At 71.9% G+C, this 55843-nt stretch carries 51 protein-coding genes, 5 pseudogenes and 1 riboswitch (1 of these 57 cut by a window edge); of the genes and pseudogenes, 34 read left to right on the forward strand and 22 right to left on the reverse strand.

Translation table 11 applies throughout. The annotated features are described in order from the left end of the window. Positions 1–138: 138 nt before the first annotated feature. Complete coding sequence (locus ACFWVE_RS01780) at positions 139–438, reverse strand: type II toxin-antitoxin system Phd/YefM family antitoxin (RefSeq protein ID WP_384007239.1); 300 nt, start codon at positions 436–438, stop codon at positions 139–141. A 66-nt stretch (positions 439–504) separates the two neighbouring features. On the opposite strand from ACFWVE_RS01780, the gene ACFWVE_RS01785 reads away from it, so the two are divergent. The 3 genes from ACFWVE_RS01785 (at position 505) to ACFWVE_RS01795 (ending at position 2480) form a co-directional block, all read left to right on the forward strand. Next, the gene (locus ACFWVE_RS01785; RefSeq protein WP_384007241.1) at positions 505–1140 is read left to right on the forward strand and encodes an ATP-dependent Clp protease proteolytic subunit; all 636 of its coding nucleotides are present in this window, start codon (positions 505–507) and stop codon (positions 1138–1140) included. A 7-nt stretch (positions 1141–1147) separates the two neighbouring features. Next, positions 1148–1456, forward strand: a complete 309-nt coding sequence (locus ACFWVE_RS01790) for a hypothetical protein (RefSeq protein ID WP_384007243.1) — start codon at positions 1148–1150, stop codon at positions 1454–1456. A gap of 333 nt (positions 1457–1789) precedes the next feature. Then, a riboswitch (cyclic di-AMP (ydaO/yuaA leader) is annotated at positions 1790–2003 on the forward strand. Positions 2004–2006: 3 nt separating this feature from the next. Beyond that, positions 2007–2480, forward strand: coding sequence for a C40 family peptidase (locus ACFWVE_RS01795; RefSeq protein WP_384007245.1), 474 nt, complete (start codon positions 2007–2009; stop codon positions 2478–2480). A gap of 191 nt (positions 2481–2671) precedes the next feature. Here ACFWVE_RS01795 and ACFWVE_RS01800 read toward each other — a convergent pair whose 3' ends face one another. After that, positions 2672–3139 (reverse strand): ATP-binding protein, encoded by a 468-nt coding sequence (locus ACFWVE_RS01800; RefSeq protein WP_384007247.1) that lies wholly within the window; start codon positions 3137–3139, stop codon positions 2672–2674. Positions 3140–3350: 211 nt separating this feature from the next. On the opposite strand from ACFWVE_RS01800, the gene ACFWVE_RS01805 reads away from it, so the two are divergent. Both ACFWVE_RS01805 and ACFWVE_RS01810 read left to right on the forward strand, forming a co-directional pair. Further along, entirely contained in the window at positions 3351–4211 is an 861-nt protein-coding gene (locus ACFWVE_RS01805; RefSeq protein WP_384007249.1) for a helix-turn-helix domain-containing protein, read from the forward strand. A gap of 9 nt (positions 4212–4220) precedes the next feature. Beyond that, positions 4221–4445 carry a DUF397 domain-containing protein gene (locus ACFWVE_RS01810; protein ID WP_384007251.1) on the forward strand — a complete coding sequence of 75 codons (225 nt, stop codon included), beginning with the start codon at positions 4221–4223 and terminating at the stop codon, positions 4443–4445. Positions 4446–4518: 73 nt separating this feature from the next. Here the strand turns inward: ACFWVE_RS01810 and ACFWVE_RS01815 are convergent, their stop codons facing one another. After that, positions 4519–5646 (reverse strand): 8-amino-7-oxononanoate synthase, encoded by a 1128-nt coding sequence (locus ACFWVE_RS01815; RefSeq protein WP_384007252.1) that lies wholly within the window; start codon positions 5644–5646, stop codon positions 4519–4521. A 146-nt stretch (positions 5647–5792) separates the two neighbouring features. Between ACFWVE_RS01815 and bioB the strand changes: the two genes are divergently transcribed. The 4 genes from bioB to ACFWVE_RS01835 all read left to right on the forward strand — a co-directional run bounded on the left by bioB (position 5793) and on the right by ACFWVE_RS01835 (position 9930). Further along, positions 5793–7019: a biotin synthase BioB gene (gene bioB / locus ACFWVE_RS01820; RefSeq protein WP_384007254.1), complete on the forward strand. Its 1227-nt coding sequence runs from the start codon at positions 5793–5795 to the stop codon at positions 7017–7019. Beyond that, positions 7012–8292: an adenosylmethionine--8-amino-7-oxononanoate transaminase gene (locus ACFWVE_RS01825; RefSeq protein WP_384007256.1), complete on the forward strand. Its 1281-nt coding sequence runs from the start codon at positions 7012–7014 to the stop codon at positions 8290–8292. Before bioB ends, ACFWVE_RS01825 begins: the two co-directional genes overlap by 8 nt. Position 8293: 1 nt before the next feature. Further along, on the forward strand, positions 8294–9010 hold the full coding sequence (bioD, locus tag ACFWVE_RS01830; protein ID WP_384007258.1) for a dethiobiotin synthase: 717 nt from the start codon (positions 8294–8296) through the stop codon (positions 9008–9010). A gap of 227 nt (positions 9011–9237) precedes the next feature. Continuing rightward, on the forward strand, positions 9238–9930 hold the full coding sequence (locus ACFWVE_RS01835; RefSeq protein ID WP_384007260.1) for a class I SAM-dependent methyltransferase: 693 nt from the start codon (positions 9238–9240) through the stop codon (positions 9928–9930). A gap of 42 nt (positions 9931–9972) precedes the next feature. Here the strand turns inward: ACFWVE_RS01835 and ACFWVE_RS01840 are convergent, their stop codons facing one another. Together ACFWVE_RS01840 and ACFWVE_RS01845 are read right to left on the reverse strand one after the other, a co-directional pair. Next, positions 9973–10347: a fic family toxin-antitoxin system, toxin component gene (locus ACFWVE_RS01840; protein WP_384007261.1), complete on the reverse strand. Its 375-nt coding sequence runs from the start codon at positions 10345–10347 to the stop codon at positions 9973–9975. A gap of 4 nt (positions 10348–10351) precedes the next feature. Further along, positions 10352–10627 carry a toxin-antitoxin system HicB family antitoxin gene (locus tag ACFWVE_RS01845; RefSeq protein WP_384007263.1) on the reverse strand — a complete coding sequence of 92 codons (276 nt, stop codon included), beginning with the start codon at positions 10625–10627 and terminating at the stop codon, positions 10352–10354. Positions 10628–10813: 186 nt separating this feature from the next. Here ACFWVE_RS01845 and ACFWVE_RS01850 point away from each other — a divergent pair, with 186 nt between their 5' ends. The 8 genes from ACFWVE_RS01850 (at position 10814) to mug (ending at position 20472) form a co-directional block, all read left to right on the forward strand. After that, the gene (locus ACFWVE_RS01850) at positions 10814–11737 is read left to right on the forward strand and encodes an ABC transporter ATP-binding protein (RefSeq protein ID WP_384007264.1); all 924 of its coding nucleotides are present in this window, start codon (positions 10814–10816) and stop codon (positions 11735–11737) included. Positions 11738–11741: 4 nt separating this feature from the next. Continuing rightward, complete coding sequence (locus tag ACFWVE_RS01855; RefSeq protein WP_384007266.1) at positions 11742–14309, forward strand: FtsX-like permease family protein; 2568 nt, start codon at positions 11742–11744, stop codon at positions 14307–14309. A gap of 144 nt (positions 14310–14453) precedes the next feature. Further along, positions 14454–14900, forward strand: a complete 447-nt coding sequence (locus ACFWVE_RS01860) for a GNAT family N-acetyltransferase (protein ID WP_384007267.1) — start codon at positions 14454–14456, stop codon at positions 14898–14900. A gap of 208 nt (positions 14901–15108) precedes the next feature. Further along, positions 15109–16533 (forward strand): hemolysin family protein, encoded by a 1425-nt coding sequence (locus tag ACFWVE_RS01865; RefSeq protein ID WP_384007269.1) that lies wholly within the window; start codon positions 15109–15111, stop codon positions 16531–16533. Beyond that, positions 16530–17543, forward strand: a complete 1014-nt coding sequence (locus tag ACFWVE_RS01870) for a hemolysin family protein (protein ID WP_384007271.1) — start codon at positions 16530–16532, stop codon at positions 17541–17543. The genes ACFWVE_RS01865 and ACFWVE_RS01870 overlap by 4 nt, the downstream gene beginning before the upstream one ends. A gap of 79 nt (positions 17544–17622) precedes the next feature. Then, positions 17623–18399 (forward strand): SGNH/GDSL hydrolase family protein, encoded by a 777-nt coding sequence (locus ACFWVE_RS01875; protein ID WP_384007272.1) that lies wholly within the window; start codon positions 17623–17625, stop codon positions 18397–18399. 88 nt (positions 18400–18487) lie between these two features. Then, positions 18488–19930, forward strand: coding sequence for an adenylosuccinate lyase (gene purB, locus ACFWVE_RS01880; protein ID WP_384007274.1), 1443 nt, complete (start codon positions 18488–18490; stop codon positions 19928–19930). A 44-nt stretch (positions 19931–19974) separates the two neighbouring features. Then, complete coding sequence (mug, locus tag ACFWVE_RS01885; RefSeq protein ID WP_384007342.1) at positions 19975–20472, forward strand: G/U mismatch-specific DNA glycosylase; 498 nt, start codon at positions 19975–19977, stop codon at positions 20470–20472. 42 nt (positions 20473–20514) lie between these two features. Here the strand turns inward: mug and ACFWVE_RS01890 are convergent, their stop codons facing one another. Beyond that, complete coding sequence (locus ACFWVE_RS01890) at positions 20515–21243, reverse strand: ABC transporter permease (protein WP_384007276.1); 729 nt, start codon at positions 21241–21243, stop codon at positions 20515–20517. Between the two features lies 1 nt (position 21244). Next, entirely contained in the window at positions 21245–22165 is a 921-nt protein-coding gene (locus ACFWVE_RS01895) for an ABC transporter ATP-binding protein (protein ID WP_384007278.1), read from the reverse strand. 108 nt (positions 22166–22273) lie between these two features. Here ACFWVE_RS01895 and ACFWVE_RS01900 point away from each other — a divergent pair, with 108 nt between their 5' ends. The 3 genes from ACFWVE_RS01900 to ACFWVE_RS01910 all read left to right on the forward strand — a co-directional run bounded on the left by ACFWVE_RS01900 (position 22274) and on the right by ACFWVE_RS01910 (position 25519). Continuing rightward, positions 22274–23482 (forward strand): sensor histidine kinase, encoded by a 1209-nt coding sequence (locus tag ACFWVE_RS01900; protein WP_384007280.1) that lies wholly within the window; start codon positions 22274–22276, stop codon positions 23480–23482. Positions 23483–23518: 36 nt separating this feature from the next. Further along, the gene (locus ACFWVE_RS01905; protein ID WP_384007282.1) at positions 23519–24181 is read left to right on the forward strand and encodes a response regulator; all 663 of its coding nucleotides are present in this window, start codon (positions 23519–23521) and stop codon (positions 24179–24181) included. A gap of 180 nt (positions 24182–24361) precedes the next feature. Beyond that, positions 24362–25519 carry an ROK family transcriptional regulator gene (locus ACFWVE_RS01910; protein ID WP_384007284.1) on the forward strand — a complete coding sequence of 386 codons (1158 nt, stop codon included), beginning with the start codon at positions 24362–24364 and terminating at the stop codon, positions 25517–25519. Positions 25520–25696: 177 nt separating this feature from the next. On the opposite strand, the gene ACFWVE_RS01915 is transcribed toward ACFWVE_RS01910, so the two are convergent. Then, a complete protein-coding gene (locus ACFWVE_RS01915; protein WP_384007286.1) occupies positions 25697–26458 on the reverse strand; it encodes a GntR family transcriptional regulator in 762 nt (253 codons plus the stop codon). A gap of 170 nt (positions 26459–26628) precedes the next feature. After that, positions 26629–27525, reverse strand: a complete 897-nt coding sequence (locus ACFWVE_RS01920; RefSeq protein WP_384007288.1) for an RNA polymerase sigma-70 factor — start codon at positions 27523–27525, stop codon at positions 26629–26631. A 170-nt stretch (positions 27526–27695) separates the two neighbouring features. Between ACFWVE_RS01920 and ACFWVE_RS01925 the strand changes: the two genes are divergently transcribed. The 3 genes from ACFWVE_RS01925 to ACFWVE_RS01935 all read left to right on the forward strand — a co-directional run bounded on the left by ACFWVE_RS01925 (position 27696) and on the right by ACFWVE_RS01935 (position 31703). Continuing rightward, complete coding sequence (locus ACFWVE_RS01925) at positions 27696–28526, forward strand: alpha/beta fold hydrolase (RefSeq protein ID WP_384007290.1); 831 nt, start codon at positions 27696–27698, stop codon at positions 28524–28526. A 146-nt stretch (positions 28527–28672) separates the two neighbouring features. Next, complete coding sequence (locus ACFWVE_RS01930) at positions 28673–30259, forward strand: alkaline phosphatase D family protein (protein ID WP_384007292.1); 1587 nt, start codon at positions 28673–28675, stop codon at positions 30257–30259. Positions 30260–30383: 124 nt separating this feature from the next. After that, entirely contained in the window at positions 30384–31703 is a 1320-nt protein-coding gene (locus ACFWVE_RS01935) for a GNAT family N-acetyltransferase (protein ID WP_384007294.1), read from the forward strand. Between the two features lie 90 nt (positions 31704–31793). Here ACFWVE_RS01935 and ACFWVE_RS01940 read toward each other — a convergent pair whose 3' ends face one another. After that, positions 31794–32957 (reverse strand): trans-sulfuration enzyme family protein, encoded by a 1164-nt coding sequence (locus ACFWVE_RS01940; RefSeq protein WP_384007295.1) that lies wholly within the window; start codon positions 32955–32957, stop codon positions 31794–31796. 60 nt (positions 32958–33017) lie between these two features. Here ACFWVE_RS01940 and ACFWVE_RS01945 point away from each other — a divergent pair, with 60 nt between their 5' ends. Both ACFWVE_RS01945 and ACFWVE_RS01950 read left to right on the forward strand, forming a co-directional pair. Then, positions 33018–33509, forward strand: coding sequence for an Lrp/AsnC family transcriptional regulator (locus ACFWVE_RS01945; protein WP_384007297.1), 492 nt, complete (start codon positions 33018–33020; stop codon positions 33507–33509). Between the two features lie 32 nt (positions 33510–33541). Next, positions 33542–35230 (forward strand): DUF885 domain-containing protein, encoded by a 1689-nt coding sequence (locus ACFWVE_RS01950; protein WP_384007299.1) that lies wholly within the window; start codon positions 33542–33544, stop codon positions 35228–35230. A 373-nt stretch (positions 35231–35603) separates the two neighbouring features. On the opposite strand, the gene ACFWVE_RS01955 is transcribed toward ACFWVE_RS01950, so the two are convergent. The 5 genes and pseudogenes from ACFWVE_RS01955 to ACFWVE_RS01975 all read right to left on the reverse strand — a co-directional run bounded on the left by ACFWVE_RS01955 (position 35604) and on the right by ACFWVE_RS01975 (position 41331). Further along, entirely contained in the window at positions 35604–38597 is a 2994-nt protein-coding gene (locus ACFWVE_RS01955; RefSeq protein WP_384007301.1) for an AAA family ATPase, read from the reverse strand. Continuing rightward, entirely contained in the window at positions 38594–39757 is a 1164-nt protein-coding gene (locus ACFWVE_RS01960) for an exonuclease SbcCD subunit D (RefSeq protein ID WP_384007303.1), read from the reverse strand. Before ACFWVE_RS01960 ends, ACFWVE_RS01955 begins: the two co-directional genes overlap by 4 nt. Before the next feature lie 301 nt (positions 39758–40058). Then, positions 40059–40511 (reverse strand): hypothetical protein, encoded by a 453-nt coding sequence (locus tag ACFWVE_RS01965; protein WP_384007348.1) that lies wholly within the window; start codon positions 40509–40511, stop codon positions 40059–40061. A gap of 227 nt (positions 40512–40738) precedes the next feature. Next, positions 40739–41026, reverse strand: a pseudogene (locus ACFWVE_RS01970) (IS3 family transposase); the annotation flags it as partial. Beyond that, positions 41023–41331, reverse strand: coding sequence for a transposase (locus ACFWVE_RS01975; protein WP_384007305.1), 309 nt, complete (start codon positions 41329–41331; stop codon positions 41023–41025). The gene ACFWVE_RS01975 and the pseudogene ACFWVE_RS01970, both read right to left, overlap by 4 nt. 155 nt (positions 41332–41486) lie before the next feature. Here ACFWVE_RS01975 and ACFWVE_RS01980 point away from each other — a divergent pair, with 155 nt between their 5' ends. Together ACFWVE_RS01980 and ACFWVE_RS01985 are read left to right on the forward strand one after the other, a co-directional pair. Next, complete coding sequence (locus ACFWVE_RS01980) at positions 41487–42113, forward strand: hypothetical protein (RefSeq protein WP_384007306.1); 627 nt, start codon at positions 41487–41489, stop codon at positions 42111–42113. A 129-nt stretch (positions 42114–42242) separates the two neighbouring features. Next, positions 42243–42923 (forward strand): DUF6461 domain-containing protein, encoded by a 681-nt coding sequence (locus ACFWVE_RS01985; RefSeq protein ID WP_384007344.1) that lies wholly within the window; start codon positions 42243–42245, stop codon positions 42921–42923. A gap of 160 nt (positions 42924–43083) precedes the next feature. Here the strand turns inward: ACFWVE_RS01985 and ACFWVE_RS01990 are convergent. The 5 genes and pseudogenes from ACFWVE_RS01990 to ACFWVE_RS02010 form a co-directional block, all read right to left on the reverse strand. Beyond that, a pseudogene (locus ACFWVE_RS01990) lies at positions 43084–43455 on the reverse strand (hypothetical protein); the annotation flags it as partial. Positions 43456–43491: 36 nt separating this feature from the next. Further along, positions 43492–44013, reverse strand: a pseudogene (locus ACFWVE_RS01995) (transposase); the annotation flags it as partial. 648 nt (positions 44014–44661) lie between these two features. Next, positions 44662–45795, reverse strand: a pseudogene (locus ACFWVE_RS02000) (IS630 family transposase). Positions 45796–45847: 52 nt separating this feature from the next. After that, a complete protein-coding gene (locus ACFWVE_RS02005; protein WP_384007308.1) occupies positions 45848–46144 on the reverse strand; it encodes a hypothetical protein in 297 nt (98 codons plus the stop codon). Positions 46145–46604: 460 nt separating this feature from the next. Continuing rightward, positions 46605–47207, reverse strand: coding sequence for a PepSY domain-containing protein (locus ACFWVE_RS02010; RefSeq protein WP_384007310.1), 603 nt, complete (start codon positions 47205–47207; stop codon positions 46605–46607). A gap of 695 nt (positions 47208–47902) precedes the next feature. Between ACFWVE_RS02010 and ACFWVE_RS02015 the strand changes: the two genes are divergently transcribed. Continuing rightward, positions 47903–49234: a DUF2254 domain-containing protein gene (locus ACFWVE_RS02015; protein WP_384007312.1), complete on the forward strand. Its 1332-nt coding sequence runs from the start codon at positions 47903–47905 to the stop codon at positions 49232–49234. A gap of 65 nt (positions 49235–49299) precedes the next feature. On the opposite strand, the gene ACFWVE_RS02020 is transcribed toward ACFWVE_RS02015, so the two are convergent. Next, positions 49300–49704 (reverse strand): SPW repeat protein, encoded by a 405-nt coding sequence (locus ACFWVE_RS02020; protein WP_384007314.1) that lies wholly within the window; start codon positions 49702–49704, stop codon positions 49300–49302. Positions 49705–50029: 325 nt separating this feature from the next. Between ACFWVE_RS02020 and ACFWVE_RS02025 the strand changes: the two genes are divergently transcribed. The 4 genes and pseudogenes from ACFWVE_RS02025 to ACFWVE_RS02040 form a co-directional block, all read left to right on the forward strand. Beyond that, positions 50030–50824, forward strand: a complete 795-nt coding sequence (locus ACFWVE_RS02025; protein WP_384007316.1) for a formate/nitrite transporter family protein — start codon at positions 50030–50032, stop codon at positions 50822–50824. Positions 50825–50829: 5 nt separating this feature from the next. Continuing rightward, the gene (locus ACFWVE_RS02030; RefSeq protein WP_384007318.1) at positions 50830–51645 is read left to right on the forward strand and encodes an SDR family NAD(P)-dependent oxidoreductase; all 816 of its coding nucleotides are present in this window, start codon (positions 50830–50832) and stop codon (positions 51643–51645) included. A 602-nt stretch (positions 51646–52247) separates the two neighbouring features. Continuing rightward, on the forward strand, positions 52248–52394 hold the full coding sequence (locus ACFWVE_RS02035; RefSeq protein ID WP_384007320.1) for a hypothetical protein: 147 nt from the start codon (positions 52248–52250) through the stop codon (positions 52392–52394). Positions 52395–52666: 272 nt separating this feature from the next. After that, a pseudogene (locus tag ACFWVE_RS02040) lies at positions 52667–53812 on the forward strand (ISL3 family transposase); the annotation flags it as partial. A 116-nt stretch (positions 53813–53928) separates the two neighbouring features. Here the strand turns inward: ACFWVE_RS02040 and ACFWVE_RS02045 are convergent. After that, a complete protein-coding gene (locus tag ACFWVE_RS02045) occupies positions 53929–54369 on the reverse strand; it encodes a MarR family winged helix-turn-helix transcriptional regulator (protein WP_384007322.1) in 441 nt (146 codons plus the stop codon). Between the two features lie 68 nt (positions 54370–54437). Here ACFWVE_RS02045 and ACFWVE_RS02050 point away from each other — a divergent pair, with 68 nt between their 5' ends. Further along, entirely contained in the window at positions 54438–54812 is a 375-nt protein-coding gene (locus ACFWVE_RS02050) for a cupin domain-containing protein (protein ID WP_384007346.1), read from the forward strand. A gap of 249 nt (positions 54813–55061) precedes the next feature. After that, positions 55062–55843: the 5' portion of an IS630 family transposase gene (locus ACFWVE_RS02055; RefSeq protein ID WP_384007324.1), read on the forward strand. Its footprint extends 388 nt past the window's final position; only the first 782 of its 1170 coding nucleotides appear in the window; its start codon is at positions 55062–55064; the stop codon falls past the right edge of the window.

A 55843-nucleotide genomic window follows, 5' to 3' on the forward strand; every position in this document is an offset into this window, starting at 1 on the left:
GGGTTGCTGCCCGCCGGGGGGTGGGGGGCGTGGGGGGGGGGGGGGCGTTGCCCATTGGCCCCCCCGGGGGGGGGGGGGGGGCGTTTCAAGCGGCCCCCCCCCACTGTTCGTCCACCGGGCCTCAGGTCTCAGGGTCTCCTACGACGTGGCTGTCCCGCGGTGTTCCGCGGCGATGCCGAAGCGCTGCTGTTCGCGGGGAGCGGACGCGGCCGCCCCGTGGACACCGGCCACCGTGCTGACCACCTGCTCGTCGGCGGGTTCCCGGCCCTCGTCGAGTTCCTGGAGCTGGTCGAGTCGTCGCAGGTCATCGGCGGACACGAGGGCGACGAGGGGCTTTCCGTGCCGGGTCACGACGACGCGCTCACCGCCGTACACCACGCGGTTGATCAGGTCGGCGAGCTCAGCCCTCGCTTGCGTCACCGGAATCTCGTAGGCCATATCCCCATCATAACGTCACGTACATCCTGTACATTTTTTACAGAGAGCCGCCATGAGGAGGGGCCCATGACCCGACCACTCGCCCGCCACGTCCTGCCCGGGTTCACCGACCACACGGCGTCCGGGCACCGGCCCACGGATCCGTACGCCAAGCTGATGGAGCAGCGGATCGTCCTCCTGGGGACGCCGATCGACGAGACCTCCGCGAACGACCTGATCGTCCAGTTCGCGCACCTGGAGCACCGGGCCCCCGACCGGGACATCTCCCTCTACGTCAACTCTCCCGGCGGCTCCTTCCACGCCATGTCGGCGGTCTACGACACCCTGTCCTTCGTCACCTGCGAGGTGGAGACGGTCTGCCTGGGCCGGGCGGACGGGACGGCCGCGCTGCTGCTGGCCGCGGGGACACCGGGGAAGCGGTACGTCCTGCCGGGGGCGAGGCTGGTGCTCCGTCAGCCGGTACCGCCGGAGACCGTGGAGGGAAACGCGAGCGATCTCGCCGCCCGCGCGGAGGAACTGTCGCGGGTCCGCGGCCGGATCGAGGAGATCCTGGTCCGGCACACCCGCCGCACCCCGGAGCAGGCACGGTCGGACATAGAGCGGGACACCGTCCTCGACGCGCGGGCGGCGGTGGAGTACGGCCTCGCGGACCGGATCCTGACCGACCGCGAGGGCCGCCTCCCCACGTCCGGCGCGAGGTGAGCCACCGATGCTGCCACCCGAACTGCCACCGCTGCCCGCGCTGACCCGCGCCGAGGCCGAGTTGATCGACCGCTATCTCGAGGCCGTCGACCTGCTCGGCCGGATCAACCCTGCCCGCGACGGCGATACCTACCGCGGACTGCGCGCCGCACAGGCACTGGTCGGCAAGGCCGTCGCACTGCGCGACGCGCTGACCGTCATGCACCGGCGCGGCGAGACCGAACTGCACGCCGCCACGCTGGCCCGGGCCCTGCGGGTACTGGACGGCGACCGGCGCACGGCCCGGGTCACGCTGCCGCCGGGCTCCGGCAGTTGACGCCCGTACCGGTCCACCCGCGGTCGGCGTCGGCAACACGTCCGCACCTGAGCCGAAACGGACCAAGGGGGGTACCACCAACCGGCGTATACGAACCACTTCTTTTCGGGCCGTCACAGTTGCGCACCACGCGTGGCCGCGTACCGGAACAGGTCATTCCGATGCTGGTCCGGGACTCCTCGGCATTCCGGACGGCAGCCCGGACAGGGGGCTGTCCACTCGAACGGATGAGTGGTGAGTAACAACACAAACCCCCGGTTCCGTTGGGATTTCGGGCCGAGGGTTGCCAAGATCGCTCACTGACGACAAGACCCCGCCACCGCGGCGGGGCGATCCGGGCGGACGCCGAGTCCTGCCGCCGCCCGGATGACCGGTCGACAGGAGTGGATCGGCAGGAGTGGAGGACCCGAGCATGACGGGTCGCCGGAACGGGAGTTCGACTTCCGTGCCGAGCAGCCCTTGGGGTGAAGCCGCACTCGTGCGGCCGGGCAACTTCGCCAGCCCGAATCCGACAGGTCATCCTTCACAGGCGGCTGACGAAGGGTTGCGCATGACCGCGCTCAATCGTGTCCCGTCCCTCATGGCCAGGGCCGGCACGGCCTCGGCCCTCACCCTCGCCGCCGTGGGCGGCTCGATCGTCCTCCCGGGCACCGCCTCGGAGGCGGCGGCCGCGACCACGGCCACCAAGGCTCTCCAGATCGCGGCGTCCAAGAAGGGCGCGCCCTACCGCTGGGGCGCCACCGGACCGAGCCGCTTCGACTGCTCCGGACTGACCCTCTACTCGTTCAAGAAGGCGGGCAAGGCACTGCCCCGTACTGCGGCCCAGCAGTACAACAAGACCCGCCACATCTCCGCCTCGAGCCGCAAGGCGGGGGACCTGGTCTTCTTCCATTCGGGCCAGAACGTCTACCACGTGGGCATCTACGCGGGCCAGGGCAAGCTCTGGCACGCCCCGAAGACCGGGGATGTGGTGCGCCTGCAGAAGATCTGGACCCACAGCGTCTGGTACGGCCGGGTGAAGTGATCCGCGAGGGCGGCGGTACCCCCTGCCGCCGCCCCGCCGGACACGCCGGACGACGCCCGGAGAACACACGGTGTGGCGGCTCGAGAATCTGCGCATCGTCCGAACGGCCGAGCAGGCCCCCTTCTCGGCCCTTCTCCCGGCCCTCCTTTCGATTCTCTCCCTCCGCTCGCCCGCGTTCCTGCCGCGGACCCCTACGGTTCCTGCTGTCCTGCCGCCTCGACCGCCGTGACCGGTTCGGCGGGAACGGTCCACGGGAGGACGACGGAGACGGTCTTTCCCCCCTCTCCGGTGGGGCGGACCCTCATCCTGCCTCCGCACTCCACGGTCAGCCAGCGGATGATGACCAGCCCTCGGCCGTTGTCCTGCTGGACCGCGGCGGGGAGCCGTTTGGGGAACCTCGGGTGGCTGTCGGTGACCCCGATGCACAGCTGGTCGTCACGGTCGAGGGCGATGTCCACGGTGAACGTGGGCGACTGCCCCAGGGTGTGCTGCACGGCGTTGGTCACGAGTTCGGACACGATCAGCCGGATGGTGTCGGACACTTCCGTGTCTTCCGGCATGCCCCACTCCGCCAGCGTGCCCACCACATGGGCGCGGGCCGCGGAGACCGAGGCAGGATCGCTCGGCAGAGTGATGGACGCTTCCAGATGGTCTGCCATGGCGATGTCGTCCCTTTCCACGGGACCGCAGTCCGGCACGGAGCGGCTGATTCGAGTACGGTCCCGCACTGGTGCTTCGTCGTCAGACTGCCATCACCACAGGGCGTCGGCGACGATACGGCCAAGATATGCATATATCTGTCGCTCAAAGCGGTGAACTCTGCGACGGGAGACCGTATGCGGGCGGCCCGGAGGGAGTAAGGGGGAAACCATGCAACACGGTCCTGCGGTACGCCGCCGGAAACTGGGCGCCGAACTGCGCTCGCTGCGCACATCGGCGGGTTTCACCAGTGGTGAGGCGGCCCGGCTGGTGGGCTGGCACCAGTCGAAGGTGAGCCGGATCGAGACGGGCACGAGCGGGGTGAAACCGGCCGATGTGCGGTTACTGCTCGATGCCTACGGCCTGACCGACCTTCAGTTACGGGAGTTGCTGCTGGTGTTGGCGGGATCCGACGACAGCAGCGGACGACACCATTGGTGGCATGCGTACCGGGGTGTACTCCCGCCCACCTACCGGGACTTCATCAGTCTGGAGTCCCAGGCCGGCGCGATGCGCACGCTGGAGACCACCGTGGTTCCCGGGCTGCTGCAGACGCCCGAGTACGCGCGGGCCGTGACGGAGGCGGCGCTGGAGGGCGCTTCGGAGGAGCGGCTGGACACGCTGGTGGAGGTGCGACTGGCCCGGCAGGACGTCCTGCGGGCCGACCCGCCGCTGGAGTTCAGCGCGGTCCTGGACGAGGCGGTGCTGCGTCGGCAGGTCGGCGGCCCCGGCGTCATGATCCGCCAGCTGGAACGGCTCGTGGAGGCGGCACGCCTTCCCCAAGTGCGGCTTCAAGTACTGCCGTTCACTGCCGGGGCGCACATCGGCGTCACCGGCCCTTTCGTAATCTTCTCATTTTCGCGCACTTCTGATCTGGATGTTGTAGTTCTCGACCACTTGACGAGTAGCCTCTATCTGGAGCGGAAAGAAGACCTCCGGGTGTACTCGGAGGCTTTCAACGCCCTTTCGGTCCACGCCCTTTCACCCGAGGACTCGTTGGATTTCATCGCCGGGACAGCTGCCGGCGTGTAAGGAGGCACGATGCCCGTACCGCCTCGGACCCTTTCCCCCAGCACCGGCCTGCACGGTGTGCGGTGGCTGCGCAGCAGCTACAGCACGGGCGCGAACAACTGCGTCGAGACGGCCCGGCCCGCCACCGGCCCCGGTGCCGGACTGCTCGCTGTACGCGACTCCAAGGATCCGGACGGACCCGCGCTGCTCGTCTCCCCCGGGAGCTGGGCGGAGTTCGTGGCCGCGGTTCACTGACCTGCCGGTCCTCCGGCGCCCACTCGCACTCGACCGTCCGTCATCGGGCGACTCACGGCCGTGCCTCGCCGACTCATGGCCGCGTCTCGCCGATCACCTGTACAGCGCGTTCGATCTCGGTCCCGGACAGGTCCGCGCGGGCGGTCAGTCTGAGCCGTGAGATGCCGTCGGGCACGGAAGGAGGACGGAAGCAGCCCACGGACAGGCCGGCCGCCCGGCAGTCGGCCGCCCATCGCACGGCCTGCTCCGGGGACGGGGCCCGCACGGAGACGACCGCGGCGTCGGGGCGTACGGCGTCGAGACCCGCGGCCGTCAGCCGGTGGTGCAGGTCGCGCGCCACCGCGCCCGCCCGCGCCGCGCGCCCGGGTTCACGGCGCAGCAGCCGCAGGGCGGAGAGCGCGGCGCCCGCGGCCGCCGGGGCGAGGCCCGTGTCGAAGATGAACGTCCGGGCCGTGTTGACCAGGTGCTCGACGACCCGTGCCGGGCCGAGCACGGCTCCGCCCTGGCTGCCGAGCGACTTGGACAGCGTGAGCGTCACCACGACGTCCTCGGCGCCGGCGAGCCCCGCCGCGTGCGGGGCACCGCGTCCGCCGTCGCCGAGCACCCCGAGGCCGTGGGCGTCGTCGAGCACCAGTCCCGCGCCGTGTTCACGGCACGCCCCCGCCAGCGCGGCGAGCGGGGCCGCGTCCCCGTCGACCGAGAAGACCGTGTCGGACACGGCCACGGCGGCTCCGTCGTGCCCGCTCAGCGCCTTGCGCGCGGCGTCGGGGTCGGCGTGCGCCACGACCTGCGTCCTGCCCCGGGCCAGCCGGCAGCCGTCGATCAGGGAGGCGTGGTTGCCCGTGTCGGACACGATCAGCGAACCGTGCGGGGCCAGCGCGGTGACGGCGGCGAGGTTGGCCGCGTAGCCGGAGGAGAGGACGAGGGCCGCCTCGAAGCCGCAGAAGTCGGCCAGTTCGCCTTCCAGCTCGGTGTGCAGCTCGGTGGTGCCGGTGACGAGCCGGGACCCGGTGGCCCCGCCGCCCCAGGTCCGCGCCGCCCGCGCCGCGCCCTCGGCCACTTCCGGGTGCCGGGCCAGGCCCAGGTAGTCGTTGCTCGCCAGATCGAGGAGCGGTGCGCCGGCGGCCCGCGGGCGCAGGGTCCGTACGAGTCCGGCCCGGCGGCGCAGCTTTGCCTGCTCGTCGATCCAGCCGAACGCCATGGGTCCTCCGGTGCTTTTGTAGGCAGTGAACAGACAGTAGCGGGACGGTCGGCGGACCACTGTGTGGCCATGCCCACAGCCGGCAGCGCCTCTGTTGTACGAACCCTCCTTGGCCGGGGCGGCCGAATAGGACAGGATCGGCTCCCATGGATCTGCTGAACACGCTGGTGGACAAGGGGCTTCGGCGCGAGACGCCGACCCGTGGGGAAGCGCTGGCCGTCCTCGGGACGTCCGACGACGATCTGCTCGACGTGGTGGCCGCGGCCGGGAGGGTGCGGCGGCACTGGTTCGGGCGGCGGGTGAAACTCAACTATCTGGTCAACCTCAAGTCCGGCCTGTGCCCGGAGGACTGCTCCTACTGCTCCCAGCGGCTCGGCTCGAAGGCCGGCATCCTGAAGTACACCTGGCTCAAGCCCGAGCAGGCCTCGGACGCGGCCGCGGCCGGGCTGGCGGGCGGCGCCAAGCGGGTGTGCCTGGTGGCCAGCGGCCGCGGTCCGACCGACCGTGACCTGGACCGTGTCTCCGACACCATCAAGGCGATCAAGGCGGGCAACGAGGGCGTCGAGGTGTGCGCCTGCCTCGGACTGCTCTCCGAGGGCCAGGCGGAGCGGCTGCGCGAGGCGGGCGCGGACGCCTACAACCACAACCTCAACACCTCCGAGGCCGCCTACGGGGACATCACCACCACGCACACGTACGCCGACCGCGTGGACACCGTGCAGAAGGCGCACGCGGCCGGTCTGTCCGCATGCTCCGGGCTGATCGCCGGCATGGGTGAGAGCGACGCGGACCTGGTCGACGTGGTCTTCGCGCTGCGCGAACTGGACCCGGACTCGGTGCCGGTGAACTTCCTGATCCCGTTCGAGGGCACACCACTCGCGAAGGAGTGGAACCTCAGCCCGCAGCGGTGCCTCAGGATCCTGGCGATGGTGCGGTTCGTGTGCCCGGACGCCGAGGTGCGGATCGCGGGCGGCCGGGAGGTGCATCTGCGCACGCTGCAGCCGCTCGCGCTGCACCTGGCCAACTCGATCTTCCTCGGGGACTACCTCACCAGCGAGGGCCAGGCGGGCCGGGCCGACCTGGAGATGATCGCGGACGCCGGGTTCGAGGTGGAGGGCACCGACCGCGTGACACTGCCCGAACACCGCACGGGCGCGGGCGGGGCGCACGACGGGGGTGGCGGGTGCGGGGCGCACGAGGGCGGTGGCGGGTGCGGGTCGGCGTCCTCCGGCGCCGGGACGTGCGTGGGTACGGAGGCGGCCGCGGGTCCGGAGACGGTGAGCGAGGGGGCGGGCCGGGCCGACGGGCCGCGTACCGATCTCGTCTCCGTCCGCCGGCGGGGTGCCGGAACGGATCTCGCGCCCAATGCCTGAGCGGTCCGTACCCGAGCTTCTCGAGCTGGACCGGCGGCACGTCTGGCATCCGTACGGGCCCATGCCCGGCCGCGGGGAACCGCTCGTCGTGGAGTCGGCGAGCGGGGTACGGCTGCGGCTCGCCGACGGCTCGGGCGAGCTGGTCGACGGGATGTCGTCCTGGTGGTCGGCGATCCACGGCTACAACCACCCGGTGCTGAACAAGGCCGCGCGCGACCAGCTCGGGCGGATGAGCCATGTGATGTTCGGCGGGCTCACGCACGAGCCCGCCGTCCGGCTGGCGAAGCTCCTCGTCGACATGTCACCCGACGGCCTCGAACATGTCTTCCTCGCCGACTCGGGCTCGGTGTCGGTCGAGGTGGCCGTCAAGATGTGCCTGCAGTACTGGCGTTCGCTCGGACGGCCCGAGAAGCGGCGGCTGCTGACCTGGCGGGGCGGCTACCACGGCGACACCTGGCAGCCGATGTCGGTCTGCGATCCCGAGGGCGGGATGCACGAGCTGTGGACCGGGGTGCTCCCGGAGCAGGTGTTCGCAAAGGCCCCGCCTGCCGAGTACGAGGAGTCGTACGCCGAGCACCTGCGGGAGCTGATCGGGCGGCACGCCGGCGAACTGGCGGCCGTGATCGTCGAGCCCGTGGTGCAGGGCGCGGGCGGCATGCGCTTCCACTCCCCCGCGTATCTGCGGGTGCTGCGCGAAGCGTGCGACGCACACGACGTGCTGCTGGTGTTCGACGAGATCGCGACCGGGTTCGGGCGTACGGGCGCGCTGTTCGCGGCCGGGCACGCGGCGGTGGCGCCGGACGTGATGTGCGTGGGCAAGGCGTTGACCGGCGGCTATCTGACCATGGCGGCGACGCTGTGCACCGCGCGGGTCGCCGACGGCATCTCGCGCGGCGACGTACCGGTCCTGGCGCACGGTCCGACGTTCATGGGCAATCCGCTGGCGGCGGCCGTGGCCTGCGCCTCGATCGAGCTGCTGCTCGGGCAGGACTGGCTCGCGGAGGTCAAGCGCATCGAGTCGGGCCTGCGGGACGGGCTGGCGCCCGCGGCCTGCCTGCCGGGCGTCCGCGACGTGCGGGTCCTCGGCGCCATCGGCGTCGTCCGGCTCGATCACTCCGTGGACATGGAGGCGGCCACGCGCGCGGCGGTGCGCCGGGGCGTGTGGCTGCGGCCGTTCCGCGATCTGATCTACACCATGCCGCCGTACGTCACCGGCGACACGGACGTGGCCCGGATCGCGGACGCGGTGTGCGCGGCGGCCGAGGAGGGATGACATGCCGGTACTGGTGATCACGGGCACGGGCACCGAGGTCGGAAAAACGGTGGTGACGGCCGCGGTCGCCGCGACGGCGCTCGGGGCCGGCCGGTCGGTGGCCGTGCTGAAGGCGGCACAGACCGGGGTGCGGCCGGACGAACCCGGGGACGCCGAGGAGGTCGCGCGGCTCGCCGGAGCCGTCACGGCCGCCGAACTCGCCCGGTATCCCGACCCGCTGGCGCCCGCCACCGCCGCCCGCCGGGCGGGCCGGGCGCCGGTGCGTCCGCACGACGTGGCCGAGACCGCCGTCAAACTGGCCACCGAGCACGATCTGGTGCTGGTGGAGGGCGCGGGCGGGCTGCTCGTGCGGTTCGACGAGGAGGGCGGGACGCTGGCGGACGCGGCGGCACTGCTGTCGGCGCCGGTGCTGGTGGTGGCGGCGCCGGGTCTCGGCACCCTGAACGTCACGGAGCTGACGACCCGTGAACTGCGCTCGCGCGGGCTCGACCCCGCGGGTGTGGTGATCGGCAGCTGGCCCGCGGAGCCCGGTCTGGCCGAGCGCTGCAACCTGCGGGACCTGCCGGACGTGACGGGGGTGCCGCTGCTGGGCGCGGTACCGGCCGGCGCGGCGGCCCTCGCCCCGGCCGGCTTCCGGACGTCGGCGCCCGGATGGCTGGCGGCGCGGCTGGACGGCACGTGGGACACGGCGGCGTTCCTGGGGCGGGAGACCGGCTGATCTCCCGCGCGGGCCCTGTGGTCCGGGCACCGGTGCCCGGACCCGTGGTGCGGCGGTCCGGTGCTCCCTCGCACCGGCGGCCCCGGGCCCCGGTGCGAGGGGTGCGCGGAGTCCTCACGGGGGACAATCACGGCAGGGCCCCGGTCGGCCCCGGGGCCCGTCCTGCGGGAAGCGGGCCCCTCGTGAGCCGCCCCGGCTCCCGGGTTCGTCCAGACAGGGAGGCACGCATGTCCGCCGGCTCCGCGAAGGTGGCGCGGGATCCCGTGCACCACCCGCTGTTCGCCCGTTGCTACGCCCGGGTCAGTGAGGCCGCCGAGACCCGCGCGGGCATGGCCTCGGTCCGTCGGCGGCTGCTCGGCGGGCTGTCCGGGCGAGTGATCGAGGTCGGCGCGGGCAACGGCCTCAACTTCGCGCACTATCCGGACACCGTCTCGGAGGTCGTCGCCATCGAACCGGAGCGGGTGCTGCGCAGACTCGCCGTGGAGGCCGCCCTGCGCGCCGCCGTCCCGGTGGATGTCGCGCCGGGTGCGGCGGAGGCGCTGCCGGTCAAGAGCGAGGCGTTCGACGCGGCGGTGGTCTCCCTGGTCCTGTGCAGTGTGCGGGACGTGCCGCGGGCGCTCGCGGAGCTCCGGAGGGTGCTGCGACCGGGCGGCGAGGTGCGGTTCTTCGAGCACGGGCGGGGCGGCGGCCGGGTCATGCGCTTCACCCAGCAGGCCCTGGACCGGACGGTGTGGCCGCCGCTGACGGGTGGCTGCCACGTGGCGCGGGAGCCGGTCGGCGCGCTGCGGGAGGCGGGCTTCGAACTCGGCCCGTACCGGCGGATGCTGATGCCGGAGAACGGGCCCGCGCTGCCGACGTCGTACTGCGTGCTGGGCACCGCCTGGCGGCCGTCGAGCAGTGCGGCGACGGAAAGGCGCTGAGCACCGGCTCCGGCTGCTCGCCGGCTCCGGGGCTCCGGCCGCTCACTCGCTCCAGCGGCGCAGCTCGGCGGCGATGTCGTCCACGGAGGCCTCGCCGTTCTTGACCAGCCGGGCCAGGTCGCGGACCTGTTCCGGCGAGGTGACGACCTTCAGCCCGCTGGCGACGAGGTAGGCGTACGCGACGGCGGAGGCGAACAGGGCGTTGGAGCGCTCCAGCGCGGGCACATGGAGCAGCAGCTGGAGCAGAGCGGCGGCGCGGGCGTGCGGGCTGCCGTAGACGGGGACGTCGAATATCTCGGCCTCGTGACGCGCGACGGCGGCGACGAGGGCTCCCCAGTCGGTGACCTGGGGGTCCCCCGGGGTCTGCCGCTCGGCGAGCATCAGCAGCCAGGCGAGGTCGATGCGCAGGTTGTCCAAGGGATCAGCGGCGACCTTCGCGCGGGCCTTCGCGGTCCTCCCCCGCTCGTGGCGTGGCGCGAGCGGGCGCACCTGCGTCGAACTCCTCGGCGAAGACGGTCTCGTACTGCTTCATGAAGTCGGCGGCGGCCTCCACGAAGGTGTGGCCGACCTCACCGGCGTCCTGCCGGACCAGTTCCTCGATGTAGCGGTTGACACTCATCCCGCGGGCCAGGGCGCGTTCCCGCGCCGCTCGGGCAGTGCCCTCGTCCACGCGTACGTTCAGCTGGGTCTTCGCCATACCTTGAAGCTAGCGCGCCGGCGCTAGCACCGGCAAGGGGCGACGGGGCCGAAAAAAGGTGCCCCTTACATCGGAATGGCACGGTTTTGCACTTACGGGGGATATCCGGTGTGGGCGCCATCACACTAGCCTCGGGCGCGGCCACCATGACCGGCACGGCCCGATGTCCACACGGAGGAGGCGGTCTTGTCCACACCCGCTGCGGAGCACGCCCCCGGCCTCGCGTCGGCCGACCCGGTCGCGGCCCGCGCCCGCGGCCTGACGAAGGCGTACGGATCCGGCGAGACGACCGTGCTCGCCCTGGACGCGGTGGACGTGGACATCGTGCGCGGCCGGTTCACGGCGGTGATGGGGCCGTCGGGGTCGGGAAAGTCGACGCTGATGCACTGCCTGGCCGGGCTCGACACCGTCTCGGCCGGACAGGTGTGGCTCGGTGACACCGAGATCACCGGGTTGAAGGACCGTGAGCTGACGCGTCTGCGCCGGGACCGGATCGGGTTCATGTTCCAGTCGTTCAACCTCATCCCGACGCTGAACGCGCTGGAGAACATCACGCTCCCCATGGACATCGCGGGCCGGAAGCCCGACGAGAAGTGGCTGGACCAGGTCATCGACACGCTGGGCCTGCGGGACCGGCTGCGGCACCGGCCGGCGCAGCTGTCCGGCGGCCAGCAGCAGCGCGTGGCCTGTGCGCGGGCGCTGGCCTCCCGGCCCGAGCTGATCTTCGCGGACGAGCCGACCGGCAACCTCGACTCGCGTGCCGGGCTGGAGGTGCTCGGGTTTCTGCGCGAGGCCGTGGACCGGCTGAACCAGACCGTCGTGATGGTCACCCACGATCCGGGCGCCGCCGCCCACTCGGATCTGGTGCTGTTCCTGGCCGACGGGCGGATCGTCGACGAGACGGAGCGGCCCACGGCACAGGCGGTGCTCGACCGGATGAAGCGGTTCGACGTGATCCGCGCCCAGGCCGGCGACGACGGCGGACCGGCACCGGGCGGCACGTTCGGCCTCGCCCCGGAGCCGGCTTCGGGGCGCGCCCCCGATGCCGGCTCCGCCGCCGAGGGTGCCGTGCCCGACGAGCCGGTCCCCGGCAAGGACGGCAAGGACTGAGACCGTGCTGAAGGCGACGCTCAGGAGCTTCCTCGCGCACAAGGGACGGCTGCTGCTGTCCGCGCTGGCTGTCGTCCTGTCCGTGGCGTTCGTCGCGGGCAGCCTGATCTTCTCGGACACCGTCTCCCGTACCTTCGACCGGCTCTTCGCCTCCGCCTCCGCCGATGTGACGGTGTCGCCCCCGGACGGCCTGGAGGCGGCCGTGCCCACCGGCGCGGTCCGGACCGTGCCCGCCTCCCTCGCCGAACGGCTGGCCGGGATCGACGGGGCCGAGTCCGCCCGCCCCGACGTCGAGGTCGGGAACATCACGGTCGTCGACCGCGACAACGAGCCGGTGGGCCCGAGGACCGGCGCGTCCACCCGCGCGGTGGACTGGTACGCCGGCGAACGCAGCGTCGTGGAGCTGACCTCGGGCCGCACCCCGCGCGGTGCCGGGGAGGCCGTACTGGACGCGGACACCGCCGACGCCAAGGACGTGGCGACCGGCGACACCCTGTCGGTGCAGGCTCAGCCGGGCACCTTCCGCGTCGAGATCGTCGGGATCGCCGCCTTCACCGCCACGAACCCCGGCACAGCCCTCCTCTTCCTCGATCCCGAGGTCGCCGCCGCCGAACTGCTGGGCTCCGCGGACCGGGCCACGAGCATCTCGGTCGAGGCTGCGCCGGGCGTGAGTGACGAGGAGCTCGGGCGCCGGGTCACCGAGGCGCTCGGCGCCGGCACCTACCAGGTGGAGACGGCCGACGAGCAGGCCGCGACGGCCGCCGAGGAGCTGGGCGGGTTCCTCGACGTGATCAAGTACGTGATGCTCGGCTTCGCCGGTATCGCGGTGCTCGTCGGCATATTCCTGATCGTCAACACCTTCTCGATGCTGATCGCGCAGCGCACCCGCGAGCTCGGGCTGCTGCGGGCGCTCGGCGCCGACCGGCGTCAGGTGCGCCGCTCGGTGCTCACCGAGGCGGTGCTGCTCGGCCTGACCGGCTCGACGCTGGGCCTCGCGGCCGGCATCGGGCTCGCCTACGGGCTGATCCGGCTGATGAGTGCTTTCGGCATGAACCTGAAGACCACGGAGATGGTCATCGGATGGGTCACACCCCTCACGGCGTACGTGGTCGGGGTCGGGGTCACCTTCGTGGCGGCGTACCTGCCGGCCCGCCGCGCGGCGGCCGTGTCTCCCATGGCCGCCCTCGCCGATGCCGAGATCGCCGGGGTGGGCCGGCCGTTGCGGACCCGCGCGGTGGTGGGTTCCGTGGTCGGGTCGCTCGGCGCGGCCGCCCTCGTGGGCTGCGCCGTCTCCACCGAAACGGGGTCGGCGGCGTCCCTGCTGGGGCTCGGGGTCGTCCTCACCCTGATCGCGACGGTCGTCGCCGGTCCGTTGCTGGTGCGGCCGGTGATCCGGGTGCTGGGCGGGGCCTTCCCCGCCCTGTTCGGGCCGGTGGGCCGGATGAGCCAGCGCAACGCCCTGCGCAATCCCCGCCGCACGGGGGCCACCGCCTCCGCGCTGATGGTGGGGCTCGCCCTGGTCGGCGGCATGTCGGTGGCCAGCGCCTCCATGTCCCGCTCCTTCGACGAGCAGATCGACAAGACGCTGGGCGCCGACTTCGTCATCCAGAACGCCAACTTCCTGCCCTTCCCGCAGGAGCTCACCGACCGGGTGCGGGACACGGAGGGCGTGGGCGTCGTCGTACGGCAGCGGTTCGCGCCGGTGGCGGTGCGGCTGCCGGACGGGGAGCGGATCGAGACGACCGCCGCCGGGTACGACGACCGGGTCGACGACGTCGCCCGGGTCACGTACACGAGCGGCGACACGGCGGCTGCACTGGCCGACGGCGGCATCGCCATGGACGCCGGCTTCGCCGCGGACCACGGCGTCCGCACGGGCAGTGCGGTCCCGGTCGAGTTCCCGGGCGGGCAGCGCGCCGAGCTGACCGTGGGCGCCCTCACCGACATGGAGGGCGGTGAGGGCTTCGGGGTGCGGGGCGGGCTGTTCTTCGGCATCGCGACGGTCGAGAGGTACGTGCCCGGCGGGCAGGACTCCGCCCTGTACGTGAACGCCGCCGACGGCACGGGCGCGGATGAGCTCCGCGACCGGCTGGAGACGACGCTCGACCCGTATCCGCAGGTCCAGGTACGTGACCAGGCCGACTACAAGGACCTCGTGCACGACCAGATCGCGGTCCTGCTCTACCTCGTCTACGCCCTCCTGGGGCTGGCGATCATCATCGCGGTGCTCGGCGTGGTCAACACCCTGACGCTGTCGGTGGTGGAGCGCACCCGGGAGATCGGGCTGCTGCGGGCCATCGGGCTGGGCCGGCGGCAGCTGCGGCGGATGATCCGGCTGGAGTCGGTGGTGATCGCGGTGTTCGGCGCGGTGCTGGGTCTCGTGCTGGGGCTGGTGTGGGGCGTCTGCATGCACCAGGTGCTGGCACTGCAGGGCATGACCGTGCTCGCGGTCCCCTGGGGCACCGTCGTGGCGGTCGTCATCGGTGCGGCGGTGGTCGGCATCGCGGCGGCACTGCTGCCGGCCCTGCGCGCGTCGCGGATGAACGTCCTGGAGGCGATCGCACACGAGTGACCCGCGCGTGCGGGCGCGCCGGGCGGCTGTGTGGGAGCGGGGGCGTGTGTGGACCGTGGAGTGCGGGACCGGCATCCGGACGTGCGACGCGTCCGGATCGTGGAATTCCGTGTCGCGGACCGGGCCGCGTGCTGGGATCGGCGCATGACCGAGCTGCGCACACGGGCCGCGACACCCGAGGATCTCGACACCGTGCTGGCCTTCTGGAAGGTCGCTGCCGAGGGCACGAGCATCAGCGACGACCGGGAGGGCGTGGAACGGCTGGTCGCCCGCGACCCCGAGTCCCTGATCCTCGCCGAGAAGGGTGCGGAGCCGGTCGGCACCGTGATCGCCGGCTTCGACGGCTGGCGCTGCCATCTGTACCGGCTCGCGGTGCACCCCGACCACCGCGGGCAGGGCATCGCCTCCGCGCTGCTGGCCGCCGCCGAGGAGCGGTTCGCGGGCCTCGGGGGCCGCCGCGCGGACGCCATGGTGCTGCGGCGCAACGAGACCGCGCACCGCGCGTGGGGCGCCGCCGGGTACGCGCCCGAGGAACACTGGCGTCGCTGGGTCAAGCCGCTCCCGGACAACGCCCCGGACGGCAGGTCCTGAGCGTGCGTGCGGACGGTGGATGACCTCGCCGGAGACCTTTGCCGGTCCTCTACGCTGGGAGGGTCACTCGGTCCTCCATGAAAGGTTGTGTGCGTCCGCCCATGGGCGAGCCTCCCAGTAGAACGCGGCATCGAAGTACCCGGCATCGCCGCACACCGCATCGCGCACTCGTTCGCTTCCCGTCCGGCCGCGGGACGGAGGTGACCCGATGACCGAGGTGCTCCTTCTCCTGGTGGCGATCCTGCTCTCCCTCGCGTGCGGCGCGTTCGTCGCGGCCGAGTTCTCCCTCACCACGGTCGAGCGGTCCGACCTCGAGCGGGCCGTGGAGCGCGGTGACCGGGGCGCCGCAGGTGCCCTCAAGGCCGTACGGAACCTGACCTTCCAGCTCTCCGGAGCACAGCTCGGCATCACGGTCACCAACCTGGTGGTCGGCATGCTCGCCGAGCCGTCGATCGCCGCGCTGATCTCCGGCCCCCTGGAGGCCGTCGGCATCTCCGCGTCGGTGGCGAGTTCCCTGGCGCTGGTGCTCGGCACGGCCCTGTCTACCGTCTTCCTGATGGTGGTCGGCGAACTGGTGCCCAAGAACTGGGCGATCTCGTCGCCGCTGGCCGTCGCCAAGAACGTGGGCAACGCGCAGCGCTGGTTCAGTGCCGCCTTCCGCCCCTTCATCACGCATCTGAACAACGCGGCGAACCGCATCGTGCGCCGCTTCGGTGTGGAGCCCGCCGAGGAACTGGCCTCCGCACGCGGCCCCCAGGAGCTGGCGGCCCTGGCCCGGCACTCCGCCAAGGAGGGCGCCCTGGAGGCCGACACCGCGGAGCTGTTCGTCCGCACCCTGAACCTCGCAGATCTCACCGCGGAGAACGTGATGACCCCGCGCGTCCAGGTCGTCGCGCTGGAGGTCCAGGCGACCTGCGAGGACGTGGCGAACGCGACCCGGGCGACGGGGCTGTCCCGGTTCCCCGTGTACCGCGGCACCTTCGACTCGGTGGTCGGCACCGCGCACATCAAGGACGTCCTGGCGGTGCCCGCCGAGCGCCGGGCCCGGGTTCCCGTCTCGGAGATGATGCGCGAGCCGCTGCTGGTCCCGGAATCGCTCACCGTGGACCGGCTGCTGGACCGGCTCTCCGGCCGGCGCACCATGGCCGTGGTGATCGACGAGTACGGCGGTACGGCGGGCGTGGCCACGCTGGAGGACATCGTCGAGGAGGTCGTCGGCGAGGTCCGCGACGAGCACGACCCGCACGAGACCCCCGACCTGGCCCGGACGGGTTCGGACGAGGGAGGGCACGACCTGTTCTCGGCCGACGGCTCCGCGCGCGTGGACCAGCTCGCGCGGGTCGGCCTGCGCGCGCCGGACGGGCCGTACGAGACCCTGGCCGGGCTCGTGGCCACCGAGTTGGGCCGGATCCCCGGCGTCGGCGACACCCTGGAGGTCGCCGGCTGGCGGATGGAGGTGCTGGACGCGACCGGCCGTCGCGCGGCACGCGTGCTGCTGCACGCGCCGCTCCCCGACCCGCACCCGCGGGACACCGGGGACGAACGGCCCGGTGCCGGGCCGGCCGCCGAGCCGGACGGCCGGACGGACGGCAGGCGACACGGCACGACGCGTGAGAAGGGGGCCCGGCGATGATCGCCGTACAGCTGCTGATCGGTCTGGCGACGCTGGTCGTCAACGCCTTCTTCGTGGGGGCCGAGTTCGCGCTGATCTCGGTGCGCCGCAGCCAGATCGAGCCGTACGCCGACCAGGGCGACCGGCGCGCCAAGAACGTGCTGTGGGGCCTCGAGCACGTGTCCGCCCTGATGGCGGCCGCGCAGCTCGGCATCACGCTGTGCACCCTGGTCCTCGGTGTGGTCGCGGAGCCGGCCATCGCGCATCTGCTGGAACCGGCGTTCCACGCGATGGGCGTGCCGGACGGCGCGGGGCACGCGGTGTCCTTCGTGATCGCCCTGTCGCTCGCGACGTATCTGCACATGCTGCTGGGCGAGATGGTGCCGAAGAACATCGCGCTCGCGGAGCCCGTGCGCAGCGCGCTGATGCTCGGTCCGCCGCTGGTGGCACTGTCCCGGGCGCTGCGCCCGGTGATCTTCACGATCAACGCCTTCGCCAACGCGCTGCTGCGGCTGCTGCGGGTCGAGGTGCGCGACGAGGTCGTGGCGACCTTCTCCGACGCGGAGCTGGCGCAGATGGTGAAGGACTCCGGTGAGGCGGGTCTGATCGACGACCGCGCGCAGGAGCGTCTGAACGACGTGCTGGAGCTCGGCCGCCGGCCGGTGCGGGACGTGGTGCTGCCGCTGGAGAGCGTGGTCTACGCGCGCGTGGGCGTCACCCCCGAGGGACTGGAGGCGCTCTCGGCCGAGTCCGGGTACTCCCGCTTCCCTGTGGTGGACGAGGGCCGGCGGATCGTCGGCTACCTGCACGTGAAGGACGCCCTCGACGCCTCGCCGCGCGACATGCCGTTCCTGCTGCGGGACATGCGCTCCATCGCCCGGGTGCGGGAGAGCACACCGATGGACGACGTCCTCACCGCGATGCGCGGCAGCCGTACCCACCTGGCGGCCGTGCTCGGGTCGGACGGACGGCTGGCGGGCCTGGTGACGATGGAGGACGTGCTGCAGGAGCTGTTCGGCCAGCGGGCCTGAGCGGGGCCCGGACGGGCCCCGCTCGGGGAGGGAACCGACCGACCGGCGGGTATGTGCACGGGATATCATCTCTGTCGCCATGCAGACGAACCCCACTCACACCAGCCTGGTCGCGGTCGGCGACTCCTTCACCGAGGGCATGTCGGACCTGCTGCCCGACGGCACGTACCGGGGGTGGGCCGACATCCTCGCCGCGCGGATGGCGGCCGTCGCTCCCGACTTCCGGTACGCCAATCTCGCGGTGCGCGGCAAGCTGATCCGGCAGATCGTCGACGAGCAGGTGGACGCGGCGGCGGCCATGCGGGCCGACGTGGTCACCCTGGTCGGCGGACTGAACGACACACTGCGGCCCAAGTGCGACATGGTCATGGTGCGGGATCTGCTGACCGAGGCGGTGGAGCGGCTGGCCCCGCACTGCAAGCAGCTGGTGCTGATGCGCAGCCCGGCCCGCCAGGGCCCCGTGCAGGGGCGGTTCCGGCCGCGCATGGAGGCGTTGTTCACCTGTGTCGACGAGCTGGCCGAGCGGCACGGCGCGCTGGTCGTCGACCTGTACGGGGCGCCCTCGCTCGGCGATCGGCGGCTGTGGGACGCGGACCGGCTGCATCTGACCGCCGACGGGCACCGCAGGGTCGCGGAGGCGGTGTGGCAGACGCTGGGCTACCCGCCCGAGGATCCCGAGTGGCAGCTGCCCCCGCCGGCCTCGCTGCCGTCGGCCTGGACGGTGCGGCGGGCCGCGGACGCCCGGTTCGCGCGGCAGCACCTGCTGCCGTGGATCGGCCGCCGTCTCACCGGCCGTTCCTCGGGCGACGGCCGTCCGCCGAAGCGCCCCGAGCTGCTGCCGTACGACATACGGTGACGGTGGGGCACCGCCGCCTCGCCTCGTAGCTTCCCCCAAATCACCCCGTGGCGCCGACCTGCACGAATCACCAGTAAACTCCGTGCACGTGACTGCTGCGCCCGCCAAGCCCCGTATCCCGAACGTCCTCGCCGGACGCTACGCCTCCGCCGAGCTCGCCACGCTCTGGTCGCCCGAGCAGAAGGTGAGGCTGGAGCGACAGCTCTGGCTCGCCGTGCTGCGGGCGCAGAAGGACCTCGGCGTCGAGGTGCCGGACGCGGCGATCGCCGACTACGAGCGGGTCCTCGACCAGGTCGACCTGGCCTCCGTCGCGGAGCGCGAGAAGGTCACCCGGCACGATGTGAAGGCGCGGATCGAGGAGTTCAACGCCCTCGCCGGGCATGAGCACGTGCACAAGGGGATGACCTCCCGCGACCTCACCGAGAACGTGGAGCAGTTGCAGGTCCGGCTGTCGCTGGAGCTGATGCGCGGCCGTACGGTGGCGGTGCTGGCCCGGCTCGGCAAGCTGGCCGGCGAGTACGGCGAGCTGGTCATGGCCGGCCGCTCGCACAATGTGGCGGCCCAGGCCACCACTCTCGGCAAGCGCTTCGCCACCGCCGCCGACGAGCTGCTCGTCGCGTACGGCCGGCTGGAGGAGCTGCTGGGCCGCTATCCGCTGCGGGGCATCAAGGGCCCGGTCGGTACGGCGCAGGACATGCTGGACCTGCTGGGCGGCGACGCGGAGCGGCTCGCGGAGCTGGAGCGGCGGATCGCCGGGCACCTGGGCTTCGCCGAGGCGTTCACCTCGGTCGGCCAGGTCTACCCTCGGTCGCTGGACTACGAGGTGGTGACCGCGCTGGTGCAGCTGGCGGCGGCGCCCTCGTCGCTGGCGAAGACGGTCCGGCTGATGGCCGGGCACGAGCTGGTCACCGAGGGCTTCAAGCCGGGCCAGGTCGGCTCGTCCGCGATGCCGCACAAGATGAACACCCGTTCCTGCGAGCGCGTCAACGGCCTGATGGTGATCCTGCGCGGCTACGCCTCGATGACCGGGGAGCTGGCGGGCGACCAGTGGAACGAGGGCGACGTGTCCTGCTCGGTGGTGCGCCGGGTGGCGCTTCCCGACGCGTTCTTCGCACTCGACGGGCTGCTGGAGACGTTCCTGACGGTGCTCGACGAGTTCGGCGCGTTCCCGGCGGTCGTCGCCCGGGAGCTGGACCGCTACCTGCCGTTCCTGGCCACCACCAAGGTGCTGATGGGCTCGGTGCGCGCGGGTGTCGGCCGTGAGGTCGCGCACGAGGCGATCAAGGAGAACGCCGTCGCCACGGCCCTCGCGATGCGTGAGCAGGGCGCCGAGCGCAACGACCTGCTCGGCAAGCTCGCGGCCGACGAGCGGATCCCGCTCGACCGGGACGCGCTGGATGCGCTGATGGCGGACAAGCTGTCGTTCACGGGTGCCGCGAGCACCCAGGTCGCCGCGGTCGTGGGCCGTATCGAGGAGATCGTCAAGCAGCACCCGGAGGCCGCCGGTTACACCCCCGGGGCGATCCTCTGACGCGCTTCACCCCGGAGGAGTTGCAGGCCGCCCGCGACCGGCTGGTGCCGGACGTGGCCGCGGACGGCCTGCGCGTGCTGTTCTGCGGCATCAACCCGGGCCTGATGACGGCCGCGACGGGCCATCACTTCGCCCGTCCCGGCAACCGCTTCTGGCCGGCGCTGCACCGCTCCGGCTTCACGCCGAGGCTGCTGGTGCCGTCCGAGCAGGAGGAGCTGCCGTCGTACGGGCTCGGCATCACCAATGTCGTGGCGCGGGCGACCGCGCGGGCCGACGAGCTGAGCGCCGAGGAGTACCGGGAGGGCGGGCGGCTGCTCGCCCTGAAGGTGGCCCGGCTCCGTCCGCGGTGGCTGGCCGTCCTGGGGGTCACCGCGTACCGGGTCGCGTTCGACGACCGCGGGGCGAAGGTGGGGCCGCAGGTGCGGACGATCGGCGACACGCGTGTGTGGGTCCTGCCCAACCCGAGCGGGCTGAACGCGCACTGGACGCCGGCGGCCCTGGCCGAGGAGTTCGCGCGGCTGCGGGAGGCCGCGCGGCGGTAGGCACCGGACCGCCCACCCGGGGTGGCGTCGGCCGGCTTCCGGTCAGGCGTCCCTGCGACGCAGGCTCCATGCTCCCGCCAGCAGTGCGGCGGCCGTCCACAGGGCGGTCACCGCAAGACCCGACCAGGGTCCGAGCGGCCCCTCGTACGTCTGCCGGAGGATCACCTGTCCGGCCCGGTCGGGCATGAAGTCGATGGCGGTGCCGGCCGCGTCCCCGATCACGAACGACACGATCAGGATGAACGGGGTCAGCACGGACAACGTCGCCACGCCGCTGCGCAGCAGGGTGGCCAGTCCGGCCGCGAACAGGGCCATCAGCATGAGGTAGATGCCGCAGCCGACGACCGCACGCGTCTGCTCGCCCGCGGTGAGCCCGTCCGCCGCGGAACCCATCGTCGCTCTCGCGGCGAAGAGGGAGGCCAGGGCGGTCAGCAGACCGACGGCGAGCGCCGGCAGGGCGATGGCGGTCATCTTGGCCGCGAACCAGGGTCCGCGCTGCGGGACCGCCGACAGCGACAGCCGCAGCGCGCCGCCGCGGAACTCCGCCGACACCGCCATGGCACCGAAGGAGATCGCGGCGATCTGCCCCAGGTAGACCCCGAACTGGGTCGTGAACAGCGGGTCGAACTCCGGTTCCGACGTACTCGACGCACCGCCGAGCGCGGAGAACGCGGTGCCCGTCACGAACAGCAACGCCAGCGCGCCCGGCAGCGAGCGGAGCGTGCGGATCTTCAGCCACTCGGCGTGGAGTACGGGTGCGAACTGCTGCATGTCAGGCCTCCTGGCGCGGTGCGGCGAACTCGGTCTCGGCTGCTGTGAGGTCCAGGTAGGCCTGTTCCAGCGTGCCCTCGTCCGCGGTGAGTTCGAGGATCGGTACGCCCGCGGCGGAGGCGAGGCGCCCGATGTCGTCCACGCGCGCGTGCGGCACGGTCCAGTGCCCGTCCTGCTGCTCGACCGCCTCGTGACCGTGCGGGGCGAGCGCGCTCTTGAGTGCGACGGGGTCCGAGGTGCGGATACGGACGGCCGGTCGCACACGCGCCTCGATGAACGCGCGCATCGGGGTGTCCGCCAGCAGCCGGCCCCGGCCGAGAACGACGAGATGGTCGGCGAAGGACGCGGTCTCGTTCATCAGATGGCTGGAGACCAGCACGGTGCGCCCCTCCTCCGCGAGCCGGCGCAGCAACTGCCGGACCCACACGATCCCTTCCGGGTCGAGGCCGTTGGAGGGCTCGTCGAGCATCACCACCTCCGGATCGCCGAGCAGGGCGGCGGCGATGCCCAGCCGCTGGCGCATGCCCAGGGAGTACGTCCGTATCCTGCGCGTGGCCGCCGAAGCCAGACCGGTCTCCTCCAGCACCTCGTCGACCCGGCGGTCCGGGATGCGGTTGCTCGCGGCCAGGACCCGCAGGTGGTCACGGCCGGTGCGGGAGTCGTGCGCGGCCTGCGCGTCCAGCAGGGCGCCGACGCGGCGCAGCGGTTCGCGCAGCGTGGCATAGGCACGGCCGCCGAGGGTGGCGGTGCCGGTCGTCGGGCGGTCGAGGCCGAGCACCAGCCGCATGGTGGTGGACTTCCCGGCGCCGTTGGGGCCGAGGAAGCCGGTGACGCGGCCGGGCAGGACCCGGAAGGTGAGGTGGTCGACGGCTCGCCGGGTGCCGTACTCCTTGGTCAGGTCGTGGACGTCGATGCTGGTCATGTGCACCAGCGTGGCCGCGGCCCGGGGCCCGGCGCCTCCCCCGGGCGGGGAGATCGTCTCCCCCTTGCGGGGGAGGTCCGTCGCCGGTGGCGGTGCCACGATGTCCCCATGGCCCGCATGCTGCGCCCGTTCACCCGGGCGGTGACGTACACGCGGTGGCTGCATCTGTTCATCGCCGCCGTGTGGCCCACCATGTGGTACCTCATCGACAGCTCCCGCATGTACGTCGCCGTGGTGCTCCTCGCGCTCGCCGGACTGGTCCCCGCGATGCGGACGGCGGAGGGGATCCAGGCCTCCATGCTGCTCCTCGGCCGCCGCCACGGCGCGGACGACGCCCGGCACACGGGAGATCCGGGGAAGGCGGAGGGTGCGGGCCGCAGGGAGGTCGTCACGACTCCGGCCACCGGTTGGGCGGACCGCGGACGAACCGTCGTGTGGCTCCAGTGCCGCCTGGCCATCGGCTGCGTGGTCTCCTTCCTCACCGTTCATCTCCCCATGCTCGCCACGGATCTGGCGGCAACGGCCCGGGGCGGCACACCGGACCCCTCGACGTTCGTCCAGGTTCCCGGACAGCACTGGTGGCACGCGCTGCTGGTTCCCCTGCCGGTGCTCCTGCTCGCCGGGCTGGTCGTCGGGGCGGGCAGGCTCATCACCGTGCTCGCCCTGAGGCTCCTCGGCCCCTCCCCCGCCGAGCGCCTGGCCGCGCTGGAGACCCGTACCGAGCAGCTCCTCGAGCGCACCCGTATCGCGCGCGAACTGCACGACACCATCGGCCATGCCCTGACCGTCGCCGTGGTGCAGGCCGGTGCCGCGCGGGCCGCGGGCGATCCCGCCTTCACCGACCGGGCCCTGGAAGCCATCGAGGAGACCGGCCGGACCGCCCTGGAGGACCTGGACCGGGTCCTCGGCATCCTGCGCGAGCCGGAGAGGCCCGTGAGCAGCCGGCCGACGCTGGTGGACGCCGACCGTCTGCTGGAGTCCGCCCGTTCCTCCGGTGTGAAGGTCGACGCGGAGGTGGCCGGGCCCCTGGAGACCGTGCCGGGCCCGGTCGCGCGCGAGGGGTACCGCATCCTGCAGGAGTCGCTGACCAACGTGCTGCGGCACGCGGGGCCGGTTCCGGTGCGGGTGGGGGTGCGGGTCGCCGACGGCACGCTGCTGCTGGACATCCGCAATCCACTCGCCGGGAAGGTACCGGGTCCCGGGCGCGGCAGCGGCCTGCGCGGCATCCGCGAGCGCGCCGCGCTGCTGGGCGGCCGGGCGCGGACCGGTCCGGACGAGGGCGACTGGCTGGTCCGGGTCGAACTGCCCCTGGGCTGAGGCGGGGTGTGCCGTACCAGGCCGTAGGCTGGCCGGATGCCGGTCACCGTTCTCCTCGTCGACGACGAACCCCTCGTGCGCACGGGCCTGCGGGCCGTGTTGGAGGCGCAGCCCGACATCGAGGTCGTCGGGGAGGCGGCCGACGGGGCGGCGGTGATCCCGCTGGTGCGGCAGCTGCGGCCGGACGTGGTCGCCATGGACGTCCGCATGCCGCTGATGGACGGCATCGAGGCCACGCGCGCCGTGCTGCGGACGGTCGAGGACCCGCCGAAGATCATTGTGGTGACGACCTTCGAGCAGGACGAGTACGTGTACGAGGCACTGCGCGCGGGCGCCGACGGGTTCCTGCTGAAGCGTGCGCGGCCCGCCGAGATCGTGCACGCGGTGCGACTGGTCGCCGAGGGCGAGTCGCTGCTGTTTCCGGCGTCGGTCCGGCAGTTGGCCGCCCAGTACGGTGAGAGCGGTGGCAATCACGCGGCGCGGGCCGTGCTGGAGCGGGCGCGGCTGACGGAGCGGGAGGCGGAGGTGCTGCGGCTGATGGCGCGGGGCCTGTCGAACGCGGAGATCGCCGGCCGGCTGGTGGTGGGGGTGGAGACGGTGAAGTCGCATGTGAGCGCCGTGCTGGCGAAGCTCGGGGCGCGTGACCGCACGCAGGCGGTGATCACGGCGTACGAGTCGGGGTTCGTGGCGCCCGGGTGAGGCGGGCGCGTCGGAGCCGGCCGGTGTGGGACGGATCGTGCGGGACGGCGCGTGTGAACGGCCGGGCGGGCCGCGGCGGGCTCCGGTCGTGGGCCGGAGGTGGTCGTGCCCGGTGGTCGCCGGGGTCCGCCGCGCCGAGTACGATCCGCCCCACACGCGCACGAGCTGGGAGGACGGACGGTGAGTCGGCTGACCGGCGGGGATCCCTCGCTGTTGCGGAGGATCAACTCCGCGGTGGTGCTGCACGCGCTGCGGGCCACGGACTGCGCGACGCTGACCGAGGTCACCAGGGTGACGGGGCTGTCGCGGCCCACCGTCGAGGGCGTTGTCGAGGGGCTGATCGAGGCGGGCCTCGTCGTGGAGAAGGCGGCGGAGGAGGGTGCGGCGCGGCGTCAGGGGCGGCCGGCCCGGAGGTTCCGGTTTCGGGCGGAGGCCGGCCATCTGCTGGGCCTGGAGATCGGGCCGCACCGGGTGGCGGCGCTGCTGGCCGACCTGGACGGCCGGGTGATCGGTGCCCAGGCCAAGGACGTCGGGGAGAGCGCCGGTGCCGACGAGCGGCTGGAACGGCTGCGCGCCGCCGTCGCCGAGCTGCTGCGCCGGGCCGGCGTACCGCGCGACTCGCTGCGTGCCGTGGGTGTGGGGACGCCCGGGATCGTCGAGGCGGACGGCACCGTACGGCTGGGCACGGCGCTGCCCGGGTGGACGGGGCTGGATCTGGGCGAGCGGCTGAGCCGGTCCTTCAAGTGTCCGGTGCTGGTCGAGAACGACGCCAACGCGGCGGTCGTGGCCGAGCATTGGAAGGGCGCCGCCACCGGGACCGACGACGTGGTGTTCGTGCTGGCCGGACTGAGCCCGGGCGCCGGTTCACTGATCGGGGGGCGACTGCACCGGGGGTACGGCGGGGCGGCCGGTGAGATCGGCGCGCTGCATCTGCTGGGCCGGGAGGCGACCCCCGAGAAGCTGTTGTCGACCACGGACGAGCCGCTGCATCCGCTGGACGAGCAAGCGGTGGCCGAGGTCTTCGCCCAGGCCCGCGAGGGTGACAAACGGGCTCTCGCGGCCATGGACCGCTTCATCCAGCGGCTGGTCCACGACGTGGCGGCGCTGGTGCTGGCCCTGGACCCGGAACTCGTCGTGATCGGCGGCTGGGCGGCCGGACTGGACGGCGTACTGGAACCGTTGCGGCGCGAGCTGGCCCGTTACTGCCTGCGTCCGCCGAAGGTCGCCCTGTCCCGCCTCGGGGAGGCGGCGGTGGCGACGGGTGCGGTGCGGCTCGCCCTGGACCATGTGGAGGAGCAACTCTTCGCGGTGGAGGGCACGGTGACGGCCCGCCGGTAGGCGGCGCACCGCCCACGTGGGCACCACGCGTCTCAGCCGTGCCCGGCCCCGTCGGGCCGGAGTGCTCCGGCGGCGGCCGGCGCGCCCCGCCGCCGGTCTGCCCCCTGCCCTCGGCGCCCACCCCGCCGGCAGCGCACGTCCCGCTCGCCCGCGGTCGGCGCCCGAGGACACCGAAGGTCAGGAGGCGCGGCGCTCGGGGCCGTGGTGGATCTCCACGCCTCCGAAGTCGCCGAAGGTCAGCCGGCAGGTGTCCGCGCGGTAGGTGGCCACGGAGAGCGCGGCGACGCGGCCCCGTGCGACGAAGCGGGTGGTGACGACGAGGACGGGCGCGCCCGGCAGGCGGTCCAGCTCCTTGGCGTCGTCCGCGCGGGCGGAGCCGAGCTCCACCGCGTTCTCGTGCCGCTCCAGTTCCAGGTGCTGCAGTTCGCGCAGCACCGCGCGCGCGCGGGCCGCCCCCGACGGGGCGTCGATGGCGGAGAGGTCGGGCACCGAGGAAGCGGGGACGTACAGGAGCTCGGCGGCGACGGGCTGGCCCTGCGAGACCCGGGACCGCCGCACGGTGTGCACGGGCTCGTCCCGGCCGGTCACCAGGGTGTCGGCGACGGTGGCGGGCGGCGCTTCGAGCGTGCAGTCCGCGGCTTGCCAGGCGTCGTCGGGCCCGCCCGGCCAGGCGTGCTGCGCCGCGCCGACGGACACCCCCATGCGCGGCGGGGCGACGGTGGTGCCCACGCCCCGGCGACGCTGCAGTCTGCCTTCCAGCTCCAGCTGCTCCAGTGCCTGACGGAGCGTGGCACGGGCGACGCCGAAGCGGGCGGCCAGGTCGCGCTCGTTGGGCAGGATCTGGCCCACCGAGAACTCCGAGTCGAGGGCCTCGCTGAGCACGGTCCTGAGATGCCAGTACTTCGGTTCCGGCACCGTTTCCAACTGCGTGGTCCCCACCCTGTCCTCCGCGATCGCCGGGTCCGGTGGCGTTTTAGCGCCCTTGTTTATTAAAGGTTGTTTCACTTCTCTGCGACCATATGGCGGCCCTCCCCCTTGGTCAATACCAATCGGACATGACGACGGGGCCCACGCCGGACGACGCGGGCCCGTGTGCGGGTGGCCGGTCCCTACTCGGCAGCCGCCAGCGAGCGCAGTTTGTCGGGGTTGCGGATGATGTAGACCGTCTGGACCCGCCCGTCGACGATGTCCAGCTGGAAGACGGCGTCGGGCCTGCCGCCGGTGAGGACCAGTGCCGCGGGGCCGCCGTTGAGTTCCAGGAGACGGACCGAGGGGTCGAGGAAGCCCTTGCGGGTGACGCCGACGAGGAAACGGCCCACCTTGCCGGCGCTCTCCAGGACGCGCAGCGGGGCGCGCGTCCTGCCTCCGCTGTCGCCGATCAGCCGTACGTCGGGAGCGAGCAGCTTCATGAGCCCTTCCAGATCGCCGCCGGCCGCCGCCGCCAGGAACCGTTCGGTCAGATCGCGGCGCCGGGCGGGGTCGACGTCGTAGCGCGGGCGGCGCTCCTCGACGTGTCTGCGGGCCCGCGCGGCGAGTTGACGCACCGCCGGTTCGCCGCGGTCGAGCAGGGCGGCGATGTCGGAGTAGGGGTAGCCGAAGGCCTCCCGCAGGACGAACACCGCGCGCTCCGGCGGGGACAGCGATTCCATGACGACGAGCACGGCGAGGGAGACCGAGTCGGCGAGCACCGCCCGCTCGGCGGTGTCGGGAGCGGTGTCGCCGAAGTCGGTGACGTACGGCTCGGGCAGCCACGGGCCGACGTACGTCTCGCCCCGTGCCTTGATCTGGCGCAGCCGGTCAAGGGCGAGGCGGGTGGTGACGCGCACCAGGTAGGCGCGCGGCTCGCGCACCTCGGACCGGTCGCCGCCCGCCCAGCGCAGCCACGCCTCCTGGACGACGTCCTCGGCGTCGGCCACCCGTCCGAGCATGCGGTAGGCGACCCCCAGGAGGACGGGGCGGTGCTCTTCGAAGGCCTTGGTCACGGTGTCGGTGCTGTCGGTGCTCACCCCTGCATCCCAGCCGACCCGCGCGGCGGTGTCCAGGCGGATCCGGGCACTTCGCGGAGCCGGAGCCCGGAAGCGGGCACCCGGGGGCTACCTGCCGGTAGCAATTGCTGACAAGCTGTCCACGGCGTCAGGCGGCGTCCCACCGCGAGTCCCAGACGAGGAGCACCTTCATGTCCGCGACCGTCTCCTTCGAGGTCACCTCTGCGCACGGCCCGCAGACCGTGACCCTGTCCTACGCGCGCGTGGGCCGCGGCGAACCGCTGCTCCTGCTGCACGGCATCGGTCATCACCGCCAGGCCTGGGACCCGGTCGTGGACATCCTCGCCACCGAGCGTGAGGTGATCGCCGTGGACCTGCCCGGCTTCGGCGCCTCCCCGGCGCTGCCGGGCGGCCTCACCCACGACCTGCCCACCATGAACGCCGCCCTCGTCGCCCTGTGCGAGAAGCTGGAGCTCGACCGGCCCCACGTGGCGGGCAACTCGCTCGGCGGTCTGCTGGCCCTGGAGCTCGGCCGTGAGAAGCGCGTGCGGTCCGTCACCGCGCTGTCCCCGGCCGGGTTCTGGACCCGGACGGAGCAACGGTACGCCTTCGGCGTGCTGATCGGAATGCGGCGGATCGCGGAGCGCATGCCGCTGCCCCTGGTCGAGCGGCTCGCTCGCTCGGCGGCCGGGCGCGCGGCACTGACCAGCACCATCTACGCCCGTCCGGGCCGCCGCTCCCCCGAGGCGGTGGTCGCCGAGACACGCGCGCTCGCCGGGGCCACCGGCTTCACCGAGACGCTCCGGGCGGGCGCCGCCGTACGGTTCGCCGACGACGTGCCCGGCATCCCGGTCACCGTCGCCTGGGGCGCCCGCGACCGGCTGCTCGTCCCGCGTCAGGGGGTCCGCGCCAAACAGACGATTCCCGCGGCACGGCTGATCCGGCTGCCCGGCTGCGGTCATGTCCCGATGAACGACGACCCGGCCCTGGTCGCCCGCGTCATCCTCGACGGCAGCCGCTGAACGGGGGCGGTGCGCGGCGCCGGCGGCGCGTCGGTCCCCTCGGCCCCGCGGCGAGTTGTTCACGTGGGGTTTGCGTGCGGGCCGTGCCGCCCGAGTACTTGTGGCAGCGCACACCGGCCGGATCTCCCGCCTCTGGAGGCGCATTCATGTCACCCCGTTCGTTCCCCGGCCGTCGCGCCGTCCTGCGCGGCTCGCTCGCGGCCTCGGCGGCCCTGACCCTGCCCGCCGCCGTCGGGTCGGCGCCCGCCTTCGCCCGGTCCGGGCGCCCCGAGGCGAAGTGGGGTGTGCAGACGGGCGACGTGACGCGCGACTCCGGGCTGGTGTGGGTGCGCTCCGACCGCCCGGCACGGATGATCGTCGAGACGTCGGCGACCGAGTCGTTCCGCCGCCCGCGCCGCTGGCACGGCCCGCTGCTCGGTCCCGGCACGGACTTCACCGGGACGACCCGGCTGCACGGGCTGCCGGCGGGTGAGCAGATCCACTACCGGGTGCGGCTCGCCGACCCGGACGACCCGCACCGTTCCGGCGAGCCGGTCACCGGTACGTTCCGGACGGTGTCCGGGCGGCGGCGCGAGGGCGTGCGGTTCGTGTGGTCGGGCGACCTGGCGGGGCAGGGCTGGGGCATCAACCCCGAGTTCGGCGGCTACCGGATCTTCGAGGCGATGGCCCGGACCGACCCCGACTTCTTCCTGTTCAGCGGCGACACCATCTACGCCGACGGGCCGATCCCGGCGACCGCCGCCCTGCCGGACGGCGGTGTCTGGCGGAACATCACCACGGAGGAGAAGTCCAAGGTCGCCGAGACCCTGGCCGAGTTCCGCGGCAACTTCCGTTACAACCTGCTGGACGAGCACTTCCGCCGGTTCAACGCCCAGGTTCCGTCCATCGTGCAGTGGGACGACCACGAGGTGCGCAACAACTGGTACCCGGGCCAGCGGATCACGGACACGGACAGCCGGTACACGGAGAAGAGCGTCGACGTACTGGCGGCGCGGGCACGGCGTGCCTTCGGCGAGTACTTCCCGATGTCGACGCTGCGGCCGGGGGCGCGGGAGGGCCGGGTCCACCGGGTGCTGCGGCAGGGGCCGCTGCTGGACGTGTTCGTGCTGGACATGCGGACGTACCGCAACGCCAACTCCCCCGGTGACCAGACCGTGGACCCGCAGGGGATCCTCGGGCGCGAGCAGCTGGAGTGGCTCAAGCGGGAGCTGGCGCGGTCGCGGGCGGTGTGGAAGGTGATCGCCGCGGACATGCCGATCGGCCTGATCGTGTCCGACACGAGCGAGGGCGCCCAGCACGTCGAGGCGGTGGCCCAGGGCGACCCGGGGGCACCGCTGGGGCGCGAGCTGCAGATCGCCGAGCTGCTGCGGTTCGTCAAGCACCGGCGGATCACCGGCACGGTGTGGCTGACGGCCGACGTACACCACACCTCGGCCCAGCACTACCAGCCCGCGCGGGCCGCGTTCGGCGATTTCGAGCCGTTCTGGGAGTTCGTCTCCGGGCCGTTGAACGCGGGCGCCTTCCCGGCGAGCGCGCTCGACGGCACCTTCGGCCCGGAGCGGGTGTTCGTGAAGGCGCCGACCGCGGCGAACGTCTCGCCCGCCGGCGGTTACCAGTTCTTCGGCGAGGTCGACATCGACGGCGGCAGCGGAGAACTGACCGTACGGATGCGGGAACAGGACGGCACCGTGCTGTACACGAAGCGGTTGCAGCCGGGCCTGGTCGGCCAGTAGCCGGTCGACGGACAACCAGCCGGCCAGCGAACCGACAAAAGGATCATAGATACCATAAGAACTCTTTACTCGCCAGCCATGACGCGTTAGTGATCACGAAACACATTTCCTTCACAGTGGTCGCATGAGCCGAGACATGTCAGATGTGGCGCGAGACCCGCACGGCCGTCCCGCGCAGGGGCGGACGAGAGGCGAACCGACCTCATGGTTCACGGCGGCGTTCCACAGTTGGTGGGCACGCCGCCACGGTCACGCGCCCCCCGCATCCGATACCGGTGGCGGCCGGCCCCCGGCCGCCGAGCAGCGGGACGGGCGCACGGCCCAGAGCTCGCTGTGGCGGATGCGCACGACGGTGCGGGACGAACCGGGCGCGCTGGCCGCGCTGTGCACGGCGCTGGCCGGGGAGAGTGTCGACATCCTGAGCCTGCAGACGCACCCGCTGGGCCGGGCCACGGTCGACGAGTTCCTGCTGCGGGCCCCCGCCGACCTGTCCGGCACCGGCCTCACGGCGGCGGTGGCGGGCGCCGGGGGCACCGACACCTGGATCGAGCGGGCCGACGCCCACGACCTGGTGGACGCCCCGACCCGGATGCTGGGCCTCGCCGCGCGTACGGCACTGGACGCCGCGGAACTCCCGCTGGCGCTGCGACAGTTGCTGGGACGGTGCACGATCCGTTCGCTGCCCGCCGCGCCGGGTGCCGATCGGCAGGCGCTGGAGGGCGTGCCGGTCGAGGGGGTCCTGGAGGACACCGTGATGCGGCTGCGTGCCCCCGAGGGCGGTGTGATCACCGTGGAACGGCCGTATCTGCCGTTCACGCCCACCGAGTTCGCGCGGGCCAGGGCGCTGGTGGAACTGGACGCCCGGCTCGGCCCCCGGGTCCCGCGCGGTCAGGACGTTCTCACGCTGCCCGAGGGCAGCGACATCACCGTGCGCCGGGCGGACACCGGTGACCTGGAGGCGGCACGGGCGATGCACGAGCGGTGCTCGCCCGAGACGCTGCGCCTGCGCTACCACGGGCCGGTCGGCGACGTGGACCGCTACCTGAACCACCTGCTCAGCCCGCGCTTCGGCCGCACGCTCGCGGTACGGACCGCCTCGGGGCAGATCGTCGGCCTCGGTCATCTGCTGTGGGACGGCGACGAGACCGAGGTGGCCCTGCTCATCGAGGACGCCTGGCAGCGCCGGGGCATCGGCGGCAAGCTGCTCGCCCGGTTGGTGGCGATGGCCGGCGAGGCGGGCTGCGCCCGTGTCTACGCGGTGACGCAGGCGTCCAACACCGGCATGGTCGCCGCGATGCGCGGTCTGGAGCTCCCCCTCGACTACCAGATCGAGGAAGGCACCCTGGTCATCACCGCCCGCCTGGATCAGCGGCCGGCCCGCCGCGCGCAGGAGGAGCACAGCGAGCAGGAGCACGGCGGCTCCCGGGTCGGCCGCCGGTCGTAGGCCACCGCACCGGGGAACACGCGGACCGGACACGGACCGGCGGAATCCGCCGGTCCGCCCCGTCGCCGTACCCCGTGCGTGCGCGATGCCTCAGCCGAGCGCCCCGTCCGGTCGGCCCAGCGCCCCGTCCAGGTCGGCCCACAGGTCGTCGACGTCCTCCAGGCCGACGGACAGCCGCAGCAGCCGGTCGCCGACTCCCGCGGCCCTGCGGTCGTCGGCGTCGACGATGCGGTGACTGATGGACGCCGGGTGCTGGATGAGGGAGTCCACGCTGCCGAGGCTCACCGCCGGGGTGATCAGCCGTACGCCCCCGATCACCGCGTGCGGGTCCCCGTGCACCTCGAAGGAGACCATCGCACCGCCGATGCGCGGGTAGTGCACGCGGGCCACGCGGGGGTCCGCGGCGAGCCGGCGGGCGAGTTCGGCGGCGTTGGCGGAGGCGGCCCGGACCCGTACCGGCAGCGTCGACAGGCCCCGCAGCAGCAGGTAGCCGGCCAGCGGATGCAGCACCCCACCGGTGGCGAACCGTATCTGCCGCAGCCGCCCCGCGAACTCCTCGTCGCAGGCCACCACACCGGCCAGGACGTCTCCGTGCCCGCCGAGGTACTTGGTGGCGCTGTGCAGCACCAGCCGCGCCCCGTCCTCGGCCGGACGCTGGAGGACGGGAGTGGCGAAGGTGTTGTCGACGAGCAGTGGCACGGAGCCGCAGTCCCGGGCCAGTGCCCGCAGATCGACCTCGGTCAGGGTCGGGTTGGCCGGTGACTCCACCAGCACCAGACCGGTGTCGGGGCGCAGCGCGTCGGCGACCCCTGCCGGGTCGGTCCAGGTCACCTCGGAGCCGAGCAGCCCGGCGGTCAGCAGGTGGTCGCTGCATCCGTACAGGGGACGTACGGCGACGACGTGGCGCAGGCCCATGGAGCCGCGCACCAGCAGGACGGCGCTGAGCGCGGCCATGCCGCTGGCGAACGCGACGGCGGCCTCGGTGCCCTCCAGACGGGCGAGGGCGGTCTCGAAGCGGGCGACGGTCGGGTTGCCGAGCCGCCCGTAGACGGGCGGGCCGTCCGGTTCCGCGCCGGTGGCGGCGAAGGCGTCGATCCGGGCGGCCTCACCGCGGCTGTCGTGGGCGGGGTAGGTGGTGGACAGGTCGATCGGCGGGGCGTGCAGCCCCTGCCGCGCGAGGTCGTCCCGGCCGGCGTGCACGGCCTCGGTGGCGAGTGCTCTCGTGGTGCTGCGCGTGCCCATGCGTACGTCCATGCCCCGAAGGGTGAACACCGGACGGACGGTGGGAACCGATCTCCGTGTTATGTTCGGCCGATGACCGAATCCGTCGTACTGGATCCGGTGGACCTTCATCTGCTGCGTCTGTTGCAGAACGATGCCCGGACGACGTACCGGGACCTCGCCGCGCAGGTGGGGGTCGCGCCGTCGACCTGTCTGGACCGGGTGACCCGGCTGCGGCGCTCGGGCGTGATCCTCGGGCACCGGCTGAAGCTGGACCCGGCCAAGCTGGGGCGAGGGCTCCAGGCGCTGCTGTCGGTGCAGGTCAGGCCGCACCGGCGGGAGCTGGTGGGGCCGTTCGTGGAGCGAATCCGGGCGCTGCCGGAGTCACTGACCGTCTTTCATCTGACCGGACCGGACGACTATCTGATCCATGTGGCGGTCGCGGACATGGCGGATCTGCAGCGGCTGGTGCTGGACGAGTTCACGTCGCGGCGGGAGGTGGCACGCGTGGAGACGCGGCTGATCTTCCAGCAGTGGGACTGCGGTCCGCTGCTGCCGTCTTCGCCCTCGGCTCAAACCGGGTGACGTCCGGCGGGCCGCGTACCAGGATGGTCACCATGTCTGAGACCAACAGCCCGCTGCCCCGCGAGGTCGCCGACGCCTACGTCGACGACCTCATCGCCCTCGACCCGGTCACCGGTACGTACCTCGGCGTGCAGGAGAGTTCCAGCCGCCTGCCCGACCTCTCCCCCGCGGGCCAGGCGGCGCTCGCGGACCTCCGGCGGGCCACGCTCGCCCGGCTCGCCGAGGCCGAGACCAGGCCCGGTGCGGACAGCGACATCGAGCGCCGCTGCGCCCGGCTGCTGCGGGAACGGCTCACCGCGGAGATCGCCGTGCACGAGGCCGACGAGGGGTTGCGTTCGGTCGGCAACCTGGGCACGGTCGCCCACTCGGTGCGTGAGGTGTTCACCGTGACGCCGACGCGGACCGAGGAGGACTGGGCCGCGGTCGCCGAGCGGCTGCGCGCCGTGCCGGCCGCGCTGGCGGGCTACCGGGAGTCCCTCCAGCTCGGCCTGGAGCGCAGGCTGTACGCGGCTCCGCGGCCGACCGCCGCGTTCGTCGGGCAGCTCACCGAGTGGGCGGACACCGGCGGGGGCCGCGGCTGGTTCGAGGACTTCGCCGCGGACGGTCCGGACGCCCTGCGCGCGGAGCTGGACGGGGCGGCCGGGGCGGCCACCGCGGCCGTGGTGGAGCTGCGGGACTGGATGCGCGACGTGTACGCGCCGGCCGTCGAGGGCGCACCGAACACCGTGGGCCGGGAGCGCTACGCCCGCTGGTCCCGCTACTACAACGGCACCGACCTCGACCTGGACGAGGCGTACGCCTACGGCTGGGCCGAGTACCACCGGCTGCTCGGCGAGATGAAGAAGGAGGCCGGGAAGATCCTGCCGGGTGCCGGGACGCCGTGGGTGGCGCTGGCGCACCTCGACGAGCACGGCCGGCACATCGAGGGTGTCGACGAGGTCCGTGAGTGGCTGCAGGGCCTGATGGACAAGGCGATCGGCTCGCTCGACGGCACCCACTTCGAACTCGCCGAGCGGGTACGGAAGGTGGAGTCGCGGATCGCCCCGCCGGGCAGCGCGGCGGCACCGTACTACACGCCGCCCTCGGAGGACTTCTCCCGGCCGGGCCGTACCTGGCTGCCGACCATGGGGCTGACCCGCTTCCCCGTCTACGACCTGGTGTCGACCTGGTACCACGAGGGCGTGCCCGGCCATCACCTCCAACTGGCGCAGTGGGCACACGTCGCCGAGGACCTGTCCCGTTACCAGGCCTCCGTCGGCATGGTCAGCGCCAACGCGGAGGGCTGGGCGCTGTACGCGGAGCGGCTGATGGACGAGCTCGGGTTCCTCGCGGACGCGGAGGAGCGGCTCGGTTACCTGGACGCGCAGATGATGCGGGCCGCCCGGGTCGTCGTCGACATCGGCATGCACCTGGAGCTGGAGATTCCGGCGGACTCGCCGTTCCACCCGGGCGAGCGCTGGACGCCGGAACTGGCCGAGGAGTTCTTCGGGGCGCACAGCAGCCGTCCCGCGGACTTCGTGGAGAGCGAGCTGACCCGCTATCTGACGATCCCCGGCCAGGCCATCGGCTACAAGCTCGGCGAGCGGGCCTGGCTGCTGGGCCGGGAGAACGCCCGTAAGCGGCACGGCGACGCCTTCGACCCCAAGGCGTGGCACATGGCGGCGCTGTCCCAGGGGTCGCTGGGCCTGGACGACCTGGTGGACGAGCTGTCGGCGCTGTGAGCCGGGCCTCCGGCGGCCGGCGCCGGGACGGGCTCCCTGGGCGTCGGTGCCGGAAGCCGCCCTCGGAGTCGATGGCCTGACCGGTGCCCCTTCCCCGAGCTCTCAACTCCGTTCGACCAGGGGAGACCCCCATCGCCTCGTCCGTGGCCGGCCACGCGATGAGGCGGGCGGGGCCGTCGGCATCCCCCACCGTCCGCCGGGGAAGCGTGCGGCGACGGCGTCGTAGGTCTCGCCGGTGAGGTAGCCGGTGTCCACCGGGCCGGGGTTGACGGTGTTCACCGTGACGGCGGCCGGCCCGGCTGCCCGCGCCCGACCGTCGCTCACGTCTCCGCTGCCGCCCCGACTGCCCCCACTCGGCCCGGCTGCGCCCGGCTCAGCCCACGCCGTGCATCCGTACCGTCGAACCCGAGCGGCCCTTCACCACCTCGAGTTGGGCGTGGATGCGCCGCCGCAGGTCGGGGACGTGGCTGACGATGCCCACGCTGCGGTCGCGTTCCCGCAGGGAGTCCAGGACGTCCAGCACCTCGTCGAGGGTCTGGTCGTCGAGGCTGCCGAAGCCCTCGTCGATGAAGAGGGTGTCCAGCCGTACCCCGCCGGCCTCGTCGGTGACGACGTCGGCGAGACCGAGCGCGAGGGCGAGCGAGGCGAAGAAGGTCTCGCCGCCCGAAAGGGTCGCGGTGTCCCGCTCCCGGCCGGTCCACGCGTCCACGACGTGCAGGCCGAGGCCGCTGCGGCCACGGCCGGTGCGGTCGTCGGAGTGCACCAGGGTGTAGCGGCCGGACGACATGCGGTGCAGCCGGGCGGTCGCCGCGGCGGCGACCTGTTCCAGGCGGGCGGCCAGGACGTAGGACTCCAGCCGCATCCTGCGCTCGTTGTCGGCGGAGGTGCCCGCGGTGAGGCCCGCCATGCGGGCCACCCGGTCGTACTCCTCGCGCAGCGGTGCCAGCCGGCGCGCCGAGGCGGTGGCCCGCGCGGAGAGCCGGTCGAGTTCGGCGCAGCGACGGGCGGCGTCGTCGCGGGCGGAGGCCGCCTCGCGTACCCTGCGGTCCGCGTCCTCGGCAGTGCGCTGTGCGGCGGCGAGGTCGGCGGGGGGCTGCTGGGCGGCGGCCGCGGTGTCGGGCTCGGCGAGCACCGCGCGGACGGCGGCCTCCTCCTGCTGCCGGGCCTCCAGGCGGTGCTGCAGCGCGTGGTGGTCGGCGGGGTCGAGGAGTGCCTCGGCCGCCGCCCGCGGGGTGTCGAACCCGGCCCGGAAGGCGGCGTCCGCGAGCCTGGCATCGGCGTGCTTGAGCCGCTGCGCGGCGCCGTCGGCGAACCGGGCGGCATCAGCGGCGTCGGTGAACCGCGCCGCGGTGCGCTCCAGTTGGGCGGCGCGCACAGCCACACTGTCCGCGGAGCCCCGCGCCGTGGTCAACTCCTCCTCCAGCTCCGCCTGTTCCTGGTCCAGGCGCGCGCGGACACCTGCCCGCGCGGCCGTCCGGACCGCCGCCTCACGCTGTGCGGTGACCCGCCGCTCGTGCTCGTGCTCCGCCTGCCGCAGCTGTTCCTGCGCGGAGTGCAGTACGGAGGCCGCGTCCCGCGCCCGCGCGTACCGCGCCTCCAGCTCCTCCACCTCGTGGACGAGTCGGCCGGTCGGTGTGTCCCCCGCCTCCGCTCCGGCGGCGGCCAGCGCCTCGCGCACGACGCCGAGGCGCCGTTCGTCGTCGGCGCGGCGTTCCTCCGCTCTCTGGTGGGCGGCGAGGGCGTGCTCCTCCGCCTCGCGGTCGACATGGCCGGCGTCCTTGCGGGCGGGGGCGGGGTGTTCGGTGGCCCCGCAGACCGCGCAGGGCGCGCCGTCGGTGAGTCCCGCGGCGAGTTCGGCGGCGATGCCGGCCAGTCGCTGTTCCTTGAGGCCGAGCCAGTGCTGCTTGGCCGCGAGTGCCTGCTCCTGGGCTCTTCGGGCCTGCTCGGCGGCACGGTCGGTGTCCCCGGCCAGCTGGTCCCGCAGCCGTGCGGCGTTGAGCCGCTTGTGCGCGGGGTCGCGCTGCACCGCGAGTTCACCTGCCCTGGTCGCGGCCTCCTGCGCGGACTCGATGCGGGCCTGGAGCCCGGTGCGTGTCTCGTCCCAGCCGGTGAGCCAGGCGTCCGACTCGTCCAGCACGCCGTCGTCGGCGCGCTCCTGGCGGTCCAGGCCGGCCCGCTCGTCGAGGAGTCCGGCGAGCCGTCGCTCGGCGCGGCGGGCCGACTCGAGGCCGCCCAGTTCCTCGGCGGCCCGGCGTGCGGCGGCGGCGAGCCCGGCCGCGCCCGCCTCCTGGTGGGCCGCGGGAAGCAGGGCACGTGTACGCGCCTCGACGGCGGCCGCGTCGCGGTGTTCGGCGTCGGCTGACTCCCGCAGTTCCAGCGCGGGGGCGACCGCCTCGGCCTTGCGGGAGCGGTCCAGGCGGGTCTGCGCCTCCTGCCGGGCGCCGTCTCCCTCCGCCAGCCGCGCCGCGCTCTCCCGCGCCTCGGCGAACCGCCGTTGCAGCCGGTCCCGTTCGCGTACGTCGTCCAGTGACCGGTCGGCGGCGGCCTGGGCGGATTCGGCCGCGGTGAGGCGGCAGCGGGCGACGGCGAGCTGTTCGCGGGCGGTGCTGCGGGCGACGGCGGCCGCGGTCAGCACGCTCTCGGCCAGTCCCGGTTCGCCCGGCGCGAGGTCGCCGAGGGGCATGGCCTCACCCGCTGCCTGCTGCATCCGGTGCGCTTCGGCGAGCAGGTCCGCGTCGCCGTCCCGCACCTGGGACTCGGTGGCGCGGCGGCGCTCGGCGAGGTGCTTCTCCACCTCGGCGAAGCGGCGGGTGTCGAAGAGCCGGCCCAGAAGCTTGCCGCGGGCCTCGGCGTCGGCGCGCAGGAACCGTGCGAAGTCGCCCTGGGGCAGAAGGACGACCTGGCAGAACTGCTCCCGGCTCATGCCGAGGAGCTGGGTGACCTCCTCGCCGATCTCCTGGTGGGAGCGGCTGAGGTCCTTCCAGGACCGGGCCGCCGGGTCGTACTCGCGCAGCCAGGTCTGCGCCTTGTCGAGGGTGGTGCCGGTGCCGCGCTTCTTCGGGCGCTGCCAGGGCGGTTGCCGGGTGATCTCGAGCCGGCGTCCGACGACGGTGAGGTCGAGGGTGACCTCGGTGCGGGTGACGGGGGCGGCGTGGTCGCTGCGCAGCGTCAGGCCCTGCCCGCTCTGCCGGGCCCCGGGCACGGAGCCGTACAGCGCGTAGCAGACGGCGTCGAGTATCGAGGTCTTGCCGGCGCCGGTGGGGCCGTGCAGCAGGAAGAGGCCCGCGGTGGACAGCTCGTCGAAATCGACGGTGAGCGAGCCGCCGAAGGGCCCGAAGGCGGTGATGTCGAGCCGGTGCAGCCTCACCGCGCCACCTCCCGTACGGCCTGGTCGGCGCGGACGGCGTCGACGGCGTCCCGCAGGACGGCCCGCTCCCGCTCGTCGGGGCCGGTGCCGCGCACATGGGCGACGAAGTCCTCCGCGATCTGCCGGTCGTCGCGGCCGGCGAGGCGGCGGGCGTAGGACACCGCCGCCTCGTCGGGCGCGCGTTCGGGTTCGAAGACGAGGCTGAGGGTGTGCGGGAAGCGTTCGCCGAGCCGGGCCATCGGGTCGGCCGGGCGGACCGGGTCGGTGAGGGTGGCCTCGACCCACGCCTCGCGGTGTGCTGCGAGCCCGGGGTCGGCGAGCAGTTCCTCCAGGGTGCCGCGGATCCGGACGAGGGCGCGCGGTACCGGGCAGTCGATCCGCTCGGCGGTGACGCCGCCGTCGGCGGCCAGGTCGACGAGCCACATGCTCTTGCGGTGGTCCGCCTCGGAGAAGGAGTACGGGAGCGGGGAGCCGGAGTAGCGCACGCGCTCGGTGAGGGTCTGGCAGCCGTGCAGATGTCCGAGCGCCACGTAGTCGACGCCGTCGAACACCCCGGCGGGTACGGCGGCGACCCCGCCGACGGTGATGTCCCGCTCGCTGTCGCTCGGTGCGCCACCGGTGACGAAGGCGTGCGCGAGGACGACCGAGCGGGTGCCGGGCGGGCGGGCGGCGAGGTCGGCGCGGACCCGGTCCATGGCGGCGGCGAGCACCGTCTCGTGGCCCGCCTTCTCCAGCCCGAACTCCTCCTTGACCAGTGCCGGTTCCAGATAGGGCAGTCCGTAGAAGGCGACGTCCCCATGGGTGTCGGACAGCATCACGGGGGTACCGCTCGCCGAGGGGGCGGTCCGCAGGTGGATGCCCGCGCGCCCGATGAGTCCGGCGCCGACGCCGAGGCGGCGGGCCGAGTCGTGGTTGCCGGAGATCATCACCGTCGGCACGCCCAGGCCGGCGAGGCGGTGCAGGGCGTCGTCGAACAGCTCCACCGCGGCGAGCGGCGGCACGGCCCGGTCGTACACGTCTCCCGACACGACCACCGCGTCGACGGCGTGCTCGCGCACGGTCGCCACCAGGTGGCCGATGAACTCGGCCTGGGCACCGAGCATGCCGACCCGGTGGAACGGCCGGCCGAGGTGCCAGTCGGAAGTGTGCAGCAATTTCATGCAATCACTCTGACCTGCACGTTTACCCCTAGTGCGCCTCTAAAACCAGCACGAACCAGCACGGGGCTCGCCGACAGCCCCGCCACGCTAACGCATGTCGCCCCCCGATACACCACTCACCTCAAATCACCCAGGTAATTCGGGTGTGATACTGGTGTGATCGCGTAATCAACTGTCGCCGGTTCTCCGAGGAACCCAACCAGTTGGTGACCAACTGCAGTCGCCAGCAGCATACCGATTCTGATCCTCTGGTCTCGTTGCGGAGCCGGGTGGTGGTCTTGTCGGCCTTGTTCTCGTATAGCTACCACCAGGTGGCGTGTAGCGCAGTGTTACTGCCGTGGTGCTCGATTCTCAACTGACGTCGTAGCCTTGGCTTCGACCTGTCGGGCGCGCCGCTGCGCGCGTACGTCAGCGCCAGACCTGTCCGGGGCCGACCAGTCCGGCTCGTCCCGGGGTCCTTCATCGCCACCTTGGCCACCTGCAGCCCGGCGGCCCGGCCCCGGGTGTGCTGACTCGTATTGCACGTCAGCAACCGAACGCCGCGGCCGGCCAGGCCCTGGAGGGCCACCGTCCGGTCAATGATCTCGGCATCGGGGCGGTCCAGGCGCACGTGGCCGGGGGTATCGAGGACGATCTCCACGTTGACCTTGCCGCGGGTCTCGCCGTCCTGAATGGCGTGCTCCCCCTCATGCAGGACCCCGTTGAGGACCTCGTCGAGGAGACCGAGCGTGTGGGCGGCACGCCGGACAGGCACGGGCGTTCGGGATGCGGCGCCTGCTCTGCCAGGCCGCCTGGGCCGAGGACGGCGCCCGCGACGCGGTACGGGACTTCGCCGTACGCCACCTGGCCACGCCCGGTGGAGATCATGGTGAGGTCGGTGACCCACAGCCGGTTCGGCGCGGAGGCGGTGAAGTCCCGGTTGACCAGGTCCGGGGCGGGCGTGGCCTTGGGATCGCGACGGGTGAAGCCCTTGCGGCGTGGGCTGATGCCCGCGATGCCGGCCTCGCGCATCAGACGTTCGACCCGTTTGCGGCCGACGCGCGTGCCCTCGCGTCTGAGGACGGCGTGCACGCGCGGTGATCCGTAGACGCCACCGGATTCCGCGTGGATCTCCTTGATCTGCTCGGTGAGCTCGGCGTCGCGGCGTTGCCGTTCGCACGGCTCGCGCTCGGCGCGGCGCCAGCGGTAGTAGGTGGAGGAGGGGATGTGCAGTTCCCGAAGTACGCACTCGACTCCCAGGCGGGAATGCTCGTCGAGGAGCGCCGTCACCTGGGCCGGGTCGGGTCGAGTTGCGCCGCGGAAAACGCAGACGCCGTCCGCAGCACGTCGTTCGCCCGCTTGAGCTGAGCGTTCTCCTTACGCAGCGCCACCAGCTCGGCCCGCTCGTCGGTGGTGAGCCGGTCGTCGCGCTCGCCGGCGTCCGCCTCGGCCTGCCGGATCCAGCCGCGCAGAGCCTCGGGATGCACACCGAGGTCGACAGCCAGCTTCTTGATCTGCGGCCTCGGCTCCGTGGTGCGATACATCCGTACCGCACGCTCACGCAACTCCAGCGAGTACTTTCTGGGTGCAGCCATGGTCGATGCTCCTCCCATGAGAACCATCTGACCCTCTGCCACCACCCTCCGCATCTCGGGGGAACCTCACCCCGACCAGCAACCGTCCCTGGGCCGGGACGAAGACTCTCGGCCAGGGCGCGGAGGCATCCGGATCGGTCACCTACACCAGCAACGTGGCTTCCGGCACGCGGGACAACATCCGCACCAACTACCACATGTACATCACTGCGACGGACACCACACCCACCCAGCCGAACGTCAACTGGGAGCTTCCGTTCGAGGCTAACCTTCGCTGCGACGCCGAGCTCACCACACCCGGCTGCGTCTTCTCCGACTTGCGCGCCAGCCTCAACTACTCGCTGTCCGACCCGAAGCACGCCGCGGCTTCGGCGGCCTACAGCTTCGCTCAGGGCCGCCTGCGCAACTGGGCCCCGCTGACCCGGGCGGATGGCCTCAGCGCAGCCAACCGGAAGCGCACCTGCGAGGAGGGAAGCAGCGACCCGTTCGTGTACATGTACGGGGAAATCCCGAACGACTCGTGCGACGAGTTCCCCTTCGCCGGCTCCTTCGAGGGAGGGACCGACGGTGCTCTGTGCGCCGACATCATCCCGCGGTACGAGGACGGGGAGTGGTGGATCTATCGGGCTCGCGCCGACAAGCCGATCACCTACGAAGAGCCGTGCGTGCGTGCCCATGTCGCCCTGGACGCCAATGAGTCTGCCGGCGGCAAGTACGGTTCGCTCGTGAGGAGGGCGCGCATCCTCGATACCGAGAAGTACAACGTCTCCGTCGTCGACTGACGGAGGACACAGCAGCACCACGGGGTCCCGAAGATGATGCTCGGGGCCCCGCCGGGCAAACCCGAAGGGACACCAGTGAAAGACTCCACGACCGGGCCGTGGGCATGGGCCGGGGATCCGCGCGCCGTGATGTGGTGCGTGACCATCACCCACGGCATCTCTCCCGAGGAGGTGCTCGCCCGCTATGGGGCCGATGCCCGCACCGCCCGGCCTCTCACCCGGCAGCAGGCCACCCGGCTGGCCGGCGGCGACCTGCTGCCGGAGGGATCGGTACTGCAGGCAGGACAGCTGGGCGACTGGTCGTTCTGCTTCGAGGAGTACGGGGTCATGGGGCGTATGCCTGGCCCGCTGTCCGCACTGTCCCGCGACACGGAGACCTTCAGCGTGCTGCGGGGCGGGGACGGTATGGACGGCTTCGCACACTGGCGGGACGGAGAGTGCGCCGAGCGGTTCGAGCCGGGAGCCGCCGGCACCAAACCGCGTCCTCCGCCCCCCTGGTGGGATGCGGTACAGGAGCGGCTCGATGCATCGGGCGAGGAGTACCCCGGCCTGGTCCCGGTGTTGGAAGCGACAGCGCACCACACCGGGGCTGTACTCGACACGGACACCCGCGACGGCCCGCTGCTCACCCTGCGGCTCGAGGACAGCGACCGCACCCCTGACCCTCGAACTCCCCAGCAGACACCCCGGGTTCCAGAGGACGTACGGGGCGTCCTCGCCCGACCTGGGTCACCTCCGCCACCCACCATGCGCCAAGCCGTCAACGTTCCCAGCACCCGGCACACCCATGCCGTCAAAGAGGAGGGGTAGAGAAGCAGGCCCGTCCGAGCAAGATCGCGCTGGGCGAGGACTGTCCGGCCGATGTCGGCATGCTGCGGGCCGAGCCAGCGGGATTCGGGCCAGTGGCCTCCCACTCACCCGGCCTTGAGTCGAGCCCCGTCTTCGTGCAGTCAGCGGATGTGGTGGTTCGAGGGGTGTGCGCGGGCAGGGGCAGGCCCGGCATGGCGGAGGGCAGCGGTCCCGGTCTCGGTACCGGCCCCCTGGCCGCCGGCTGCGGGGAGTGGGAGCGGGCCGCGTGCGGGCGGGCGCTCAACGGTCGGCGAGACATGCCCAAGCGACGCCCGACCTCGTCGTAGACGTCGATACCGGCCCGCGGCCGGACCGCAACGACATGGATCTCCCGTCGATGCGCGGATCCCTCGGGCGCGGGACGCATGCCGTAGACGACGCGCCAGTCTTTCCGGGCGTCCACGAACAGCTTGCGGTAGCCCTCCAGGTCGCCCATGAGTCGGAGTCCGAAGCGCTCGGCGTTCACCACTTCCTGCAGGTAGGCGAGGGTGAGGAGGTCGGGTCGTGTCCCTTGGTGCGGTGTAGTTGATCATTCGGCGGTGCCGGGCAGGCAGGTGGTGTTGTCCGGATGGAGGCTGTCCATGCTCTCGATGGAGAGATAGCGGCGGGGGAAGGCGATCCACTCGTCGTGGAGCTCGACGAGGACGGCGGTGGCGAGGCGGTCGACGGCCCCGGTGTTCGGGAAGACCCGGACGACGTCGGAACGGCGCTTGATCTCCCGGTTCAGCCGCTCGGGTGGGTTGGCCGACTGGATCTTCTTCCAGCGCTGGTGGGGGAAGTCCGCGAACGCGGGCAGGTCCTCCTTCGCGTCGGGAAGCATCTCTTCGACCTTGCGGAACTGCTCGCCGAGCATGTCCGCGACGGTGTCGAGGTGGGCCCGGACTGCTTCGGCGGTGGGCTGGGCAAAGAGCGTGCGGATCGTCGCGGCGACCATCCCCGCGGCTCCCTTCGGGATCACCGAGAAGACGTTGCGGACGAAGTGGACACGACAGCGCTGCCAGGCGGCGCCGAGCATGACCTTGCGGATGGCCTTGACCAAACCGCTGTGGCTCTGCCGAGCCGCCCGGTGACAGTGGAACTGATCACCGTATCGGCCGGCACGCAGAAGATCGGTGTCAGGCATGGCCACTCCGACGGACATCAGAGCGACGGAACAGGGCAAGGGGTTCCTCGCATCACCACAGACCAGGACGGCGCAAGTCTGCACACGTTACTCATCCCTTCCCGAGCCTGGCAACGAGTCGACCAACGCATCGTGTCCAGCACAATCAACGCGAATCGGAACGCCGCTCACAGCTCCGCTTGCCGGGGATAACTGTCGTGGTGCGGGCGTTGCCGGCGCAGGCAAATGAAAACCGGCCCATCAGGAGCCGCCTCGCCAAACCCGCCAGTTCGACGACCGGGAACCGGACGCCTGCCAGGCCTCGCTCCACCACCCGAAACTCGAAGCCCTCCCCGCCCAGCACGGAACCAGCACGGGACAGGTCACCAGGGATGACGAGGGGTGCGCACAGGGCAGTACCGAACCAGCACCGGCACCACCTACGAGCCTCTCCCGGACGGAGCGACACCCTCCTGAACTGCACCTTTGCCGCATCAACTCACTTATGGTGAGTGGCGCCCCGAAAATTTGTGCAGAATTCTCAAGGCGCCACTCCGACCTGCATGTTTCCCCTTACTCCGCCCCTGTAGTGCCGCATCAGGCAACGTTTGCCCTGTCGACGACGGCGCGTAGGCGCTGGTCGTCGGCGTGGCGGTTCCGCCAGATGATGTAGCGGCGGATCATGCTGCCCTGTTCCTTGTGGTCGGTGTGGTCGGTGCCGTCGAGGGTGAAGTAGCGCAGGGCCGTGAACTGGGCCTCGATGCGGTTGAGCCAGGAGCTGTTGGTCGGGGTGTAGGCCATCTCGACGTTGTTCGCCGCTGCCCAGGTGCCGACGCGCTGGCACTTCTTCGTGGTCAGGTGCGGGGAGAAGTTGTCACTGACGATCGCGATCCGGATCTGGGGCGGGTAGAGGCTGCGGAGGTAGCGGCAGAACTCCAGGAACTGGGTCCGTCTCTTGACCGGCTTGATGTGGCCGTAGAGCTTGTCCTTGGCCAGGTCCAGGGCGGCGAACAGGTGCCGGACCCCGCCGTAGCGGTTGTAGGTGGCCCGGCGCCGTCGGCGGGGCTCACGGTCAGGGTCCTTGTGCTTGCCGCCCCGTTCGGCCCACTGCCGGCCCGGGTGGGGCATCAGGTTGAGGGGTCCGAACTCGTCCATGCAGAAGACGACTTCGGGTTCGCCGTCCTCGGGTATGACCTCGCCGTCGGCGATCGCGTAGAGGTGTTCGACGCGGGCCTTCTTGGCCGCGTAGTTCGGATCGCGGGAGGTCTTTCACGTCTTCAGGCGTTGAAAGGAGACGCCTTCCTCGCGGAGCAGAATGCGCAGGCCCTCATGGCTGATGTCGTCGACCACCCCCTCAGCGACCAGGAAGTCCGCCAGCTTGGTCAGACTCCAGGTCGAAAACGGCAGGTCATGCTCGGTGGGCTTGGACTTGGCGATCTTCTTGATCTCGCGGCGCTCGGGCAGCGTGAACGTCTTCGGGCGGCCGCCGGAGTACTTCGGATACAGCGAGTCGAAGCCGTCCGTGTTGAAGTTGTGGATCACGTCCCGGACCCGGTCGTCACTGGTGAACGACACCTCGGAGATCCTCGCCACCGGCATGCCCTGCGCGGACAGCAGCACCATCTGGGCCCGCCGCCAGGTCACCACCGACCCGGCGCCCCGACGGATGATCCGCAGCAGCCGCCGACCCTCGTCGTCATCGATCTCACGAACCTGTACACGTCCAGCCACGTGATCATTCTGGCCTGGCCCACCGCGCAGGGAACCACCCACACGGCGGAAGTCACGAGGCAAACGTAGTCAGCGCTCGGGTCAGTTCGGCGTCGTACTGATCAGCGTCGAAGTGAAAGGCCGGAGGGCGCTCCTCATCAACCGGCACCTGCCAGTCGGACCACTCCACGATCCCGCCGTGACGCTGCACGAACACGGACAGGTAGCCACAGCATCCACCCGTGCACTCGGGCTCACCCAGCACTGCACGTCGCCCCTCGTCGGTCGCCCAGAGAGGACCCTGGCCAACAGCCGGCAATGCCTCCTCCGCGAACGGGCCGCGGCCTCCCTCTCCGATCGCCGCTGCCACCACTTCCTCGCCATCGATCCGGAGAGACAGCTGGGCAGCCCATCGGGGGCCCGGTGGCAACACATTGACCGCAAGCCGATTAAACACCCAAGCACCCTATGCGAGTACTGGCCACCACAGTTCCGTTCCCACGACCACCGGATGCGGGCGTCTGGCCGACTACCAGTCGACCCCAGAGGAGGCGAACGTTGCCTGATGCGGCAGTAGTCAGCACCGACCACGCTAGCGCCCGTCAGCACCTGATCCATTACGGACCTCAGTCTGCCACCAGCATCCGGGGTCAGATGGCCATAGATGTCGGCCGTGATCTGGATGGTGGAGTGACCAAGCCACCTCGACACTTCGAGGAGTGACACGCCGCCGGCGACACCCGGCAAACCGACTGCTGACGTGAATGTGGCACGGCGCTCACCGGTCCCTCCTATCCAGGACCCAGCGTTGCCGGCGGTGCTGAGGAGGATCACTCCGGCTGATCAGCGGGGGCATAGCGGCGCAGTACCTCGCCCGTCCTCGCGTCGACGTCATGAACGGTCACTTCCTCGCCGAAGATGTTCGTGACATCGACTTCCCAGACGGCTTCGCCTTCGTATGTGGTCAGCCTGACGCCAGTGACCGGTCCGTCGGTGGAATCCCTGGCCTCAAGGGCTGCTTCCCCGGGCAGAAGTGTCGCCCGTTCCAAAAGGGCGCGCAGCGCCTTCCTGGCCTCGCTGTCCAGTCTCGGCCCGGGCTTCTCCTCCACCCGACGCCCGGCGGTCGCCGCGAGGCGCACGATCCGTGTCGCGCCGTCCTGCGTGGCGATGGTGCTCTGCCAGACAGGCGACTGCGACTCGGGCTCCTCCAGTTCGATGGAGAGGAGTTCCCCACCGGTCACCTCAGCCAGCGAGAGCCGGATAGCACGTCCGAGCTCCAGATCCGCCATGGGAAACGGGTCCCCGCGCCCATGCTCCTGCTCCTCCCCGTCGCCGCAGGCGCCGAGGAGCATCAGCGCGGCAACAGCGCCACACAGCCCCATGACGGCAGCGCTCCCCCGCCGTCGCCGGGCAGTGCCCTTTGCGATGTTCATAGGTGACTCATAACCTCGTCCTGCAGGAGCGCGCCCCGAGCCCGGAGTGTTCACCCGAAGGGGCACGCGTAGCGGGCACCATCCGGTGTGCTCACCGGCTTCTTCGAGATTGTGCGCGGGGCAGGCGCCGGAACGCCTTCTCGGAGAACGGGTAGGTCCTTTCACACTGCGGCGGCGGCAGATTCAGAGCTGGGCACACTTATTGACTAGCGCCTCCACTTCATCACACCAGTCAATCAGCGGCGTGGCAGCATCTGAGTGCCCGCACCAGGCGCTGCCTTCCTCTCCCGCCGGGTGCCGGCAGATTCAATCCTTCGGTGGCCGGCCTCCGCCGAAGGCCCGATGCACGGACTCCCTTTCCGCGCTCCTCTCTCTCGTGGCAGCTGGGGGCGACCAGGTAGAAGGGCCGTGTGTCGTCGGCCAGAAGTGCGCCGGCGAGCGCATGGTGGTTCCACCGTCACCGCATTCCCGAAGGAGGGAGGCGTCATGGGAGCTCTCAGGCAACCGCAGCCGGTCGTCGCAGGCACGGGTTCCTGCCCGGCCCACCCGGTAGTCCACATGCCCGCGCACCGGCCCGGACGCCACCGGGCCTCTCCCCGTCCGTCGCCGGGCCCGAGCACGGACACCGTGCGTACGGTCTGGGGCCGTGCGGCCCGCCCCGCTCACGGCGGCCGCGCACCCTGGCCCTTCCGCCGATGAGTGACACGCTCCGTGCGCAGCTGTGGCCTCTGCCGACGCTGGGCGTCGTGCTCGCTGTGGCCGCGGGTGTGGGGCTGCCCCGGCTGGACGCGCGGATCCAGCACGACATCCCGCCGTGGCTGAAGGACTACCTGTTCGGAGGCGGCGCGGACGCCGCGCGTACCGTGCTGGAGGCGATCGCCGGCTCCCTGATCAGTGTCACGGCGCTGACCTTCTCGCTCACGGTGGTGACGCTGCAGCTGGCGAGCAGTCAGTTCTCCCCCCGGCTGCTGCGCACGTTCACCGCGGACCGGTACGTCCAGACGACCCTGGCGCTGTTCCTCGCGACGTTCGCCTACGTCCTGACCGTGCTGCGCACCGTGCGGACCGGTGACGACGGACAGGTCATGTTCGTCCCCCAGGTGTCGGTCACCGTGGCTTTCCTCCTCACTCTGGCGAGCGTGCTCGGCCTGGTGCTGTTCCTGTCCCACCTGGCACGCGAGATCCGGGTGGAGACGATGATGCAGAGCGTCCACTCGGCCGCCGACCGCACCATCCACCGGCTTCTCCCCGAAAGGGCCTCCGCCGCCGAGGACCTGGGAGCGCCACCGGAACCGCCCGCCGACGCACTGGCCCTGCCCGTCCGAAAGTCCGGCTTCCTGACCGCCGTGGACGAGGAGGCCCTCCTGGAGGCAGCCGTCGAGGCCGACGCCGTCCTGCTCATCGATCGGCACCCTGGCAGTTCGCTGATCACCGGCACACCCATGGGAGCCGCCTGGCCGCGTGCGGGGGAGCCCTTCTCCCACGAGACCCGGACACATCTGGTCCGCAAAGCCGCGGAGGCGGTTTCCACCGGCACGGAACGCACCGAGGCCCAGGACGTCGCCTTCGGACTCCGCCAGCTCACCGACATCACCGCCAAGGCGCTCTCACCCGGGGTCAACGACCCCACCACCGCTGTCCATGCCCTCTCCCACTCCTCCGCTCTGCTGTGCGAGCTGGCCCGCCGTGGCCTGGGCCCCCGGGTACTGCACGACGACCAGCATCGGGTGAGGGTCGTGCTGCGGCGCCCGGACCTGGCGGATCTCCTCGATCTCGCCGTAGCACAGCCACTGCGCTACGGCGCCGCCGAGCCCGCGGTTCTGAACCGCGTCGCGATGCTCCTGCGCGAACTGGCATGGAACAGCGCGCCCGACCAGCACCCGCCCGTCGCGGCCGCCTTCGACCGACTGCGCTCCACCGCCGCCGACCAGGACTTCCACGCCACCGAGCACGCCCGGCTCGCCGAACTGGTCCAGCTGGTCGAGCAAGCACTGGCCGGCCGCTGGACGTACGACCGGATGCGTTGAACGCTTCGTCCCGGTCGCGGCCGACAGCACCCGGACCGGTACGGGCGACCGGGCAGCACCGTGCCTCAGGGGCGCCGCCGCCCCCCGCGAGGAGAGGCGGAGCGAGAGCCCGCCGGCCTGCCTGCCCGGGACGCCGTCAGCGCGATGGCCAAGGAGAGGACCGACAGGACGATCAGCACGCAGCCCACCGTGATGTCGTTGACGCGTGCGGCGTCGGCCGCGGCGGTATCGCCGTAGCTCACCACGAACGGTGCGACGACCAGCCACACCCCGGCCGCCAGGACGAGCACATCGCTCACCCGTCCTCGCGGCCGGATCAGCCGGGCCAGGGCAACGCAGAACACGACGATGCCGACGAGAATCTCGATGGTATGGGCGTCGACGGCCGGCTCCGTGAACGGGTAGCCGATGATCCACGCTCCGACGAACAGCCAGAGCGAGGCGAGGAACATGAGGTGGAAGAGGGCCACACGCGCCCCGTCGTCTAACGCTGCCTGCCTCGTCGGGTGACGCCGGAACAGACCGTGGCGGAAGGGCTCCCGGGCAGTGCCGACGCGAAACCGGCCGCAGGGGACGGCCGGTGATCACGGTGACCAGGGGTGCTCGCATGGTGTCGCCCCGGCCGGCCGCGCCCGGGCTGTCGTGGGTCCCGCCTGAGCTGCAGGCTCGTGCAGGACAGGCCCGCGCACGCCGCTGACAGGCAGTGGTGCGCGGGATTGACCTCTACGGGTGAACTTCCGGGACCAGACGGCACCGGCTGACCCGTGCCCGCACCCGTCGGGGTAGGAGGCGTTCATGGCCCAACCACCAGCGCCTCAGGAGATCTATCGCCGCGCCGAGGAGGAAGGCGAGCAACGTCTGGCCATGCCCCTGCTGGAGAAGACGTCCACCGGGTTCATCGCCGGTATCACCATCGTGTTCGGCATCGTGGCGTTCGCCATGGCGGAGGAACTGGCCAGGCCCCGGCTGGGGTCCGCGCTGGCACATCTCATCGGTGCGCTCGCCTTCGGGATCGGCGTGGTCTTCGTCGTGGTCGGCCGCTCCGAACTGTTCACCGAGAACTTCTTCGGCCCCGTAGCCGCGGCGATCGACCGGCACCAGCGCTCGGCCTGGATCCAGCTGGGCCGGCTGTGGGGCGTCGTACTCGTGCTCAACCTCGTGGGCGGAGCGGTCATGGCCGCGATCTTCTCAGTGGAGGGGACGCTCCCTCCGGGAGCGCACCACGCCCTCGCCGAAGCGGCCCGGGAAATCTCCACGAAGAGCGGTCTGGCGACCTTCACCCGCGGACTCGCGGCCGGGACGCTGCTGACCCTGCTGTCGTACCTGCTCCACGCCGCCGAGTCGACCGGAAGCCGCATCATCCTGGCCTACGTGGTCGGCTTCTTCCTCGCCCTGGGACCGTTCGACCACGTCGTCGTCTCCGGCCTGCACCTGCTGTTCGGCGTATGGCTGGGCGACACGGTCTCCTACACGGACGTCGGCTCCAACCTCCTCCTGGCCGGCGCGGGAAACCTGGCCGGAGGGCTGCTCCTCATGACGCTCACACACACCGCCCAAGTCAAAGGAGCCCGCGAAAACGGGAACGGATAGCCGACATGTCACAGAAACTGTCGCTGGATGTGTCGCAGAACCTCTCCCCCGCTCACTCGAGCCCTGAAGGCCGGGCACGCCAGAGGACAGCGGTGGTGACCGGTGCCTCGTCGGGCATCGGCGCGGCCGTGGCGCGCGGGCTGGCTCAGGACGGCTGGCGGCTGGTGCTGAACGGCCGCGACACCACGCGCCTGGACGGTGTCGCAGCGGACACCCTCGCCGCGGCGTTCCCGGCGGATCTCACAGCGGAGGGAGCCGACCGCCGCCTGGCCGACTTCGCCCTCGACCAGGTCGGCCGGGTAGACGTACTGGTAGCCGGTGCCGGAATCGGCTGGGCCGGCCAGTTCAGCGACATGCCTGAATCCGCCATCGACGAGATCATCCACGTCGACCTGCTCTCCACGGTGCGGCTGGTACGGCACCTGCTGCCGCACATGGTGGGAGCCGGTTCCGGACGAGTGGTGCTCATCGGGTCCGTGGCAGGCGCCCTCGGCGTTCGGGGCGAGGCCGTGTACTCCGCCGCCAAGGCAGCACTCGCCGTATTCGCCGACGCCCTGCGATACGAACTGCACGGCACCGGCGTAGGGGTCACCCTGGTCATCCCGGGCGTCGTGGAGACGGCCTTCTTCCAACGCCGGGGCACGCCCTACACACGCAGGAGGCCAAAGGCGGTGCCGCCCGAGCGCGTGGCGGACGCCGTGCGGCGCGCTATCCGACGGGGCACGCACGAGGTGTACGTGCCGGGCTGGCTGTGCCTGCCCGCCCGGGTGCACGGAATGGCCCCGGCCCTCTACCGGCGCCTTGCCACCAGGTTCGGCTGAGACTTCGGCCCTCAAGGTGGGCGACATCGCTCCCAACGGCACCGGACTGCGGTGGCTCCGTGCGGCAAGGACAGCACAGGTGATCGCCATCACCCCTGCTCCCCGTTGCTCGCGACCGGCGCACCGTGCACGGGGTGGCGAACATCGCAAGTTCCAGCCGGTGGACGATGCCCGGCATCGTCACCACAGCCAGGCGGGGCAGTGCCGCACCCAGGACAGGGCGCGCATCGCGGGGCGCGCGCGGTGCCGATGCGGTTCTGCCAGGGCCGGGGCCGGCGGGACTCCCCGGCCGCGACGCGGCGGCATCCGGCGTCCTGGAGCCGACGGCGCTGCTTGCTCAGCTCCAGCTTCTCCTCCCGGTCGGAAGATGCGCTCGGGAACGAGCAGTAACCGACGCAACGTCACCAAGAGGCCAGCCGGAGTACGTCGGAAACAGGCAATAGGCGAGATGCAGTTGGCTCAGGGACGCAACAGGATCCGGTTCAGCTCAGTGCTCGGTGAAGGGCTTCGTGGCTGCGGTCGACAGGCCCTGGTGCCGGGACCATGCTGGATGACAGGGGCCCGGGGGCAATGTGATCAGGTGGGCGGCCGGAGGTGCGGTCATGGACTGGTGGATCTGGATGGTCATCATTCTCGTGGTTATCGCCAGTGTTGGCGGCTTGGCGCTGCGGGCCCATCGCCGCGGCGGCACTGGCATCGGCATCGACGGACGCCGTCCGGGGCACGGGCGCCGGAACAGGCCAGTGTGATCGCGCTCTTTTGGGGAATCAAGCGCCTGGCGAAAGTACCGCCGTGATGTCGGCAGATGCTTGGTGCGAGACGGCCGTGGGGAGCCGGCGCAGGAGTTCACAGCCGTCGCCTGAAAGGGATCTGATCCCCCAACGGGCAGCCTTGGCGCCTAGCCAGCGCCATCTCGTAGGGGACTGTCAAACGTTCGGCCCTGTCTCACATTCGGTGGTGACGGAGCGTTGTGAGGGTCGTTGACGTTCGTGTGAAAGATGTCGACGAGCTTGTGCGGACGGTGTTTTCGGGTCTGTCTCCGCTGGTCATAGAGGATGTGGCCGCCGAGGGTGAGCGGATCGTGGTGCGGACACGGACTCCGCGGGACGCCGCGGTCTGTCCGGGGTGCGGGGCCCCGTCGGGACGGGTGCACGGATTTCACCTGCGGACGGTGGCCGACGTGCCGGTCGACGGACGACGGGTGGTGGTTCGTGTGCGGGTGCGGCGCCCGGTGTGTCCCACGCGCGGCTGCCGACAGACCTTCCGCGAGCAGACGCCCGGAGTGCTGGAGCGATACCGACGCCGCACCGCGCGTCTGACCAGGCAGGTCAAGGCCGTGGTCAAGGAGTTAGCGGGCCGGGCCGGGGCACGTTTGCCGGCCGTGCTCGCGGTGGCTCTGTCGCGTCACACGGCCCTGCGCACCCTGCTGCGCGTCCCGTTGCCCACCGGGCGGACGCCCCGCGTGATCGGCGTCGACGACTTCGCTCTGCGCCGGCGCCACCGCTACGCCACCGTGAACATCGACGCCGAGACCCATGAACGGATCGACGTACTGCCCGACCGCACCGCCGACACGCTGGAAGCGTGGCTGCGCGAACATCCGGGCGTCGAGGTCGTGTGCCGGGACGGCTCGGCGACTTACGCCGAGGCCATCCGCCGTGCCCTGCCCGACGCGGTGCAGGTCACGGACAGGTGGCACCTGTGGCACAACCTGTGCGAAGCCGCCCTGAGCGAGGTGAGGGCGCACAGCACCTGCTGGGCCGCCGTGCTGGACACGCCCATCTACGACGGGCCCCGCGCACAGACCACCCTCGAACACCGGCACCAGGTCCACGACCTGCTCGAATGCGCCTGCCGCCTGCAACTGGCCCCGAACACCGTCAAACGCTACGCGCGAGCCGACCGGCCCGAGCGGATGCTCCGCGTCCCCAGGTACCGCGCCAGCCTCGTCGACCCCTACCGCGAGCACCTGCGCAAACGCCGGGCCGAGGACCCCGCCGTTCCCGTCCAGCATCTCTTCGAAGAGATCAAGTCCCTCGGGTTCACCGGCTGCCTGAACCTCCTGCACAAGTACATCGACCAAGGCCGCGCGGACGCCGACCGCAGCCACATCTCCCACCGCCGGCTCGCCCGGATGCTGCTGACCAGGCCCGACAACCTCAAGACTAAGTGGTCGGCACCGGAAGTCCTTCGGGGGTTGCGGGGTCCACGATTTGCTGCGCAATCCGTTGTCGTCGCTCCTCTTTGGCGACCTGCGGTAGTCCAGGCCAGCGGCTTACTGGCTCACCAGGTGGGGCGGATCGGCCCCGGTGGTGTAAGGCGGGTCAGGTCGGCGACAAGTTCACTGAAGCGCGCCTCGCCCAGCGCCTCTTTCCATGGTGCGACGGCAGTTCGGGCCGCCTCGTCGGCGGCGCGAGTGGCTGCCCAGCCGGCCTCGGTCAGCCCCAAGAGCCGGGCGCGGGCATCGTGGGGGTGTGGATGCCGCACCACGTATCCCTTGCGGACCAGCTCCTCGACCAGCTGGGCGGCGGCCTGCTTGGTCACCCCCAGGTGCTCGGCCAGGTTGGCCGTAGTGGCGTCGCCCAGGGAGATGCGGGCAAAGGCGAAGCCGTGTGCTGGCCGCAGATCCTCGAATCCCTGCTGGGACACGCGATCGTGGATCCCCTGCACCAACTGTCCGGAGAGTGCCAGCACGAGTGCGGAGAAGGCCAGAGCGTCATCCATGGACTTGACTATAACTCGTCAAGCTGCTTGTCTTTATGGACAAGTTTCTTGTCTATGAGGAGGCTGGCATGCCCTTCATCCGAAGTGACGAGGCCGTCGTGCACGAGATCCACGGCGCCCGCTTCGTTTCCTACGTCCGTCCGGTCACGGGCAGCCGGGACCTCGCCGCCTGGCGCGGCGAGATCCCGGCCGGAACGGTGGGTCCGGCCCACATGATCAGTCACGAGGAAACGTTCTACGTTCTGTCCGGTCACCTCCGGCTTACCATCGGCGGCGAGAGCGCCGAACTCGGCGTCGGCGACGCAGCGGTGGCTCCGGCAGGCTCCGAGCTGGCGGTTGCCAATACCACCGACCAGCCCGCGCATATGTGGGTCACTACACATGTCGGACTCAGCGCCAAGCTGGCCGATGGCAGCACCATCACGCCGCCCTGGACTCATTAAGCCCCACAGCGGGGGCCAGTGGTCACGCTTCCCGGATCAGCGACGCCTCGGTCACAACCGAACCGTCCACCTTCTGCTGTTGGGTGAGGGTACGTACACGGGCGAAGTAGCGCAGACCCACGGCGGTGCCGGCGAGAGCCGCCGCTGGGCCAGAGCAAGGTCATCAAGCACGGCGTGGATGATGCCGCATCAGTCGATGCGGCAGGTGCGCCCCGTCGTGATCCACTTCTCCCGAGCGGCCCGCCTGTCATGCCCGTTGCCCCGGCCCGCCCGATAGTTGCGACCGCTGCCGAGCGCGAGCGGTTGAAGAAGATGGCCTACGGCCACAAGACCGAGTACCGGCTGCGGGTGCGCGCGCAGGTCGTCCTGGACGCGGCGCGGGGGCGCTCCAACGCGCGGATCGCCCGGGAGACGGGCCTGCACCTGGACACGGTTCGCGCCTGGGGGGGCCGGTTCGCCGACGGCGGGCTGCCGGCCCTGGCCGACCGCAAGCGCTCAGGGCGCCCCGCCCGTTTCACCCCCGTGCAGGTCGCCGAGGCCAAGGCGCTGGCCTGCCAGTTACCCGCCGAGACCGGCGTGCCGCTATCGCGCTGGTCCTGCCCGGAGCTGGCCGCCGAGCTGACCGCGCGCGGGATCACCGACAGCGTTTCCGCGTCCACGGTGTGTCGCTGGCTGCGCGAGGACGCGCTCAAGCCCTGGCAGTACCGGTCCTGGATCTTCATCCGCGACCCGGACTTCCGCGCCAAGGCCCAGCGTGTCCTGGACCTCTATGCCCGCACGTTCGAGGGCGTCCCGCTGGGCGAGGACGAGTACGTGATCTCCAGCGACGAGAAGACCTCGGTCCAGGCCCGCTGCCGCTGTCATCCGACCCTGGCCCCGGGCCGGGCCCGGGTGATGCGTGTCAACCACGAGTACGGCCGCGGCGGCGCGCTGGCCTACCTGGCCGCCTACGACGTCCACCGCGCGAAGGTCTTCGGCCGCTGCGAGCCCAAGACCGGCATCGTCCCCTTCATGAACCTGGTCGAGCAGGT

It is taken from the genome of Streptomyces sp. NPDC058632 (assembly GCF_042717095.1).
Taxonomy (GTDB): Bacteria; Actinomycetota; Actinomycetes; order Streptomycetales; family Streptomycetaceae; genus Streptomyces.

Coding starts and splice junctions, on each gene's coding strand:
- ACFWVE_RS01780 (WP_384007239.1), bottom strand. CDS start 438: ATGGCCTACGAGATTCCGGTGACGCAAGCGAGGGCTGAGCTCGCCGAC.
- ACFWVE_RS01785 (WP_384007241.1), top strand. CDS start 505: ATGACCCGACCACTCGCCCGCCACGTCCTGCCCGGGTTCACCGACCAC.
- ACFWVE_RS01790 (WP_384007243.1), top strand. CDS start 1,148: ATGCTGCCACCCGAACTGCCACCGCTGCCCGCGCTGACCCGCGCCGAG.
- ACFWVE_RS01795 (WP_384007245.1), top strand. CDS start 2,007: ATGACCGCGCTCAATCGTGTCCCGTCCCTCATGGCCAGGGCCGGCACG.
- ACFWVE_RS01800 (WP_384007247.1), bottom strand. CDS start 3,139: ATGGCAGACCATCTGGAAGCGTCCATCACTCTGCCGAGCGATCCTGCC.
- ACFWVE_RS01805 (WP_384007249.1), top strand. CDS start 3,351: ATGCAACACGGTCCTGCGGTACGCCGCCGGAAACTGGGCGCCGAACTG.
- ACFWVE_RS01810 (WP_384007251.1), top strand. CDS start 4,221: ATGCCCGTACCGCCTCGGACCCTTTCCCCCAGCACCGGCCTGCACGGT.
- ACFWVE_RS01815 (WP_384007252.1), bottom strand. CDS start 5,646: ATGGCGTTCGGCTGGATCGACGAGCAGGCAAAGCTGCGCCGCCGGGCC.
- bioB (WP_384007254.1), top strand. CDS start 5,793: ATGGATCTGCTGAACACGCTGGTGGACAAGGGGCTTCGGCGCGAGACG.
- ACFWVE_RS01825 (WP_384007256.1), top strand. CDS start 7,012: ATGCCTGAGCGGTCCGTACCCGAGCTTCTCGAGCTGGACCGGCGGCAC.
- bioD (WP_384007258.1), top strand. CDS start 8,294: ATGCCGGTACTGGTGATCACGGGCACGGGCACCGAGGTCGGAAAAACG.
- ACFWVE_RS01835 (WP_384007260.1), top strand. CDS start 9,238: ATGTCCGCCGGCTCCGCGAAGGTGGCGCGGGATCCCGTGCACCACCCG.
- ACFWVE_RS01845 (WP_384007263.1), bottom strand. CDS start 10,627: ATGGCGAAGACCCAGCTGAACGTACGCGTGGACGAGGGCACTGCCCGA.
- ACFWVE_RS01860 (WP_384007267.1), top strand. CDS start 14,454: ATGACCGAGCTGCGCACACGGGCCGCGACACCCGAGGATCTCGACACC.
- ACFWVE_RS01865 (WP_384007269.1), top strand. CDS start 15,109: ATGACCGAGGTGCTCCTTCTCCTGGTGGCGATCCTGCTCTCCCTCGCG.
- ACFWVE_RS01870 (WP_384007271.1), top strand. CDS start 16,530: ATGATCGCCGTACAGCTGCTGATCGGTCTGGCGACGCTGGTCGTCAAC.
- ACFWVE_RS01875 (WP_384007272.1), top strand. CDS start 17,623: ATGCAGACGAACCCCACTCACACCAGCCTGGTCGCGGTCGGCGACTCC.
- ACFWVE_RS01890 (WP_384007276.1), bottom strand. CDS start 21,243: ATGCAGCAGTTCGCACCCGTACTCCACGCCGAGTGGCTGAAGATCCGC.
- ACFWVE_RS01895 (WP_384007278.1), bottom strand. CDS start 22,165: ATGACCAGCATCGACGTCCACGACCTGACCAAGGAGTACGGCACCCGG.
- ACFWVE_RS01900 (WP_384007280.1), top strand. CDS start 22,274: ATGGCCCGCATGCTGCGCCCGTTCACCCGGGCGGTGACGTACACGCGG.
- ACFWVE_RS01905 (WP_384007282.1), top strand. CDS start 23,519: ATGCCGGTCACCGTTCTCCTCGTCGACGACGAACCCCTCGTGCGCACG.
- ACFWVE_RS01925 (WP_384007290.1), top strand. CDS start 27,696: ATGTCCGCGACCGTCTCCTTCGAGGTCACCTCTGCGCACGGCCCGCAG.
- ACFWVE_RS01930 (WP_384007292.1), top strand. CDS start 28,673: ATGTCACCCCGTTCGTTCCCCGGCCGTCGCGCCGTCCTGCGCGGCTCG.
- ACFWVE_RS01935 (WP_384007294.1), top strand. CDS start 30,384: ATGAGCCGAGACATGTCAGATGTGGCGCGAGACCCGCACGGCCGTCCC.
- ACFWVE_RS01940 (WP_384007295.1), bottom strand. CDS start 32,957: ATGGACGTACGCATGGGCACGCGCAGCACCACGAGAGCACTCGCCACC.
- ACFWVE_RS01945 (WP_384007297.1), top strand. CDS start 33,018: ATGACCGAATCCGTCGTACTGGATCCGGTGGACCTTCATCTGCTGCGT.
- ACFWVE_RS01950 (WP_384007299.1), top strand. CDS start 33,542: ATGTCTGAGACCAACAGCCCGCTGCCCCGCGAGGTCGCCGACGCCTAC.
- ACFWVE_RS01960 (WP_384007303.1), bottom strand. CDS start 39,757: ATGAAATTGCTGCACACTTCCGACTGGCACCTCGGCCGGCCGTTCCAC.
- ACFWVE_RS01975 (WP_384007305.1), bottom strand. CDS start 41,331: ATGGCTGCACCCAGAAAGTACTCGCTGGAGTTGCGTGAGCGTGCGGTA.
- ACFWVE_RS01985 (WP_384007344.1), top strand. CDS start 42,243: ATGTGGTGCGTGACCATCACCCACGGCATCTCTCCCGAGGAGGTGCTC.
- ACFWVE_RS02010 (WP_384007310.1), bottom strand. CDS start 47,207: ATGAACATCGCAAAGGGCACTGCCCGGCGACGGCGGGGGAGCGCTGCC.
- ACFWVE_RS02015 (WP_384007312.1), top strand. CDS start 47,903: ATGAGTGACACGCTCCGTGCGCAGCTGTGGCCTCTGCCGACGCTGGGC.
- ACFWVE_RS02025 (WP_384007316.1), top strand. CDS start 50,030: ATGGCCCAACCACCAGCGCCTCAGGAGATCTATCGCCGCGCCGAGGAG.
- ACFWVE_RS02030 (WP_384007318.1), top strand. CDS start 50,830: ATGTCACAGAAACTGTCGCTGGATGTGTCGCAGAACCTCTCCCCCGCT.
- ACFWVE_RS02035 (WP_384007320.1), top strand. CDS start 52,248: ATGGACTGGTGGATCTGGATGGTCATCATTCTCGTGGTTATCGCCAGT.
- ACFWVE_RS02045 (WP_384007322.1), bottom strand. CDS start 54,369: ATGGATGACGCTCTGGCCTTCTCCGCACTCGTGCTGGCACTCTCCGGA.
- ACFWVE_RS02050 (WP_384007346.1), top strand. CDS start 54,438: ATGCCCTTCATCCGAAGTGACGAGGCCGTCGTGCACGAGATCCACGGC.